This window comes from Streptomyces sp. NPDC107562 (assembly GCF_055657325.1).
On the sequence record NZ_JBVKBE010000001.1, the window covers coordinates 844,147 to 900,812 of the forward strand.

50 protein-coding genes and 3 pseudogenes are annotated in these 56,666 nt (G+C 68.5%); 28 read left to right on the top strand and 25 right to left on the bottom strand.

Annotation, left to right across the window (positions count from 1 at the left end; translation table 11 throughout):
* Positions 1-118: 118 nt before the first annotated feature.
* The 5 genes from ACZ7LV_RS03835 (at position 119) to ACZ7LV_RS03855 (ending at position 5,527) form a co-directional block, all read left to right on the top strand.
* The gene (locus ACZ7LV_RS03835) at positions 119-1,936 is read left to right on the top strand and encodes a trypsin-like serine protease (protein ID WP_471935359.1); all 1,818 of its coding nucleotides are present in this window, start codon (positions 119-121) and stop codon (positions 1,934-1,936) included.
* 527 nt (positions 1,937-2,463) lie between these two features.
* Positions 2,464-3,537, top strand: coding sequence for a DNA polymerase III subunit beta family protein (locus ACZ7LV_RS03840; protein WP_471936103.1), 1,074 nt, complete (start codon positions 2,464-2,466; stop codon positions 3,535-3,537).
* A 20-nt stretch (positions 3,538-3,557) separates the two neighbouring features.
* Positions 3,558-4,067 (top strand): hypothetical protein, encoded by a 510-nt coding sequence (locus tag ACZ7LV_RS03845; RefSeq protein WP_471935361.1) that lies wholly within the window; start codon positions 3,558-3,560, stop codon positions 4,065-4,067.
* Complete coding sequence (locus ACZ7LV_RS03850) at positions 4,064-5,062, top strand: IS481 family transposase (RefSeq protein WP_471935363.1); 999 nt, start codon at positions 4,064-4,066, stop codon at positions 5,060-5,062. The genes ACZ7LV_RS03845 and ACZ7LV_RS03850 overlap by 4 nt, the downstream gene beginning before the upstream one ends.
* A gap of 69 nt (positions 5,063-5,131) precedes the next feature.
* Positions 5,132-5,527: a hypothetical protein gene (locus ACZ7LV_RS03855; RefSeq protein ID WP_471935365.1), complete on the top strand. Its 396-nt coding sequence runs from the start codon at positions 5,132-5,134 to the stop codon at positions 5,525-5,527.
* A gap of 18 nt (positions 5,528-5,545) precedes the next feature.
* Here the strand turns inward: ACZ7LV_RS03855 and ACZ7LV_RS03860 are convergent.
* Positions 5,546-6,175, bottom strand: a pseudogene (locus ACZ7LV_RS03860) (transposase); the annotation flags it as partial.
* Between the two features lie 52 nt (positions 6,176-6,227).
* Positions 6,228-7,316 carry a PP2C family protein-serine/threonine phosphatase gene (locus ACZ7LV_RS03865; protein ID WP_471935367.1) on the bottom strand — a complete coding sequence of 363 codons (1,089 nt, stop codon included), beginning with the start codon at positions 7,314-7,316 and terminating at the stop codon, positions 6,228-6,230.
* 650 nt (positions 7,317-7,966) lie between these two features.
* On the opposite strand from ACZ7LV_RS03865, the gene ACZ7LV_RS03870 reads away from it, so the two are divergent.
* Positions 7,967-8,422 (top strand): VOC family protein, encoded by a 456-nt coding sequence (locus ACZ7LV_RS03870; protein ID WP_471935368.1) that lies wholly within the window; start codon positions 7,967-7,969, stop codon positions 8,420-8,422.
* A 431-nt stretch (positions 8,423-8,853) separates the two neighbouring features.
* Here the strand turns inward: ACZ7LV_RS03870 and ACZ7LV_RS03875 are convergent, their stop codons facing one another.
* Positions 8,854-9,438 (bottom strand): DUF7010 family protein, encoded by a 585-nt coding sequence (locus ACZ7LV_RS03875; RefSeq protein WP_471935370.1) that lies wholly within the window; start codon positions 9,436-9,438, stop codon positions 8,854-8,856.
* Between the two features lie 296 nt (positions 9,439-9,734).
* Positions 9,735-10,325, bottom strand: a complete 591-nt coding sequence (locus tag ACZ7LV_RS03880; protein WP_471935372.1) for a dihydrofolate reductase family protein — start codon at positions 10,323-10,325, stop codon at positions 9,735-9,737.
* A 71-nt stretch (positions 10,326-10,396) separates the two neighbouring features.
* On the opposite strand from ACZ7LV_RS03880, the gene ACZ7LV_RS03885 reads away from it, so the two are divergent.
* Complete coding sequence (locus ACZ7LV_RS03885; protein WP_471935374.1) at positions 10,397-10,975, top strand: TetR/AcrR family transcriptional regulator; 579 nt, start codon at positions 10,397-10,399, stop codon at positions 10,973-10,975.
* A 266-nt stretch (positions 10,976-11,241) separates the two neighbouring features.
* Positions 11,242-11,757, top strand: a complete 516-nt coding sequence (locus ACZ7LV_RS03890) for a GNAT family N-acetyltransferase (RefSeq protein WP_471935375.1) — start codon at positions 11,242-11,244, stop codon at positions 11,755-11,757.
* Between the two features lie 77 nt (positions 11,758-11,834).
* Here ACZ7LV_RS03890 and ACZ7LV_RS03895 read toward each other — a convergent pair whose 3' ends face one another.
* The 3 genes from ACZ7LV_RS03895 to gcvH all read right to left on the bottom strand — a co-directional run bounded on the left by ACZ7LV_RS03895 (position 11,835) and on the right by gcvH (position 13,533).
* Positions 11,835-12,278 (bottom strand): ankyrin repeat domain-containing protein, encoded by a 444-nt coding sequence (locus ACZ7LV_RS03895; RefSeq protein WP_471935377.1) that lies wholly within the window; start codon positions 12,276-12,278, stop codon positions 11,835-11,837.
* Positions 12,279-12,376: 98 nt separating this feature from the next.
* A complete protein-coding gene (locus tag ACZ7LV_RS03900) occupies positions 12,377-12,952 on the bottom strand; it encodes a dihydrofolate reductase family protein (RefSeq protein WP_471935380.1) in 576 nt (191 codons plus the stop codon).
* Positions 12,953-13,149: 197 nt separating this feature from the next.
* Positions 13,150-13,533, bottom strand: coding sequence for a glycine cleavage system protein GcvH (gene gcvH, locus ACZ7LV_RS03905; protein WP_471935382.1), 384 nt, complete (start codon positions 13,531-13,533; stop codon positions 13,150-13,152).
* 421 nt (positions 13,534-13,954) lie between these two features.
* Between gcvH and ACZ7LV_RS03910 the strand changes: the two genes are divergently transcribed.
* On the top strand, positions 13,955-14,401 hold the full coding sequence (locus ACZ7LV_RS03910; RefSeq protein ID WP_471935383.1) for a hypothetical protein: 447 nt from the start codon (positions 13,955-13,957) through the stop codon (positions 14,399-14,401).
* Here the strand turns inward: ACZ7LV_RS03910 and ACZ7LV_RS03915 are convergent.
* Positions 14,398-15,612, bottom strand: coding sequence for an IS110 family RNA-guided transposase (locus ACZ7LV_RS03915; RefSeq protein ID WP_471935384.1), 1,215 nt, complete (start codon positions 15,610-15,612; stop codon positions 14,398-14,400). The genes ACZ7LV_RS03910 and ACZ7LV_RS03915 overlap by 4 nt on opposite strands.
* Positions 15,613-16,119: 507 nt before the next feature.
* Between ACZ7LV_RS03915 and ACZ7LV_RS03920 the strand changes: the two genes are divergently transcribed.
* The 3 genes from ACZ7LV_RS03920 (at position 16,120) to ACZ7LV_RS03930 (ending at position 17,670) form a co-directional block, all read left to right on the top strand.
* On the top strand, positions 16,120-16,257 hold the full coding sequence (locus ACZ7LV_RS03920) for a hypothetical protein (RefSeq protein WP_471935386.1): 138 nt from the start codon (positions 16,120-16,122) through the stop codon (positions 16,255-16,257).
* A gap of 3 nt (positions 16,258-16,260) precedes the next feature.
* Positions 16,261-17,202, top strand: a complete 942-nt coding sequence (locus ACZ7LV_RS03925; protein ID WP_471935388.1) for an IS110 family transposase — start codon at positions 16,261-16,263, stop codon at positions 17,200-17,202.
* A gap of 186 nt (positions 17,203-17,388) precedes the next feature.
* The gene (locus ACZ7LV_RS03930) at positions 17,389-17,670 is read left to right on the top strand and encodes a hypothetical protein (protein ID WP_471935390.1); all 282 of its coding nucleotides are present in this window, start codon (positions 17,389-17,391) and stop codon (positions 17,668-17,670) included.
* Positions 17,671-17,685: 15 nt separating this feature from the next.
* On the opposite strand, the gene ACZ7LV_RS03935 is transcribed toward ACZ7LV_RS03930, so the two are convergent.
* Positions 17,686-18,201: a pyridoxamine 5'-phosphate oxidase family protein gene (locus tag ACZ7LV_RS03935; RefSeq protein ID WP_471935392.1), complete on the bottom strand. Its 516-nt coding sequence runs from the start codon at positions 18,199-18,201 to the stop codon at positions 17,686-17,688.
* Positions 18,202-18,422: 221 nt separating this feature from the next.
* Here ACZ7LV_RS03935 and ACZ7LV_RS03940 point away from each other — a divergent pair.
* A pseudogene (locus tag ACZ7LV_RS03940) lies at positions 18,423-19,263 on the top strand (IS5 family transposase).
* Positions 19,260-19,607 (top strand): hypothetical protein, encoded by a 348-nt coding sequence (locus ACZ7LV_RS03945; RefSeq protein ID WP_471935393.1) that lies wholly within the window; start codon positions 19,260-19,262, stop codon positions 19,605-19,607. Before ACZ7LV_RS03940 ends, ACZ7LV_RS03945 begins: the two are co-directional and overlap by 4 nt.
* A 92-nt stretch (positions 19,608-19,699) precedes the next feature.
* On the opposite strand, the gene ACZ7LV_RS03950 is transcribed toward ACZ7LV_RS03945, so the two are convergent.
* The 6 genes from ACZ7LV_RS03950 to ACZ7LV_RS03975 all read right to left on the bottom strand — a co-directional run bounded on the left by ACZ7LV_RS03950 (position 19,700) and on the right by ACZ7LV_RS03975 (position 28,770).
* Entirely contained in the window at positions 19,700-20,641 is a 942-nt protein-coding gene (locus tag ACZ7LV_RS03950; RefSeq protein WP_471935395.1) for a hypothetical protein, read from the bottom strand.
* A 236-nt stretch (positions 20,642-20,877) separates the two neighbouring features.
* A complete protein-coding gene (locus ACZ7LV_RS03955) occupies positions 20,878-21,375 on the bottom strand; it encodes a flavin reductase family protein (protein ID WP_471935397.1) in 498 nt (165 codons plus the stop codon).
* Positions 21,376-21,519: 144 nt separating this feature from the next.
* Positions 21,520-22,386, bottom strand: coding sequence for a dioxygenase family protein (locus ACZ7LV_RS03960; RefSeq protein WP_471935399.1), 867 nt, complete (start codon positions 22,384-22,386; stop codon positions 21,520-21,522).
* Positions 22,386-23,510, bottom strand: coding sequence for a maleylacetate reductase (locus tag ACZ7LV_RS03965; RefSeq protein WP_471935401.1), 1,125 nt, complete (start codon positions 23,508-23,510; stop codon positions 22,386-22,388). Before ACZ7LV_RS03965 ends, ACZ7LV_RS03960 begins: the two co-directional genes overlap by 1 nt.
* Positions 23,511-23,681: 171 nt before the next feature.
* Entirely contained in the window at positions 23,682-25,298 is a 1,617-nt protein-coding gene (locus ACZ7LV_RS03970; protein ID WP_471935403.1) for a 4-hydroxyphenylacetate 3-hydroxylase N-terminal domain-containing protein, read from the bottom strand.
* A 415-nt stretch (positions 25,299-25,713) separates the two neighbouring features.
* Complete coding sequence (locus ACZ7LV_RS03975; RefSeq protein ID WP_471935405.1) at positions 25,714-28,770, bottom strand: AfsR/SARP family transcriptional regulator; 3,057 nt, start codon at positions 28,768-28,770, stop codon at positions 25,714-25,716.
* A 644-nt stretch (positions 28,771-29,414) separates the two neighbouring features.
* On the opposite strand from ACZ7LV_RS03975, the gene ACZ7LV_RS03980 reads away from it, so the two are divergent.
* Positions 29,415-30,131 (top strand): enoyl-CoA hydratase/isomerase family protein, encoded by a 717-nt coding sequence (locus ACZ7LV_RS03980; protein WP_471935407.1) that lies wholly within the window; start codon positions 29,415-29,417, stop codon positions 30,129-30,131.
* 44 nt (positions 30,132-30,175) lie between these two features.
* Here the strand turns inward: ACZ7LV_RS03980 and ACZ7LV_RS03985 are convergent, their stop codons facing one another.
* Complete coding sequence (locus ACZ7LV_RS03985) at positions 30,176-30,793, bottom strand: hypothetical protein (protein WP_471935409.1); 618 nt, start codon at positions 30,791-30,793, stop codon at positions 30,176-30,178.
* Between the two features lie 165 nt (positions 30,794-30,958).
* Positions 30,959-33,859 carry an AfsR/SARP family transcriptional regulator gene (locus tag ACZ7LV_RS03990; protein ID WP_471935411.1) on the bottom strand — a complete coding sequence of 967 codons (2,901 nt, stop codon included), beginning with the start codon at positions 33,857-33,859 and terminating at the stop codon, positions 30,959-30,961.
* A 367-nt stretch (positions 33,860-34,226) separates the two neighbouring features.
* Here ACZ7LV_RS03990 and ACZ7LV_RS03995 point away from each other — a divergent pair, with 367 nt between their 5' ends.
* A complete protein-coding gene (locus tag ACZ7LV_RS03995) occupies positions 34,227-34,949 on the top strand; it encodes a right-handed parallel beta-helix repeat-containing protein (RefSeq protein WP_471935413.1) in 723 nt (240 codons plus the stop codon).
* A gap of 131 nt (positions 34,950-35,080) precedes the next feature.
* Here the strand turns inward: ACZ7LV_RS03995 and ACZ7LV_RS04000 are convergent, their stop codons facing one another.
* Complete coding sequence (locus ACZ7LV_RS04000; RefSeq protein ID WP_471935414.1) at positions 35,081-35,482, bottom strand: hypothetical protein; 402 nt, start codon at positions 35,480-35,482, stop codon at positions 35,081-35,083.
* A gap of 232 nt (positions 35,483-35,714) precedes the next feature.
* Here ACZ7LV_RS04000 and ACZ7LV_RS04005 point away from each other — a divergent pair, with 232 nt between their 5' ends.
* Positions 35,715-36,128, top strand: a complete 414-nt coding sequence (locus ACZ7LV_RS04005) for a hypothetical protein (protein ID WP_471935415.1) — start codon at positions 35,715-35,717, stop codon at positions 36,126-36,128.
* 251 nt (positions 36,129-36,379) lie between these two features.
* On the opposite strand, the gene ACZ7LV_RS04010 is transcribed toward ACZ7LV_RS04005, so the two are convergent.
* Positions 36,380-36,796 (bottom strand): SRPBCC family protein, encoded by a 417-nt coding sequence (locus ACZ7LV_RS04010; RefSeq protein ID WP_471935417.1) that lies wholly within the window; start codon positions 36,794-36,796, stop codon positions 36,380-36,382.
* Between the two features lie 325 nt (positions 36,797-37,121).
* Here ACZ7LV_RS04010 and ACZ7LV_RS04015 point away from each other — a divergent pair, with 325 nt between their 5' ends.
* The 9 genes and pseudogenes from ACZ7LV_RS04015 to ACZ7LV_RS04055 all read left to right on the top strand — a co-directional run.
* Positions 37,122-38,036, top strand: a complete 915-nt coding sequence (locus ACZ7LV_RS04015) for a hypothetical protein (RefSeq protein WP_471935419.1) — start codon at positions 37,122-37,124, stop codon at positions 38,034-38,036.
* Positions 38,033-39,460: a peptidoglycan-binding protein gene (locus tag ACZ7LV_RS04020; protein WP_471935421.1), complete on the top strand. Its 1,428-nt coding sequence runs from the start codon at positions 38,033-38,035 to the stop codon at positions 39,458-39,460. The genes ACZ7LV_RS04015 and ACZ7LV_RS04020 overlap by 4 nt, the downstream gene beginning before the upstream one ends.
* Positions 39,457-40,194 carry an ABC transporter ATP-binding protein gene (locus tag ACZ7LV_RS04025; RefSeq protein ID WP_471935424.1) on the top strand — a complete coding sequence of 246 codons (738 nt, stop codon included), beginning with the start codon at positions 39,457-39,459 and terminating at the stop codon, positions 40,192-40,194. The genes ACZ7LV_RS04020 and ACZ7LV_RS04025 overlap by 4 nt, the downstream gene beginning before the upstream one ends.
* A 155-nt stretch (positions 40,195-40,349) precedes the next feature.
* On the top strand, positions 40,350-41,513 hold the full coding sequence (locus ACZ7LV_RS04030) for an ABC transporter permease (protein WP_471935426.1): 1,164 nt from the start codon (positions 40,350-40,352) through the stop codon (positions 41,511-41,513).
* A gap of 195 nt (positions 41,514-41,708) precedes the next feature.
* Positions 41,709-42,209, top strand: coding sequence for a SigE family RNA polymerase sigma factor (locus ACZ7LV_RS04035; protein WP_471935428.1), 501 nt, complete (start codon positions 41,709-41,711; stop codon positions 42,207-42,209).
* 4 nt (positions 42,210-42,213) lie between these two features.
* Positions 42,214-42,936, top strand: a complete 723-nt coding sequence (locus tag ACZ7LV_RS04040; RefSeq protein WP_471935430.1) for a hypothetical protein — start codon at positions 42,214-42,216, stop codon at positions 42,934-42,936.
* 472 nt (positions 42,937-43,408) lie between these two features.
* The gene (locus tag ACZ7LV_RS04045) at positions 43,409-44,059 is read left to right on the top strand and encodes a DUF3152 domain-containing protein (RefSeq protein ID WP_471936105.1); all 651 of its coding nucleotides are present in this window, start codon (positions 43,409-43,411) and stop codon (positions 44,057-44,059) included.
* A 501-nt stretch (positions 44,060-44,560) separates the two neighbouring features.
* The gene (locus ACZ7LV_RS04050; protein ID WP_471935432.1) at positions 44,561-45,796 is read left to right on the top strand and encodes an amidohydrolase family protein; all 1,236 of its coding nucleotides are present in this window, start codon (positions 44,561-44,563) and stop codon (positions 45,794-45,796) included.
* 16 nt (positions 45,797-45,812) lie between these two features.
* Positions 45,813-46,424 (top strand): annotated as a pseudogene (locus ACZ7LV_RS04055) (transposase family protein); the annotation flags it as partial.
* A gap of 296 nt (positions 46,425-46,720) precedes the next feature.
* Here ACZ7LV_RS04055 and ACZ7LV_RS04060 read toward each other — a convergent pair.
* The gene (locus ACZ7LV_RS04060) at positions 46,721-47,344 is read right to left on the bottom strand and encodes a TetR/AcrR family transcriptional regulator (protein ID WP_471935434.1); all 624 of its coding nucleotides are present in this window, start codon (positions 47,342-47,344) and stop codon (positions 46,721-46,723) included.
* Positions 47,345-47,662: 318 nt separating this feature from the next.
* The gene (locus tag ACZ7LV_RS04065; RefSeq protein WP_471935436.1) at positions 47,663-48,415 is read right to left on the bottom strand and encodes a calcium-binding protein; all 753 of its coding nucleotides are present in this window, start codon (positions 48,413-48,415) and stop codon (positions 47,663-47,665) included.
* Positions 48,416-48,640: 225 nt separating this feature from the next.
* Here ACZ7LV_RS04065 and ACZ7LV_RS04070 point away from each other — a divergent pair, with 225 nt between their 5' ends.
* A complete protein-coding gene (locus tag ACZ7LV_RS04070; RefSeq protein ID WP_471935438.1) occupies positions 48,641-49,420 on the top strand; it encodes an SDR family NAD(P)-dependent oxidoreductase in 780 nt (259 codons plus the stop codon).
* A 100-nt stretch (positions 49,421-49,520) separates the two neighbouring features.
* Here ACZ7LV_RS04070 and ACZ7LV_RS04075 read toward each other — a convergent pair whose 3' ends face one another.
* From ACZ7LV_RS04075 to ACZ7LV_RS04085, 3 genes are all read right to left on the bottom strand, one after another.
* Positions 49,521-50,147, bottom strand: a complete 627-nt coding sequence (locus ACZ7LV_RS04075; RefSeq protein WP_471935440.1) for a TetR/AcrR family transcriptional regulator — start codon at positions 50,145-50,147, stop codon at positions 49,521-49,523.
* 106 nt (positions 50,148-50,253) lie between these two features.
* A complete protein-coding gene (locus tag ACZ7LV_RS04080) occupies positions 50,254-51,189 on the bottom strand; it encodes an SDR family NAD(P)-dependent oxidoreductase (protein WP_471935442.1) in 936 nt (311 codons plus the stop codon).
* Positions 51,190-52,555: 1,366 nt separating this feature from the next.
* A complete protein-coding gene (locus ACZ7LV_RS04085) occupies positions 52,556-53,476 on the bottom strand; it encodes an NADP-dependent oxidoreductase (RefSeq protein ID WP_471935444.1) in 921 nt (306 codons plus the stop codon).
* A 641-nt stretch (positions 53,477-54,117) separates the two neighbouring features.
* Here ACZ7LV_RS04085 and ACZ7LV_RS04090 point away from each other — a divergent pair.
* Positions 54,118-55,086: a DNA polymerase Y family protein gene (locus ACZ7LV_RS04090; RefSeq protein WP_471936107.1), complete on the top strand. Its 969-nt coding sequence runs from the start codon at positions 54,118-54,120 to the stop codon at positions 55,084-55,086.
* A gap of 235 nt (positions 55,087-55,321) precedes the next feature.
* Here ACZ7LV_RS04090 and ACZ7LV_RS04095 read toward each other — a convergent pair whose 3' ends face one another.
* Complete coding sequence (locus ACZ7LV_RS04095; RefSeq protein WP_471935446.1) at positions 55,322-56,542, bottom strand: acyltransferase family protein; 1,221 nt, start codon at positions 56,540-56,542, stop codon at positions 55,322-55,324.
* Positions 56,543-56,666 lie beyond the last annotated feature (124 nt).

Genomic DNA, 56,666 nt, shown 5'->3' on the forward strand with positions numbered 1-56,666 from the left:
AGGTTGCTCCGGCGCGATCCGCCGCCCCGGTGAGTGACGAAGATCGGCGTTCCGGCGCTGAGAGGAGAGGGCGTATCAACACGCTCTCTTCACTTCGTGCACCCATGGGGGGAACTAGTTGTTCACCACCACGTCCGGCGGTCGGCATAGACGCCGGATCCGCATAGCCCTGCCCGTCTCCGCGGCAGGCGTCGCCGTCGCTGTGGCCGCCGCGCTGCTGACCACCTCCGCCGAGGCGGCGACGCCCCTGCCGCAGCCTTCCGTCAAGCCCGCCATCAGCTCGCCTTCTGCCGCCGAGCTCGAGCAGCGACTGGCCACCGCGATCGCCGGCGACGACAAGGCCGGGCAGGCGCTGACCAAGTCGTCGTTCGGTGCCGGGACGACCGCACAGAGCATCGACCCCAAGATCATCGGTGGGACCACCACGACCATCACCGCTGCGCCGTGGATGGCCCAGCTCTGGTACGGCGACGACAAGGGGACGGCCGACACCGCCGACGACGTCGGCTTCTTCTGCGGCGGGGCGGTGGTCGCGCCGACCAAGATCATCACGGCCGCGCACTGCGTCGCCGGTTACGACTGGCACCAGCACGGCTCGGTGATCACCGGCACCGCGCAGCTGCCCTCCGTCGACGACCAGGGTTACATCACCGACCTGCACGGCGGTGCCATCACCGGCGTCTGGAGGCAGTGGCACCACTCGTCGTACCGCGCGTCGACTCTCGACGCCGACATCGCGGTCCTCACCCTGCCGTACGCGATCAAGGCGACACCGATCCGCATGACGACGGCCGGAGACACGACCTCCTACACCGCCGGGACCAGCGCCAAGGTGTACGGCTGGGGCCGGACCAGCTCCACCCACGACAACATCTCCGAGACGCTGAAGACGGCCACCCTGCCCGTCCAGTCGGACAGCACCTGCGCCACCGCCTACGGCTCCTCCTTCATCAAGGGCCACATGGTCTGCGCGGGCACGCCCGCCACCGGCAGCGACGACGGCACCACGACCGCCTGCAACGGCGACTCCGGCGGCCCGCTGGTGGTCAACAACCGGATCGTCGGCATCGTCTCCTGGGGTGTCGAGGACTGCGTCGCCGCCGGTGCCTACAGCGTCTTCACCAAGGTGACCACGTACGTCGGAGCCGCTTACCCGCGTCTCGACGACACCAACTTCGACGGTGACCACCGGGGCGACCTGTGGCTACGCAGCGGCTCCACGGACACCGGATACTCCCGCTACTCCCGTGGCACCTCGTTCGTGGCCGGTGAGAACTGGGGCGACTGGGCGGGGGTGAACCACGTCGTGCAGACCGACCTCGACCGGGACGGCTACCAGGACCTGGTCTACCGCCGCAGCAGCGACGGCGACGTCTTCTGGGCGCACTACGTCGTGTCCCGCAACACCTGGATCACGCAGCGGATCGCCGACAACTGGAAGACCCGCACGCGGATGGCCATCCCGGGCGACGTCACCGGCGACTACCTGCCCGACCTGCTCTCGGTCGACTCCGCCGGCGTGCTGTGGATCTACCCCGGCAAGGGCAACGGCACCTTCGCCACGCGCGTGAAGGTCGGCACCGGCTGGAACCAGTACAACTGGATCCGCGGCCACGGCGACTTCACCGGCGACGGCCGGACCGACCTCATCGCCCGCAACGCGAGCAACGGCTACGTCTATCTGTACAAGGGCACGGGCAAGGCGGGCACCGGGGCGTTCTCCGCCAGGATCAAGGTGACGACCTGGAGCAGCTCGACGTACAACGCGGTCGCCACGGTCGGCGACGTCAGCGGCGACGGCCGCGCCGACCTCCTGGCCCGCACGCCCGGCGGCACCCTGTACCTCTACCGAGGCACCGGAAACGCCACGGGCACCTTCTTCTCCGCGCGCGTCTCGGTCGGGACGTACTTCAAGGCATACGACATCCTCACCTGACCCGCGGGTGCGCCGGGAGACACCCGGCCCGCAACCGCGTACGGCGCCCGCCCGAGTACCGGGGTGGGCGCCGTGCGTCGTTCGACCAGGTCGACTCCACGGCCGGGTCGGCGTCCCGGGCGCACTCGACGAGGTACCGAAAGGGAACCTTCGGCGGACGCCGGGCGCTGACACCACGTACGTGCGGATCGACGGCGGCTCGTCGAGGCGACGGTGTTGCCGCCAGCCCGGCCACCGCCCCGATCCCGCCCATCCGCGTGTCGCGGTTCGCGTCAGCGTCTTACTCCGGGCGATGACAGAGCGCGTAGAAGCCGGACTCCCTGGCCGTGAAAGCATGCTCGTCCGAGGAGTCGTACGCGCGCAGCTCTTCGTCACCACCGCTGCCACACCGCACTCGGCGGCCACCCACCAATCAACCGCGTCAACAACCCTGCGGGTCAATGCACCTAGATGTTGCTGGCCATGACGTTGGTGACGCGCCACGTCGATGTTGACCTTCAAGTTGGTTGAAGCTCAATGATGGCGAGGTGCCAAATTCCGAGCTGATGCCGATCGGCGTCTTTGCCCAGCGCAGTGGCCTGACCTCCAGCGCGTTGCGGTTCTACGCCGACTCCGGGCTACTACCGCCTGCCGACGTAGACCCCGTCACGGGCTACCGCTACTACGCAGCCGCCCAGCTAGAGCGGGCGACCACGCTGCGCCAGCTCCGCGAGATCGCCATGCCGCTGGCTGCGGTCGAGGCGGTCCTTGCTGCCGGGGCGGACGAGGCGGCACGGCTCCTCGACGAGCATGTCGCCAAGATCGAAGGGGATGCGGCGGTGGCGCGGCGGAAGGCGGCGGTCATCAAGTCCGCGCTCGGCGGCGACGTGCCCGGTCTGCTGATCGCCACGCTGAAGGGTCCCGTGCTGGCAGATGCGGTCGAGCAGGTTTTGACCGCGACCGCGCACGAGCCGGGGATGGCAGTGCTCGCCGGCCTGCACATCGAGGCGAGTGACGAGGCGGTCGCCCTGACGGCGACCGACCGGTACCGGCTCTCCACTCGGACCCTGGTGCCAGCGCGGCCAGCGGAGCAGACCTGGGCCGGCACGGTCGACGGCGACGACCTCCGGGCTGCGGTAGCCGACATCCGGCGCAGTGCGCTGATCCGCATCGAAGCGGTGCCGCACGGGATCTGGCTGCGAATGCGCGAGCGGGAGGGCCGGCACTGCCGGACGCTGCCTGAGGAGTTCCCCGATTTCCGTCTGATGCTTGAGTCCCTGGACGAGGTCGCCACCCGCGCGACGGTCTCGAAGGACCTGCTTTTGCGGGTTCTGGAAGAGCACCCCGACGAACACCTCGTACTGCACATCACCGATCACAGCATGAACGTCCGGTCCCCGAACGACGAACACCCTGGAATCCCGCTCTCCGCCACGGTGACGGGCGAGGCCCTCCAGATCCGGTTCGAGATGACCACGCTCTATCCCGCCGTGAGCACGGCGATCGGCCCCGACGTGATGCTCGACCTGAGGGGAAACGACCAGCCCACCACGATCCGCTCCGCCGACCGCGGCGATCTCACCACCCTGGCCATGCCCATCAAGTTCGACCACTCAGCCTGAGAACGACGACGAGGAACCTCATGACCACCACACCTGCCAGCCCTGATCCGACCATGGAAGCCATCGGCCAAGCCGTCGTCGAGGGTCGAACGGGCGGCATCCTTTCCGCCCGCCAAAAGCTCCTGAACCTGTGGTCGGAGATCGGCGTCACCGGGGATCCGCTGCACCGTTGCTCACTTGCCCACTACCTGGCGGACCTTTACGAAGATCCCGCCCAGGCCCTTGCCTGGGACGTCCGGGCCTTGGACGCTGCGGACGCCGTGACCGAACAGCGTGCCCAGGAGCACCACGCCAGTCTCCACATCGCCGGGTTCTACCCCTCCCTCCACCTCAACTTGGCCGACAACTACCGCCGCCTCGGCTCCTTCAACGCGGCTACAGAGCACATCAACACAGCCCAAGAGCACGCCCCCAACCTCCCCCAAGACGCATACGGTGCCTCCCTGCGCACCGCCCTCGACGAGGTGGCAGAGGCCATCTCCCAGCGGGACATCACCAAGCGGCCCTCCGCGCCTGGTCCCACTGCGTGACTCATCGGAACGCGCCCCTCACCATCGAGGGGCGCCGTCGGCTGGTCGAGCGTTGCCGGACGAGGCCGATTGCGCATGTCGCGGCCGAGATGGGGATCTCCCGGGCGTGTGCATCGAAGTGGGTTAATCGATATAGCAGCCACGGCGAACTCGGGCTGGAGGACCGCTCTTCTACGCCGCACCACGAGCCGACCGCGACGCCGTCCGATGCCCTCGTCCTCATCGAACAGCTGCGCCGGACCCACAAGTGGTCCGCGTCCCGGATCGCTTTCGAGCTGGCTCAGGCTGGAACCTTGATCAGTCGACGGACCGTCAGCAGACATCTTGCTGAGCCCGGCATCAACCGACGCCGATTCATCTACCCGAACGGTGAGGTCAACCGACAACCGCGGAAGATCCAAGCTCGACGGCCAGGCCACATGATCCACGTCGATGTGAAGAAGGTAGGCCGCATCCCCGACGGCGGCGGCTGGCGCGCACACGGACGCGGCAGCGACCAGGCCAGAGCCGCCAACCGAAGAAAGAAGACCGGCCGCGGCGGCTACGTTTATCTGCATTCGGCCATAGACGGGTACAGCCGACTCGCCTACACCGAAGCACTGCCTGACGAGAAGGCCACCACCGCGATCGTCTTTCTCCACCGTGCGCGCGCCTGGCTGGCCGCACACGGGATCGCACGCAACGAACGGATCGTGACAGACAACGGTGCCTGCTACCGCGCCGAGAGCCTCACCCGGGCCCTCCTCGGCGCCAGGCACCAGCGCATCGCGCCCTACACCCCACGCCACAACGGCAAAGTCGAGCGATACAACCGCATCCTGGCCGAAGAGTTCCTCTACGCCCGGACGTGGACGTCAGAAGCCCCACGCGCCTACCTTCTGGGCCGCTGGATCATCCACTACAACTACCACCGACCGCACACCGCGCTCGGGAACCAGCCACCCGCTGCACGACTACCGAGCGGCGTCACCAACGTCATGGCCTCCTACACCTAGAGCCTGTCCGATGGGTCGTATGAGCTGATCAGGGACGTGCCCTACTGTTCACTGAACGAAGGGGGCCGCATGGCACGCGATGCAGCTGAGGCAGAGGCGGGGATGAAGGGGATCACGTTTCCTGCCTGGCACGGAAAGCGCTACGTGACGCTGGCTGAGCTGCTGGTTCGCCTCGGCAGCTTCGGCCTGGACCTGACCTGGCGCATCGAGTTCGACGAGATCGTCGATCCTCGCTGTGTCGAGATGAAGAGACGGTCCGCCGCCGCCGGTATGGACACGTTGACATTGTTGTCGCTGACGACCCCCTTCCTTCAGTTGATCGACGCCGAAGCACGTGGGTTCGCCGAGGCCGAGCTGGTGCTCGTCCTGACCGAGTTCGACAGTTCCTCCTGGGACGTCAGGGCTGTCGACGAGCGCGTACTCAGCGAACTTCGCCACCACTACCCGGGTGCTGAGGATCTCTGAACGGGGCCACTTCACTCCGGGACGTAGCCATAGGCGGATCGCCGCCGTCACGGTGACCGTTCCGCGGAAGGCGTACGCCGGCTTGTCGAAGCGTGTGTGGCGATCGCCCAGAAGTTCTTGAGCCGGTTGATGGTCCGCTCGACTTCGTTGCTGCGGCGGTAGATCACCTGGTCGAATCCTGTGGGCAGACCGCCTTGGCTGCCGCGGCGCTGGCGGTTGGCCCGTTGGGTTCTCGGGGATCGTGTGCTTGATCTGGCGTCTGCGCAGGTGGCGCCGGTTGCGGCTTGAAGAGTACGCCTTCTCGCCGGCCGGGTGGAGGCACCAGCTGCGTGTTGATCAGCGCGACAGGTCGTGGAAGCGACGCTGACCATGTTCCAGTCAATCCGGCCCTCTGCATCGGCGCTGGCCTGGACGGCCCGCAGGATCCTCTCCCACGTGCTCGCCGACCACCGGCGATGACGATCACGAACCGTCATCCAACTACCGCAGCAGGAAGACAGGTCCTGCCAGGGAGCCGGTCCGCTGCCGAAACGGAATCCCGTTGGTCACCCGACGGTGACGCTGCCAGCGTCCGCCCCGCCCGTGATTCGTCGGCAAGTGCGGCTCCAGCCGAACCCACTTCTCATCCGAAAGATCTCCCAGCCCAATGTCCCACGGAACGAGTTCCCAGAAGGGCGTCACACGACCTCTCGGACAGCCCCTAACCGCGTAGCTGTGCCCGCACGGCCGGTTGGCGCAGGCCTGCCTTGTCGTCGTCCGGGCTGTACGAGACGGCCACGAGCGCGATGTCGTCGTCGAGGCGCATCTCACCGCCGACATGCTCGGCGAGGCCGTCCAGGACGTGCCGGATGAGGTCGCCGGGCCCGGCGTGACGCCAGGAGACGACCCTGCCCTGGAGGTCGTAGAAGCGGCCGGAGCTGTCCCTAGCCTCCATCGCCCCGTCGGTGTAGAGGAGGATGGTGCTCTGCTGGTCCAGCAGGAAGGTGTCGACGGCGTAGTCCTCGGCGTGGACGCTGTTGAGGCCGATCGGCGGCGAGGGGACGCCGGGCGACACCGCGCGAGCGCCGGCCCGTGAGACCAGATACAGAGGCGGATGGCCGCAGTTGATCATGCGAACCTCCGCGGTCGTGTCGGGGATCTCCAGGACGAGCAGCGTCACGAACCGCTCCGACACATCTCCCTCCCTGCGCTCCGCATCCTCGAAGTGAACCCGCATCGCCACCTCCAGGTGGGCCACGAGTTGCGGGAGAGTGAGTGCCTTGTGGGGCGCCCCGCGAAACGCGGCGAGCAACGCGGCCGCGTCGTCCACGGCGGGGAGGCCCTTCCCCTTCACGTCCCCGATGACGACCCGCAGGGCGTCGTCGGTGCGCGCCGCCGCGTAGAGGTCGCCGCCGACCAGCGCGTGCGGGTGCGACGCGTGGTAGACGGCCGCGATACGCAGGTCGCCGACCCGTGGCGGCAGGGGCCTGAGCAGGATGCGCTGGACCGTCTCGGACACCGCGCGGACCTCGGTCAGCTCGCGAATGTTCCGCTCTTTGTACCGGCCGAACGTGATCACGAACGCCGACACGAGTGCGATCGCCAGCAGGTGGACGGCGAAGATCGAGGTGTCGAGAAGGTTGTCGTAGGTGTCGAGCGCGAGTGCCCCCAGACAGGACAGTACGGCGGACAGAGCCGTGATCCGGCTGTTGGCGAGAGCAGCGGTCGTGGCCGGGACGACGACCATCAGTGAGCCGAGGTGCTGCGACTTCGGCAGCAGAAAGCCGGCGACGAGAATCACGGTGAGCATGCTGAGGGAGACGACGAGCGGGCCTCGGCCGTGGACGGTGAACGACTGCCACGAATCCCACACGCTCGTCCCCGGACCCCGACGCGACGCCGGGCCGCGGGGGCGGAGCGGACCAGTAGCCGGGCGCTTCACCTTACGAAAACCGCCCCGCGTATCCCGATGCGATTCTGCAGGATTTCGGAAGTGCTGGAGACATCTTTTGAGTGTACGTTCCGTCGTACTTTCGCTGGTTGTCTAATCCAATATCTGATTTCCGGCGAGATGGGTTAGCTGACCGACACCCAGTGTGTGCGGCTGGCTGCTACCGCGCTTCGCGATCGCGGAGGGGTGACGAACGCGCGCGATAGCGGCACCTGTCGCTGACGTCGGCAGATCAACGGGGCGGGGGACACGCGGTGAGTGGCCCGTGGTCGACGGCCGGAGTGCCGTTGGCTGGTGCTGCCGGCGGTGGCGGATGCGCGTCCGCGCGCAGAATGTGCGGAACCTCAGTGGCGTGGCGGGCCATGGAGTAGGTGGGTTCGACACGCTCCGGTCCGGGGCAGTCTGCGTGCGCGAGGTCACGGACACGAAAAGTGTAGGCATCGACACTTGCTGTGACGGAGGGAGGCGAGGAGACGCGGATTGTCAGAGGCGTCTGTCACGCTCTGGCTATGGAGATGACGCTGCAACTGACGATCGACTGTGCTGATCCGCAGAGGATGGTGGCGTTCTGGAGTGAGGCTTTGGGATACGTACCCGAACCTCCACCGAGCGGTCATGCCACGTGGCGGGAGTACTGGACAGCTATGGGGGTGCCGGAGGAGGAGTTGCCCGCAGGGGCGGGTGACGTCCCTGAGTCGATCGTGGATCCCGCGGGACGAGGACCTCGCGTGTGGTTCCAGCAGGTTCCGGAGCCCAAGGCCGTCAAGAACCGTATGCACCTCGATCTGAAGGTCGGTGGCGGGCGCGATGTGCCGTTGGCGGTCCGCACGCAGCGGGTCACGACCATGGTGGAAAGACTGGTCGAAGCGGGTGCCAGTGTGCTGCGAATAGCGGATGAGCCGGACATGGGTCATTACGCCGCTCTGATGCAGGACCCGGAAGGCAACGAATTCGACGTTGTCTGAAGAGTCGGGGTGGGGCAGCAGGGCGACGACGCCTCGCGCCGTGTCGCCTACTTGGATCTAGGTTCCGTGCTGCACCTCGCCGATGACACGGATGATGGTGGAGCGGCTCACTCAGAACGAGCACGCCATGAGTGGCGGCATGACGGAGATGCGCGTCGCCAGGAGATGATCGACGAGCGCCAGTTCCCCACCGCAGCCACCAGTTCGGCGATCACAAACCATCGAGGACTCGACCTGTCATCGCCTACCGCGCACCAGCTCGTCACCTGCGGTCCTGCTGCTCCAGGTCCTCGACGTGGCTGTACGCGGCGGCGCTGCCCTGCTTGCCGGGTTAGATCTTCCGTATCGCCTTGTCCTTCTCGGGGTTACCGCTGAGACAGGTCTTGGTCAGGACGTACGGCAGTCCGTCCACGCGGAACCGAATACTCCCGTCAGCCGCGTACGGCCAGGTGGTACGCCGAGGCCCACAGCACCACCGCGCTGCCCAGACCCACCACCAATCGCACGCTCTCACTCGCGAGCCCCGCCGCGACAAGGACGAAGCCGGCGACCGCGAGCACGGTCAGCAGCGCCGCCGTCCACCTGTACTGCCACTGGTCGTACAGGCGAGCCAGCGGGAAGAAGTGCAGCCCCACGACGAGGGCGATGCCCGCCGGGATGGCTTCGGGGTGACCGGAGGCGTTGGAGGCGGCGATGACGGCGAAGACGGCCACCAGCTCGATGGTGTTGACGATGCCCACGCCGCGCGCCCAGTTCGCCGGCAGGTTCACCATCCGGGGCGAGGGAGCCGAGTCCTTGCGGTAGCCCAGGTAGATCGCCACGGCAGTGAGCAGCAGCGCCGCCGCCTCGATCCCGATGGGCGCGACGTCCGTCGCCGAACCGGTCCCGGAGGCCGCCGCCACGGCCCAGACGAGTGCGAACAGCGAGAGCACGAGCGTGCCCCTGCGCCGCAGGTTGCGGGTGAGGGCGAGGCACTCGGCGTCCGTGGCGGAGGGGGTGGGGGACGTGGATGTCACGCGCGGAGACTACCCCGGCCGGGAGGCCTTCATGGTCGCCTCTTGCCCAACTCCCGCCCTACCGGGAGACATTCGCAAGTCGAACACAACGTTCCGCCGAGCGAGGATCGACGGTCTACGACCGTCATCCGCGCCGGGGAACAGTACTTGCGCACCATCACGGGCAGAGGGGCAGTAGGGGACCTGCTCGCCGCCTCGCGGCACGAGGCTGGAAGGAGGTCGAACCCTATCTGCACATTCCGGTGAGGGAGTACGGCACCAACTCCCTCGCGGGTCCCGGCCGGCGAGTTGGCAGGTCAGCGGCGGGTGAGGCGGGTGAGGGTCACGCCGTTGGGGAAGGCGGTGCGCTCGGCGACACTGAACGCTGTGGGATCGAAGGCGCCGTCGAAGGCTGGGATCCCGGCGCCGGCGACCACCGGGTAATTCTTGATCACGAGTTCGTCGATTTCGGGGAGCAGGGTGCCCGCGAGCTTGCCGCCCCCGCAGAGCCAGACGTTCAACTCGCTGTCCTCCTGCTTGAGTTCGTGGACGAGGGCGAGCGGATCGTCCGGGACGACGGTGACTGCCGGGTCGATGTCGGCTTGGAGCGTGCTGGAGACGACGTACTGGCGTAGGTGCGTGTAGGGGGTGGTGATCCCGGCGTCGAGGGCGGGTCGGTAGGCGCCGAGGCCCATGAGGACCGTGTCGAAGTGCCGATTGGGCGTGTCGTCGAGGCCGACGGCGGCGCGGTGAGCCGTGGGGACGGTTTCGGGGTACAGCGCGTTGGTCCAGGCGCTGTAGGCGGCGGTCTGCTGTTCGTCGCCGGTCGGGAAGAAGTCGTACTCGCCGTCGGGGCCGGCGATGCGGCCGTCGAGTGTGACAGCGATGTAGTACACGAGCTTTCGCAACGTCGGTCACTCCGTCTGTAGTACTCTTGTTGTAGTGGTTTGAAGTTAGTACTACAGACGGAGTGGTGTCAATGGTGAGACGGAACGAGCAGCGGCGCGCCGCACTCGTCGACGCGGCGATCGAGGTGCTGGCCGGCCACGGCGCACGCGGACTGACCTTCCGTGCGGTCGACAACCAAGCCGCTGTACCAGCTGGCACGGCGTCGAACTACTTCTTCAGCCGGGACGACCTGTTCACCCAGGCCGGTGCCCGCGTCTATGAACGGCTCCAGCCCGACGAGGCCACGATCGCCCGCCATCAGTCGGCCCGCCGTGACCGGGAGACGTACGTGGAGTTGATGCGGGAACTCGTCGACCGCGTCTCCTCCTTCCGCACGGGCTACCTCGCACTGCTGGAGCTGCGCCTCGAGGCCACCCGCCGCCCCGAACTGCGGAGAATTCTCACGGAACGGGTACGGGCCGACGTCGACGCCAACGTCGCGTACCACGAGGCATCCGGCCTTCCCGGGGATGCCATGGCCGTCAAGCTGCTCATACTGACTCTCAATTGGCTGATCGTCGAGCAACTCACTCTGCCGGACGTCTTCACGGAGGACGAGCGGGAACAGCTGGTGACGGCAGCGGTCGAGCGCATCGTGGCGGCTCAGTAGGCCACTCCGCACTCGAACCGACCGCTGACCTGAAGGACGCGGTTCGGTGCGGCGGAGGTCGGGACGGGTGCAACCGCGGCTGACGTCGACGGCCCGCAGGCATCGGCTGCATCCAGAGATCCGGGACTGATCGTTCAGCGGTCGGCTGGGCGGTTCGCGGAATGTGTGAGGCGGTGGAGCGCCGGGGGTGTTCCGCGTACTGTCGGCTGCTGGGGTGCCGGGACCGGCCCAGCTGATGCCGGTACCTGCTCAGATCGCTGCCGAGGATGGATCGAGTGAGAGAACTACGTCCCGCAGGCCCTGCTGATGCCGCGTCTGTCGCTGCCTGGCCGACATCTTCGGCGGAGGCAGTCATGTGGTGCGGCCGGAGCGAGTTCCCTGTGGCTGAAGAGACGATCTCAGGGTGGTGGCAGGACGACGACGTGCAGGCCCATGTACTCGTCGAGGGCGAGAAACTCCTTGCCTACGGCGAGTTGTGGTTCGACGCCGAGGAGAACGAGGTCGAGCTCGCACGTCTCGTCGTGGATCCCGACGTCCGGGGTCAGGGACTGGGGCGCGAACTCGTCCGACGTCTGCTCACCCGTGCTGTCGATGCCGGTTTCGATGACGTCTTCATGCGAGTGCACCCCGGCAACGACGGGGCGCTCAGGTGCTACCTGGGCGCCGGGTTCGTGCCGGTGGATCCCGGACTTGCCGAAGGCTGGAATGCCGCCCAGCCGGTCAACTACACGTGGCTGCGCAACGTTTCCGCGGCTGCCGATGACCATGCGACGGGTCCATGACGAGGCCGTCGGCCCCGTAGCCAGGGTTTCGTCGTCCAGTTTCCCCGGCGTCGGCTGACACCTTGTGGTCGGAGGAGTTAGGGAACGGGCCATGTGGTGCGGTCCCGCGGTCGGGCGCCTGCGGCGAGAAGCAGGGAGATGGTTTCGGGGTAGGGCCCGGTCATCGCCCATTCGAGCGGGGAACGGCCCGTGCCGTGATCTTCACGGAGGTTGGGGTCGGCGCCGTGGGCGAGGAGGGCGCGCACCGTCTCGGTATGACCCCAGCATGCGGCCGCGCACAGCGGTGTGCCTTCCGTGCCGTTGCCGCTCTCGGTGTCGGGCATTGCCCCCGCTGCCAGCAGCCGCAGGACGTTTTCGGCGGCTCCGGTGACTGATGCCGCATAGAGCGGTGTGGTGCCCTCGGTGTCCCCGGCCTCCGCGCAGGCGCCGGCGCGCAGCAAGGCGTTGATCTGGGCGCTGCCGCCGAACGTCGCCGCCGCGACGAGACGCTTGGACAGCTTCTTCTGACGTCTCCTGTTCACGATCGCCCAGGTTAGCCATGAGATGAGTGAAGCGTCTGTCCGCGCCACTTGATGTCGGTTGGGCGGGCCGAGGTACGGCGGAGGGCGCAGAGCGGATGTCAGCGGGTGCTGGGCGGGCCTTTGAGGATGGTGGGGATGTACTCGAGGAGTTGCAGGCGGCCGTCGAACGTGCTGCTCTCCACCAGTTCGAGGCTGATGTCCGGGTATTCGTCGTAGATGCGTCCCTTGCCGGTGACGCCGGTGATGACGGGGAAGACAACCAGTCGAAAGCGGTCGACCAGGCCGGCCTTGAGGAGAGAGCGGCTCAGGCTGAGGCTACCGATGGTGCGCAGGGGCCGTGATGCGCGCCGCTTCATGTCCCGTACTGCCTGGACGGCATCGCCGGGAACCAGCTCTGTGTTCGCCCAGGACAGCGGCTGCTGCAGAGTCGAGGAAAACACCACCTTGGGCATCGCGGTCAGTTCGGCAAGCCCGGCGTCCTCGGGCATGTCGGCCGCGAACCGTGACATAAGGCAGTAGGTCGTGGCGCCCATGAGGCTGATGTGCTCCTTCTCGGAGCTCTCGTCGAGCCAGCCGAGGTATTCCGGCCCTTCCATTCCCCAGAACCCTGGCCAGCCGTCCGCAGCCGCGTAGCCGTCGAGCGAGATGATGAAGTCCACCATGAGGCTTTGCATGAGCCCGTCCGTTCAGCAGGGAATCTCCAGGTGCCGGTGATGACCGGTGGCGGGAGGGAAACTCATCGCCGCCCGGCGGGCCGGGGCGCCGCTGTGTGTCTTCGGCGCGTTGGACACCGGCCCGGGGCATCCCACGGGCCGGTAGCGCATTCCGGTGTCCGCCCGGTGGACCAGCAGGGGCGGCTCTGTAGGGGGTCTCAGTCCCCGTCGACGAGCTTCTGGTAAGCCTTGGCGTCGAGTAGGGGGGTGGAGGAGCCCTTGGCGGTTTTGATCTTGTAGAGCCACATGCCGTAGGGGTCGGAGTTGACTTCGTCGGGACTGTCGACGACCTCGTCGTTGATCGCGGTGATTTCCCCGTTGACGGGGCTGAACAGGTCGGACGCCGCCTTGACCGACTCGACCACGCCGATGGCGTCGCCCGCCTCGACCGCCTTGCCGACAGAGGGAAGGTCGAAGAAGACGATGTCGCCGAGGGTCTTCTGGGCGTGGTCGGTGATGCCGACGGTGACGGTCCCGTCGGGTTCGGTGCGGATCCACTCGTGGTCTTCGCTGTACTTGAGTTCGGCGGGCACGTGGGACATGTCAGCTCCATCAGCCGTGGGGGGTGCAGCACGGTCGGCCGCCCCTGTCGGCGGCCGGCAAGGACAGCCTCCTGCAACCCCGTGGCGAGGACGTGTATTGCGCCCTCCACAGTCAGCTGTGTGGGTGACGCCCGCCCGGGCCGGCACTGTCGACGCCAGTCGGTGGGCCCGAGGCCCGGCCGCACCGCCGACCGTGACACGGCGCCCGGCGACCTGCGCACGCCGGCTGGTGACCCCCTGTCCCGGTGCGGAGCGAGGTTGGCGCCGTCGTTCCCCGCGAGTCCCCGCTGCGCCCCACCGGACCGAGAATGCAACGGCCATGCGGGGTTCACCCCTTGGCCGTTGGCCGCCATCACTGACAGCGATCACATCGCCCCTGAGGGACTGCGGGGGCCCCTATCTCTTTGGTCAAGGTGGATGGGTGCTGGTTCGGGCGGTCTGGAACGATGGGGCCGTGCATGCTGATGATCAGGTTGGCAAGGGTGTCTCTACGGAGCTCGCGGCGTTTCTGCGGAACGGTGGGGACGGCCGTCTGGTGACGATCGTTCCTTCGATCTGCGGCGGGCGCGTGTTCTTCGTGCTCGTTGACGATGTCGAGGGCGGAGCCGAGCGGGTGTGCGTTGCTTGCGGCGGCCGTGCGTTCATCGCGGATAGCGAGGAGTTCTGGGAGGATGCGGATCCTGGTGAGGCCTGCTGCCCGTGCGGGAGCGAGGAGTTCGAAACCGCGGTCGCGTTCTCCCTCGCCGACGACGGATCGGTCCGCTGGGTGACCGTTGGGCTGCGGTGCCAGAAGGACGGTGCCGTGGGGGTCTATGCCGACTGGAAGATCGACTACGGCCCCACGGACCACCTCCTGACCATGGTCTAGGTCTGCGGAGCGACGGCCCGAACAGGCTGCGGTTCGTGGAAGGTTCCGTAGCGGAGCATCGCGAAGAGGACGTCGGCCCGGCGCCGGGCGAGGCAGAGTAAGGCCTGCGTGTGGTGTTTGCCCTGGGCGATCTTCTTGTCGTAGTAGACCCGCGAGGCCGGGTCGCTCAGGGCCGCGAACGCGGAGAGGAAGAAAGCCCTCTTGAGCTGCTTGTTTCGCCTGCGGGATGGCTGTTCGCCACGGATCGAGGACCCGGAACCGCTGGTCGCTGGGGCGCGTCCGGCGTAGGCGGCGAGGTGGCCGGCGATCGGGAAGGTGCTGCCGTCGCCGACCTCGATCAGGATCCGAGCGCCGGTCCTGACTCCGATGCCCGGCATCGAGGTCAGGACCTTCGAAAGAGGGTGGGCCTCGAGGAGTTCTTCGATCCGCCCGGCCAGCAGTTTGCGCTGGTCGAGGACGGTGGCGAGGGATCCGGCGAGGCTCGGGACGATCTGCGCGACCGCGTCGGTGCCGGGCACCACCACGGTCTGTTCGTCCAGGGCGGTGAAGATGTCCTCGACCAGCCGCTCGGCCATCCTCGGGGCCTTCGGCCGCAGCAGCGTGACCAGGTGGCGTCGGCCGGCCTTGCGGATCTGGGCCGGGGATCCGAACCGCTCCAGCAGGGCCAGCACCGCCGGGTGCTGCAATCGTGGTCCCAGTACCCGTTCCAGCGACGGGTGGTTCTGGGCCAGCAGGCCGTGCAGCCGGTTGGCGACCCGGGTGGCTTCGCTGGCCAGGTCGTCGTCGAATCCGACGATCATCTCCAGTTCGGCGATCGTCCCGTCCTCGCTGTCGATGGCCCGCAGGGTGTGGGGCATCGCGCGGGACGCGTCCGCGATGATGAACGCGTCCTTGGCGTCGGTTTTGGCCTCGCCTGGGTAGAGGTCGGCGATCCGCCGCATCGTCAGGCCGGGTAAGTAGGCGATCGGGCAGCCCATGTCCCTGGCGACCGCCAGCGGCAGGGCCCCGATGGAGGCCGGCTGGTCAACCACGACCAGCACCGTTCCGTGCTTGGCCTGGAGTTTCGCGAACAGCTCGCGGAGCTTGGGTTCGGTGTTGGGCAGGCGCTTGTCGAAGGCCTTCTTCCTGGCCGGGGTGACCGCGGTCGCGTGGTGTTCGCTCTTGCCGACGTCCAAGCCGAGGAAGACGTTGATGTCGCAGATGTCGATCACGTGCAGGCCCCTCCATCACGCTTTCGTCCAGCCTTGCCTCGGCACCGAGCTGCCACACCCACGTTACGGCGAGCTCTTCCGGCCTGGGTAAGCCGGTGCTCAAGCCCCTCATCAGCGGTCCGTCGATGCCTCCGGGCCCGGTGACACCACCCCACCCCGGATCATGAACAACAAGGGGGGAAGTCATGCCGGCCCCGAAGGCCGGTAGCCCCATTGCGGAGCCACGAAAAAGGTAACGGTTAGAGTAGAGCTGCGGCCCGGGGTTGGGCTGCTGTCAGGATCGGCGCCGATGTTCCGGCATGACCCGCAAGGTAACTGACGGCCCGTCAGGGCTTGTCGTGCCCCCGAGATGTCTGCCGGACGTCGACGTCGACCTGGCCCACCACGTTGGCTTGATCAGCAGCTTGTCCGCCATCTCGACGTGACTCATCACAGTTCCGCCACGCGGTGACTCCACCCAGGCCGACGCCGACCTCGGTCGTCCCGTCCCCGAAGGAGAGCAACCGCGTGACCATGCTCGCAGAACATGTAGACGGCGTCATCGGCGTCGACACCCACCGCGACACCCTCGCCGCAGCCGCCGTCAGCCCCATCGGAGCCGTCCTGTCCAGAAGCGATGCCCCGGCCAACGCCCGCGGGTACTAGCGCTTGCTGGACTTCGCCCGCACTCACATCCCCGGCCGTCGCAGCTGGGCACTGGAAGGCATCGGCAGCTATGGCGCTGGCCTGGCCGCATTCCTCAACCAGGCCGGTGAGCACGTCGTGGAGGTCTGCAGGCCCAAGCGTCCCGCCGTCCGCGACGGCCGCAAGACCGACATGATCGACGCGATCCGCGCAGCCAAGGAAACCCTGGCCAGTGAACACCTGATCCAGCCCCGGCTCCGCGGTGAGCGCGAAGCTCTTCGTGTCCTGCTCGCCACCCGCCATGGAGCCGTCCTCGCCTCCACCGCTGCGATCAACCAGCTCAAGTCGCTGATCGTGTCCGCGCCGGACGACCTCCGCGCTGAGCTGCGGAAGCTCAAGCGCCCGGTCCAGATAGTCCGTTGTGCCCAGCTCCGGGACCGGCCAGCCCAGGACATTGAGCACCGCATGACCGTTCGGGCCCTGCGTTCTACCGCCCAGCGGATCCAGACCCTGCAGGCCGAGGCCAAGGAGCTCGAGGACGAGATGCTCGCCCTGGTCCGCGAGGTGGCGCCCGAGCTCCTGCATCTGCTCGGTGTCGGGCCCATCACCGCCACGCAGATCTTGGTCAGCTGGTCCCATCCTGGCCGGTTCCGGTCCGAGGCCGCCTTCGCGTCCTTCGCCGGCGTTCCACCGATTCCCGCCTCCTCCGGGCTCACCAACCGCCACCGCCTCAACCGCAGCGGCGACCGGCAGCTCAACAGGGCCCTGCACACCATCTCGTTGATCCGGATGCGACTCGACCCGAACACGAAGGCGTACGTCGCCCGCAGGGTCTCCGAGGGCAAGGCCTCCCGCGACGCGCAACGCTGCCTCAAACGAGCGATCTGTCGCCAGCTCTTCAAGATCCTCGAACGCTCAGACCGAGACGCCGGGACGGACTCCGAGAACCTTGCTCAAGCGACTTGACGCGATATAGCAGCCTCGGGGGGCAATTCGACCTCCGCAGGAGTCCTCTCAGAATCCCGGGGCCGGGATGAAACGCGGCCACCACGGGGGCACACCGCTGGGGCATGAAGGGGTGGCGGCACCGTCCCAGAAGAACGAGATGACGCACCAGACGACGGCGAGGAGCGACACCACCAGGGCGAAGGCATGGAGAAGGGGCCGGCTGCCGACGAGCATGCCCACCGCAACCCAGACCAGCAGCAGGAGCGCGCAGAGACCCGGGATGAAGAGGAAGAGGAGGAAGCCGCCGTTGGCCGCATTGTTCGCTCCGACGTCGCATTCATTCCACGACCTACCCAGAAGCGTGGCGGCAAGTACTGCGAGAGCCAGGCCCACCAAGATGCCGAGACACCCATGCAGGCGTCGGCTTCCCATTCGCCATCCCCCATTCGCCATGCCGGAACTGGCATCATGCTGGTCATCACATGATCCGTCGGACGGGCCCTACTGCCCCAGGTGTCGTGCGTGATCCGAGAGATGCGCTCGCGACGGGTGGCCCTGTTCGAGCCACATTCCGTCGCGCATGATCACTCTCCCTCGTAGCTCCGGCTCACCCCGCCAAGCGCGCACAGTTGTCGGGACCACGCGTACGTACAGGTAGGACGCCTCCTCCACGCGTGGATCCCAGCCGAACTTGTCGGCGAACGCCTCCGCTGCGTCTCCGGGTACCTCCTGGTCCGAGTAGCACTCTGCCTCACCCTGCAAGAGCACCACATCGAAGGTGTCCGGCAGGGCCAGGCGCACGCGCGGCTCCTCACGGACGTTCCGCGCCGTCACGGAGGTGGCGCTGGTGCACATCCATACCGCACGCCCATCCCACATGAACCACAACGGCAACTGATGCGGCCCGTGATCCGGGTGACCCGTGGACACCCAAACATCCCGCTCGGCAACGAGCCGCTCCAAAACGTCGCGCGTACGCTGCGTCGTAACACGAGGAACGATTCCTGTGGTCTCCATGAGGACCGACCCTAACCAAACGGGCACGAAGCACGCCTGAGGCCCAGGACCTACTCCCAGCGACCGATGCCCCCTCAGCTTCCGGGTACGGCGAGCGAATCGACTCGACCGGCGCGGTGGACTTCTGAGAGCGCGGTATGTGGCGTGATGCTGCGTTTGTTGTCGCTGGAACGTGTGGCGCAGGCGTATCGGGGCTGATCGGGGGGTCCTGTCCTGCTGGAGTGTTCCTCGCGAGCGATCGCCAGCCCTACAAGAGCGACCTATCCGATGAGCGGTGGGCCCTGATCGAACCCGTCATCGCTTCCTGGAAGGCTCAGCATCCCTTCGTCAGCGGCCACCGGGGCGCCTACGAGATGCGGGAGATCGTCAACGCCCTGCTCTACCAGTCCCGTACCGGCTGCCAGTGGGACTACCTCCCCTACGACCTGCCCCCGGTCGGAGCGGTGAAGTACTACTTCTACAAGTGGCGCGACGACGGCACCGATCAGACCATCCACGACCTGCTGCGCTGGCAGGTCCGCGAGAGCCGGGGGCGCAAGGCCGACCCGAGCCTGGTGGTGCTCGACACCCAGAGCCTGCACGCGGCCGCCGGGGTGCCCGCCGACACCACCGGAAGGGACGCGGCAAAGAAAGGTCCCAGGCCGCAAACGCGGCCTGGCAGTTGATGTCTTAGGTCTGGTGATCGCCGTGGTGGTACTGGCCGCTTGCGCGCACGACAACGTCGCCGGCGTTGCCCTGCTGGACATGGTCGCCGCCGACACCGACACGGTGCACAAGGCCCTGGTGGACCAGGGGTTCAAGACCGCCGTCGTCCACCACGGGCAGATAGTGGGCATCGACGTCGAAGTCATCGAGCGCAACCCGGCGGCCAGAGGGTCCGTCCCGCAGCCCAAGAGGTGGGTGGTGGAGCAGGTGAACGGGATCATGATGCTGCACCGCAGGCTGGTACGGGATTACGAGCACCGGCCCGCCTCCGCCGAGTCGAGGGTGTACTGGGCCATAAGCGACCGGATGACCCGGATGCTCACCGCGACCTCCGCTCCCAGTTGGCGCGGCGCATGAGCGGCAGCGACCTGACCTTGGGAGCGGTGCTGGCGCACCTGGAGGAGCAAGAGTGCGAGATCGCCGCGCAGGCCGAGGCCACGCGAGGACGCATCGCGAAACTCGCCGCGCGTTTACAGGAGTTCGACCGGCTCGCCGAGGAAGTACGCATCACCCGCAATACCCTGCTGGCGCTCCCTGATCCATCCCCGCCGACGCCGCCGGCCGCGAAGCTGCCGGACCATCCGGCCTACCAGAAGATCATGGCGGTATTCGCCGCGGCCGACGCCCCGCTGCGGGCACGGGCGGTCTGCGAGGGATGGATCTGGAGATCGCGCCCAACAACGTCAACGACGTCCGGCTGAAACTCAAGCGGCTGGCCGACCGCGGGATCCTGACGGAGACCAAGGGCTGTTCACCCTGCCGCGACCGTAACCTCGGTCGCTGACATCGGGCATCAGCTCGCGCGTCGCCCTGCGAGCAAGTCCTGGAGCGACTGGGACTGGAACTGCAGGGGCGGAGCCATGTCGCCGAAGGACTTGCTAAACGCTTGCGGCGACCGCTCCAGTTCTATGAGCACGTGCTCTGCTGTGTCGTTGCCGGCAAGGTCAGGCGCCAGGGCTGCGCAGACCCGAACGCCTGCATGCGGGTCAGTCAGCCAGGGGCGCGTGTCGCCGCCGAGGTGACCGATGGCCATCACCATCGTCGCCAGGTCGTACGAGGAATCGGCGGCCAGGGCCATCGACGTCAACTGTTCCAGCAGCTCCGAACGTTGCGCGGAGGCCGCGGGATGCCGCGCCAGTGCCCCAACCGCTGCGGCGGCACATGTCCTGCGCCTGGCACGTTCCGACGCGAGGTACGGCAGTGTTCGCTGCAGCAGCACGGGAACAACGTCGAAGCAGGCGAGCGCCGCCTGATCGAGGACGAGTTCACCCAGCCCTGTGCCGTCCTGCCACATCCGGGCCCGGCCATCCTCATCAGCCGACACGTACTCGACCGTCCATCCCCGCAGCTCCGGCGCGCGGTCCTGGACCCGAGCACGGATCTCCGTCGCCTGGTCGCCGAGGTCGGCGGCGGCGCCGACCACGTACAGATACGCGAGCATGGCATCGGGCAGCGAGGGATCGTCGAGCCCCAGCAGCGGGTTGTCAAGGAGCTCGGCGACAAGCATCGCGGTGGGCGCCGTCGCAGGCCATGCCTTGCCCTCGCGGCGAAGCGTCGCCGACCACAGGTGCGAGTACCCGTCGACAGAAGCCCGCGCATCCTTGCCGAGGAAAGCTGCCAGGTGCCGCGGCGTGTCGCTGGCAGGTCCCGAGGCATGGAACAAGCCGGACCAGTCCACGTCATGCGTTCGGTCATCCACAACGGGGATCGTGCCACAACACTTCGTCGTGCTCACGGCCGTACTCACTCCGGATTGATGGACATGTTCGCCCGGCCCGGCACGCTCACTCCTCACGCGAATACCTGGCCCGCCAACCTCACTCAACCGAGCCACGAACCGGGCATCAGCTTGCGTATCGCCCACTGAGAGGTGCTGGCCGTCCGCCCCGCCAACACAGCCGGCAGTGACAGCAGAAGGCCTGGGCCTGCGGCCCAGGCCGACGCCGAGCTCGACGGTCCCGTCTGCTGCTGTCAGGTCATCGCTCCGAACGTGCCCGCGAAGTACACCAGGGGCCGGGCTTCCACCCGGTGCTCGAAGTGTCGGGCGTCGCCGACGAAGATGGTGTGGTCGCCTCCGGGGAGTTCCGCCGAAACGTCGCAGACGACGGAGGCGATGGCGTCCTCGAGTACCGGAACACCGTGTTCCTCGCTGACACTCACGCCCGCGAACTTGTCCATCTTGGAGGTCGCGAAGTGGGTGGCAAGACCCTGACCGTCCTCCCCGAGGATGTTGACGGCGAATCGTCCGTGCTCGGCGATCGCGCTCCGGGTGAAGAGGCGGTTGCTGATGCAGACGATCAGCTGCAGGGGGTCCATCGACAGGGACGTGACGGCACTCGCCGTCATGCCGATCGGGGCGCCCCCCGACCGGGTGGTGATGATGCTGACCCCCGTGGCGAGCCGGCTCATCGTCGCCCTGAAGGCGTGCTTCATGTCAAGGGTTTCGTGCATCTCAAGGCTCTCGGACATCGGTAGACCTCCCAGAAGATTGAACTGTGCCCCGTGCTGAGTTGCAGCGTGCTCCAGTGCCCGTCAATGGCGGCGAAACCGAGGCGGTTTATGCGGCGAAGCGGGCATTTCGTGTGGGCCAGGGCTGTTTGCTTCGGCGCGCGCTCAGCCCTGGTCGGGGGCGAGGACGAAGGTGTGCCGCAGCACGGTGTAGGACTGGTCCGTTCGGCCGCCGTACGGTCCGGTACCGGCTTCGTGGGAGACGAAGTCGACCACGAGCGAGTTCTTGACGCCGAACACCGGGTCCTGCTCCAGGTACGGATCGTCCGACGGAAACAGCGTCGTCGTCATCCGTTGGAAGCCGGGCATGTCGATGACCACGTGGACGTGCGCGGGGCGCATCAAGGACCGGTCCGTGGCCCGCATGAGCTCGCCCACCGTGCCGTCCCCCGGGATCGGGTAGCTCGCCGGACGGATGGAACGGAAGGCGAAACCACCCTGGTCGTCACTGCGCAGCAGGGCGCGCATCGCGGTCCCTTGCAGGCCGGGGACATCGACGTCGTAGTGGCCGTCGGTGTCGCTGTGCCATACGTCGACAGGTGCGCCGACGACCGGGTCGCCCCGGTGATCGGTCACCAGGCCCTCGAAGAAGAGCGGGGGGCCCGTGAGACCCGCGGAGATGTCGGCGGAGTGGGAGTGCTCCGGCCGGTCCTCGCGGAAGAAGGGGCCGAGGACGCTGTTCTCGGTGGCGAGCGACTCGCGCTGGTGGTTCACCGCGTCCACCAGCATGGTGACGCCCAGGACATCGGAGAGCAGGATGAACTCCTGCCGTGTCGGCGTGCAGAGGTGACCGGTGCGGGTCAGGAAGTCGATTCCGGTGGCCCACTCCTCTTCGGTCAGTCCTACGTCGCGGACGAAAGCATGAGCGTGGCGGACGAGCGCCTCGAGAAGCTCGGCGCTTCGGCGGTCCTTGGCGCCGTCCAGGGTGGCGATCACCGTATCGGTGATGGATTCACTGGTGAGGTCACGCATCAGAGAGCTCCCTTGTGAGGAAGGTGTCGTGGTGGCGACTGCGGAGGTGGCGGTGGGACGGCGGCGGGGCGTTCGCCGGCCCATGCCCGGGACAGCAGGGCCCTCGCCGACGAACGGTCCACCGGGCGCGGATTCCAGTAGGCGTTCTGGACGATCAGGTCGGCTGCCCGGTCGAGCCCCGCTTCCGGCATGCCCAGGTCCCTCAAGGCGCGGGGTGCGCCAAGTTCTCCGACGAAGTCGAAGAGTGCGGCCGCCGCCCCGCCCTCGGAGCCGGGAAGGGTGCGAGCGACGCGCTCGACGGCATCGGGAGCGGCTGCCGCGTTGAAGGCGAGGACGTGGGGAAGCACTGCCGTGTGCGTCTCGGCGTGGGGCAGACCGAAGGTGCCACCCAGCACATGACACACGTTGTGGTGCAGTGCCATCCGGACCGACCCGAGGCAGGTGCCTGCCAACCATGCTCCGTACAGTGCCCCGGCGCGTGCTTCCAGGTCGTCCGGGCGCCTTGTCACCGCCGGCAGGGAACGGATCAGGGCGTCGACCGCCTCACCCGCCATGAGGTGCACGACGGGGTCGTAGTCCTGCCCGTAGAGCGCTTCCACCGCGTGTGCCAGGGCGTTGACGCCGCTGAACGCAGCCATGGACGGAGGCAGCGTCAGGGTCAGGTCGACGTCGTACACAACGGTCCGGGGGAGGATCGCGGGCAGTCGTCGCGTGGTCTTGCGGCCGCCTTCGGTTTCTCCCAGGATCGGAGTCATCTCCGATCCCGCGTACGTCGTGGGCACCGCGAGTTGCGGAAGTCCGGTCCTGGCCGCGATGGCTTTGCCGAGACCGACCGTCGACCCCCCTCCGACGCTGAGCACGCCGTCCGCCCTCACCGACCGGACGTACGCCACCGCCTTCTGCGTGACCTCGACCGGTGTGTGCATGGCCGCCTCGGCGAAGTGCCCGACCGCCGCCGCGCCCAGGAGGTCACCGATCTCGGCAGCCGGTCCGGCCTGGTCAGGGGTGGACAGCACGACCATGCGCTCGCGGCCCATACGGTCGACCTCGTCGGGGATGCGGCTGCGGGTGCCCCGGCCGAACACCACCTTGGTGACCTGTCCCCGATGAACGAACGCCTTCATCCGAATTCCTCCCTTGTGCTCACCGCCGCGCCGACCGTGATGAGCGGATCGATAGCGCGGCGGCCGGCCGACGGCGACCTGATTCGGGGGCCGACGCGTCGATGCGGCGGGTGAGGCACGCGGCCGATGTGCTCGGCCCGCGGATCGCGCGGGCCGAGCACATCGGGGCCGTCATGCGTCCTGGGTCTTGATGTAGTCCGGCTGATCCTTGTCGTCGAGCGAGAAGCCCTGGTTGGCCGCGGCCGCCCCGGCGGAGGCGGGCCTGGTGGCGGCGGGAGAGACGGAGCCGAACAATTCCTCCCGCTCGGCGACGGCCCGTGCGGTCATCTCCTCCGCGGTGCCGAGCCCGATCGCCTCGCGGGCCAGTTCGGTGATGGCGCCGCCGGGGTCGGTCGAGATGCGCTGCATCGTCAGCAGCTTGATGAGGAACAACGGCGTGCCCTGGAACCGCTCGAAGGACCGGAAGCGCCCGGCCCAGTCGCTGAGGAACCGGTCCTGGACGAACTTGAAGAGCCGCACCCTGTCGTGCGCGCTCAGGGTCGTGCCGTGGAACATCTCCAGCAGCCTGGTGCCGATCCCGGGAACCTCGAAGTCCTTCGCGCTGGGCGACAGCACCGCGGAGCGGCCGCACATCTCTACGAGCTTCTCCGTCAGCCGGCTCACGTTCTCGAGGTAGTGGGCGCGGCCGAAGTCGTAGAAGATGTTGTTCGGCTTGCACAGCCCCCTGGGCGTGACGAACGCGGTCGCCTCCGAGGCGATGCTGAAGGCGCGCAGCGTCTCGTGGAAGCGGACGAGGTCGGCGATGTCGGATCCCACGACCGGGTGCTGGGCGGTTCCGGTCGACTGGGCGATGAGGACCGCCAGTCCGGTCATGAGCTCCGCGTTGACGATCATGTGGTGCAGGGTGTCGGCGTGCTCGAAATCGAACGTGCGCTGCGCGTACAGCCGGGAGTGATCGACGTCGCCCAGGTGGTAGATGTGCTCCCACGGGATGAGGACGTCGTCGAAGTACGCCATGGAGTCGAGTTCGTCGCCGAGACTCGACAGCGGCCGCTCGAAGCCGACGTCGGTGGGTGTGGCGTTGGAACGGCGCCCCACGTGCGTGACGTTGGGGTGGTTGACGGGGACGCTCGCCCAGATGATGTGCTCGGGTTCCGTCCCGGGCTTCACGATGTTGCCGAGCAGAATCGTGTCGGCGAAGACGACCGCGGTGGAGACGCCCTTCCAGCCCTCCACCACGATGCCTTCGTCGTTGCGCTCCTTGACGCGGAGCATCGGGTTGCGTGCGGCCACCGAGGGGTCCGAGCGGTCGCGCTGGACGTCGTTGAGCAGGGGGACCGTCCAGAGGTCCGCGTCGCGGTTGGTCTCGAAGTCCGCGATGATGTTGCGGGCGAGGTCGACGTGCGAGGGAGTGTCCTTGGACAGCTCGGCCCAAGGGGTGGTGTCGTCGACGAGGGCGTACCAGTTGCCGTTGTTGCTCTGGGGGAGGCGGCCGAAGGCGCCGCCGCCGAAACTGCGGATCACCTGGTTGGCGTAGTCGCGCCGGCGTTCGAGGTCCTGCTGGTTTCGCGGGTACAGCCAGCCGATGGGGCGGCGCGTGCCGTCCTCGTCGACGAAGGTCAGCGAGGCCTGGTTCTCAGGCTCGTGATGCATGTCGTAGAAGCGTGCGGCCTGCTCGGCATAGCCGCGCGTCAGAGGATGCTTCGTCACGTCCTCGATGCGCTCACCGTCGATGATGACGTTGCGCCCGTCACGCAGAGATTCCAGGTATTCCGAACCGGTCCTCATGGTGATGCCTCCAGTTCTTTCCAGGGGTGCTCATCGTTGTGACCAGGGCGTTAACCATCCGCGAGACGGTGTTAGCTCGGCGTTTGCCTTGGATCTCGGTTGCGGTTCATGAAGGCGCTGGGCAGGCCGTTTCTGCTCGTTGGGAGTGAGGATTTCGCCAGGCTGGTGGCGCCAATGGCTGCGAAGCCCTGGGTGTCCCAAGTCCTGTGACGGCCACTGTGCAGGCGCGCGTGGGCAGTTCGGAGCCGGCAGGCACGCCCGGGCTCAGCGTGAGGAACGCTGACGAGTCCGGCTCCGTGACGGCGCTCCCTGCGTGGTGTCTGTCCGGCATCAGACAGCGGGGAATCCGCCGACGACACCGACTCAGCGGGTCTTGCTGCCGCCTGTCAGAGTGCAACAGCCCGCAATCAGCCCACTATCGGCGCAGTTGCATGACGAGCCGGCGCACCTCGTCGGAGGGGGGTACACCGAGCTCCCGCATGCGCGCGACGTAACGTTGGTAGAGCGCGAGCACCGCGTCATCGGTGCCGCTGGCATGCGCCAGCCTGATGGCGAGCTGCCAGGCCTGCTCGCGGTACGGATCGTCGCGCAACACGCGGTCGACCAGAACCTTTGCCTCGCGGTATCGGTTCATGCGGTACGCGAGTTTGGCTGCGTCGACCCGAGCCGATGTGAAGGTCTCAGCCAGGACTTCGCGACGCTCGGCAACCCAGTCCCCTGAAGCCGGCGCCAGGTAAGGCCCGCGTTCAGCAATGCGGAGGGCCTGCGACAACGTCTGGAGACGGACCTCTCCGTTCTGTCTCCCGGCCTGGGCGAGGAGGTCGACCGCCCGTTGTGCCGAGCCCATGGCCCACGTCGGCCCGACCAGTTGAAAGACATCGCCGTCCTGCGCGGGACCCAAGTCACCGGGCAGAACCTCGCGAAGCCGGAAGAGTGCCTGCCGCAGATAGCTACGACAGGCAGCGTCGTTGCGGCCACCGAAGAGCACCCCGAGAAGCTCTTGACGGGTAGCCCTGCGGTCGGGTGCCCAGAGCAGGTAACTGAGGAGCTCGACACTCTTCGTCAGCCGAGGCCGAGCCATGTTTCCGTCGACAGTGAGCGTCGGCTCGCCGAACTCCTCGAGCACGAGCCGGGGCGCGCTCACGTTCACGCGCACACGATGTTGGCCCGACAGGTCGGCGAGGATCTCGTGCCAGGGTGACATGCGACTGGACTTCGTGTCCGCGGCCCGGGCCGCTACCGACGGTACGTCCGCCAGCGCTGTGAGCAGCAAGTGCTGGGTTCCGTCCGCCGAGGCGGTGGCCATCGCGAGGTCGGCCGTCACGTCGGACTCGTCCTCTAGTCCGAGACGCCACTGTGCCTCGGACAGGTACACCGCTACCGTCGGGAGATCGAGATGACGGTCTCCCTTCTGCATGCTCCGCAGGCATTCGGCGAGGTACTCGTACGCCTCGGCATCCCTGTTCCGCAGCAGATGCGACAGGCCCGACCACATCAGCCACGTCTCCCGCGTGAGGACATACTCGCAGGCGCCGCTGGCAGTCGCCTCTGCCAGCACACGGTCGGCATGCTGGGTGTCACCCTTGAGACGCAGCGACAGCTTGGCCTCAGCGATGAGGCTCATGTTCTGGTAGACCTTCGAGCCGGTCGCCGCAATCAGCTGTCTCCCTCGCTTGATGGACGCACAGGCCTCGTCTTCGCGGCCAAGGTCCAGCATGAGATCGACGGCGTCCACGGCATGCAGCCAGACCGGTTGCGACGAACCACGGCGAGGCTCGTACATCGCCATCGCGGCGTCCAGGCGCCCGGTGGCGCGCAGGGCGGCGACGGCCCAAGGGCCCCCGAGTACGGTGCGCCACGGATCGAACGAGCTCGGCGCGTCGAGTGCGTCGAGGCGACCGCGGAAGAAGGCGACGCGCATCAGCAGACCGTCGAGTGGACCGGCGGGCATCGTCGAGTATTCCGGGAAGGGTGGCGGCTCGTCGCCGGTCGCGCCCGCGATCAAGGAGTCGGCGATGTGCCGGCTCCGCCCCGGTGGCAACTGCTGGGCGATGACCTGCGCTTCTTTGATCCGCCCGGAGTGCCAGAGACTCCAGCAAGCCAGGACGCGCGCTTCCTCGGAGTCGGGAGCCCCCAATTCCGGGAGCCAGTCATAGCCGTGCCGATCGATGAACTCGACTCCGCGACCCCACTGTTCCAGTGCGAAAGCAACACGCAGGACGACGGCTCCGATCTCCGGAGTCGGGTTCTGGACCGCCGTACCCAGAGCATCGAGCCAACGCGCCGCCGGGGCAAAGTCCATGCGCGCGACGAGGCTCGGGAGGACGTCGGCGGCCAGCCGCCCGGCTGCCTCCAGGTCCCCGAGCCGAAGCAACTCGTCGACGGCTTCCTCGCGCGCGCCGTTGGCGATCAGGACTTGTGCGTGTCTGCGGTGGAGCGCGTCGCGCGTCGTGGCGTCCTCCCTTCCCAGAGTTTCGAGCAGGAAGTCGCGAAACACTGGGTGTGGCGTCATGCGTGAACCGTCAGGGGACCACGTCACCGGAAGATGCCGGGCGCGGAGCCCCGCCATGACCTGTGCCGCGTTCTCCTGCCCCATGGCGAGGGCGCCCTCGACCGAGACCTCGTCCAGCAGAGCGGTATGGAGGAGGAAGGTTCTCTCCGTCAAGGAGAGCGAGTTGAAGACGTTGGCGGCGACGTAGGGCCTCAGCACCTCGGGATCCGGCTCGCGAGTCTGCGTATGACGCCAGCCCTCGAACAGGACGCCAGTCACCCAGCCTCCTGTCGCCGCCACCGCCTGGGCCGGATTCACGTCCACGCGGCCTACGGTTCGCAGGGCCGCGCCGGCTTCCTGAGTGTCGAAGGAGAGCGCGCCCTCACCCAGCTCACCCACCCGGTCGCGCTCGCTCGTCGACCTCCAGTCGAGTCGGACGTCGACGCGCGAGATCAGCACGAGGTTCACGCCGGACGGCAGGTAGCGCGCGAAGAACGACAGCACGGCGACGCAGGTCTCGTCGGTGGCGATTCGCTCCACGTTGTCGCAGACGACGACGAGCCGACTTCCCTGGAGGCTTTCCGCCAGCAGTCCGGCCGCCTCTCCGACGTGCAGGCGCCTGCTCAGGGCATCGGACGCCACACCGGCAGCGCTGGGGACCGCGCCCTCGACTGCCGCCTCGAGGTAGACGAGCAGGCGGCCGGCCGCTTGTTCCGAACCATCGAGGGAAAGCCAGGCAACGGGCCGGTCGACGTCCCTGACGGCCATGGCCACTGCCGTGGTCTTGCCGGCCCCGGCGGCCGCGAAGACATTCACCACGGTGTGGCGGTCGAGCAGCTGGCTCAACCGCCGGCTGAGCCTGTCGCGGACGACGACGTCCTTCGACGGCTCCGGCATCGCCAACTTCCGCCTGATGATCGTGCCATGCTGTCGACCTGGTGCCTTCGAGCCGCTTGGTCGATCGGGATCGTACTCACCCATCAATCCTCGCGCCCTCCCTCGGCCTCAATGCTCATCCGGAAGCTTGCGCCAGACGTTCGGAATGTGGAACCGCTTGTGGCGACCTGTTCAGGACTCCGGCGAAGGTCGACGGCTTCGGTGCGCGAAAGCCGGGGCCACGTGAGTCCGTCGTCGGAGACGCATCAGGACTCTTGTAAGGGGCAGCGCGACCGGCCCGTCGTCGCCCTAGGAGCCGGCTCGTACAGCCTCACTGTTGACGGAATCACATTGCGCTGCGAACTCGACACTTGCTCCGGATGTTGGTTCCCGCAACCTTAGTCAGGGGGTGTTAGCGGGGCGTTAATCGCGACGAAGGCGCCGTGCCGTGGTGCGCCCCTTCACCTATGCCGCTCCGAGGGTGGCCACGTAACACCCTGCTTGGTGCGCCCCCGTTTCCGTCGGCAGCAGTCCATGCCGGCCGCTACCAAAGGGACGGCCCGAGGTGCCGCGACAGGCCGCCCGTGAACCAACCGTTAGTCGTGCTTGCGGCAGCCTCAGCGGTTCGTATCCACTCTCCGTACAAAGGCTCCGGGCCGCAGTGGCCGTCGGCCTCCACGAAAAAAGTCGACAAGAGATCACCGCGTCAGCCGCCGACCCAGATCTGAACGACTGGAAGGACTCGGATCATGAACAGCGTGGACAATGCCTGGAGTGGCGACGTAGAGCAAGAAATGGTCGGCGCCACCGCTGTCTTGACCATTCACCATGGTGAGCAGAACCTGCTGAACCCAGGCATTCTCACCGACATCCGCACCCGCCTGCAGAAGTGCGACGACGACCCGGACATCCGCGCCGTTCTGCTCACCGGTGCAGGCGAGACCTTCTGCGGTGGTCTCGACGTCGCTGCCATCAAAGCCGGTGCGGATCCTGCCCTGTTCGGCGAAACGCTGACGCAGGCCCTCCAAATTTTCCCTCGTCTGGGTGTGCCGGTCGCAGCTGCGGTCAACGGCGACGCGCTCGCCGCGGGCGCCGCTTTCGTCGCGGCCTGCGACTTCGCCGTAGCCGTGGACAGCGCGCGCATCGGGACGTTCGAGGTCAACGCCGGGAGGTGGCCGATGATCGCGCAGGTGCCCATCATTCATCGGATTGGGCCGCGTCGGGCGATCGAGAACATCGGTTCCGGCGAACCGTTCACCGCCGAGAGGGCCCGCGAGGTCGGTCTGGTGCAGGTCGTGGTCGAGGCCGGCCGAGCAGCTGTGGTCGCTCAGGAGTGGCTCGACAACGCATTGAGGGCGGCCGACGCAGGTGCTCCTGGCCGGCGCTCCGTCTACGAGTTCGCATCGATGTCGTACGACGACGCACTCGACGCGTCGCTGTCACGATTCGTCGAGATGTTCGACTGAGGCCCTTCTCCGCGGTGCTAAGTGGTGCAAGGTCGCAGGGACTTTCAGTCGTCGAACCACACGACCAGCCGCACGTGGTCATCACCGTGCTGTGCTGCGAGTGCCTCCATGGTTCTCCAGACGGGCTGCCACTCGCCGGTGTCGGTGACGGCGTCTCTACGGCGAATGGTGACTGACCTGTAGAGCGTCTCCCCGACGAGCCACTCGCTACCTTCGGGCCACTCACGGTGTTCACCTCTGTCGAAACCGACAGCCTTGGCGAACGCAGGACTCCAAGCGGCCTTGCCTGTCATCCTGAGCCCGTTCGGAGTCCGGCGGTACTCGTGAAGCCGACTGTCAGGCTTCTCCGCAGGCTCGTCCCAGTCGACCGCCCTCACCTCGGCCCACGTGATCCACGTGGTGCCGTGAAAGCCGTCCTCGCCGTACCACTCGGTCAGCTGCGCGAACCTCGTCCTCAAGGTAACCGAGGCGTCGGCAGGGAGACCTCGGCATGCTGCGAGGGGACGGAAGTTGGCGTAGTTGCGGACCCCGAAGAGGCAGCCGAACGCATCATAGTTACGGTTGCTGTTGAGGGAGTCGAGGCTGTGCGCGGTGTACCAGGCTGCCTCCCGACCGTCCTGCGACGCTCGATACTCGATGACGCCGCTTATGTCTGTGCCCATGCCGGACATTCTGCCGACCCCGTCAACCGGTTTCGCCTGCTACGGACGATGCCTTGCGCATACACGAGCTGTCCGGTCAGGAAGACCGGTGCGGTGACGCCCTGCGTCCAGACCGGGGGTGCGGGGAACCTGAGCGGTGCGCTGTCGGCGGTACCGCTCCTCACATCAACACTCATTCTCCCGCGTGTGATCGCCGGCAGCGCCGTCACCCGCACGGGCGGTGCCCAGCTTCCCGCGCAGTTCCGTGGCGGCGGGGTGGCCGATCTCGTCGGCGATCTCCACGGCTCGGTGCCAGGCGGCGCCGGCGGCGTGCGCGTCCCCGGCGGCGGCGTGTGTGTCGCCGAGGTGGCCGAGGATCTCTGTCTCGCCATAGCGGTCGCCGAAACCACGCACCAGCTCCAGGGCCCGTTCGTAGCAGCGGAGCGCGTCACGGTGGTCGGTGAGGTGATGATGTGCGTAACCGAGGCTGTCCCACGCCCCTGCCTCACCGTGCCGGTCCCCGATCTCCTGGTTGAGGGCGACCGCCTGGGCGCAGTACTGAAGTGCGGAGCGGTAGTTGCCGAGCGTGATGTGCAGCCAGCCGACGTTGTTGAGCGCCTTCGCCTGCCCGTTGCGGTGCCCGGCACGCTGGTACAGGACCAGGGACTGCTCGGCGTGCTGGAGCGCGTCCCGCTGGTTGCCCTCCGCGTCGCACACCCAGCCCAGACCCCGGTGGGAATGGGCCTGGTTGACGCGGTCGCCGAGTTCGCCGAAGAGATCCAGGGCTCGGCGGAAGTGACCGCGTCCTTCGTCGAGGCTCCCCATCTGGGTGTGGACGCTGCCGAGGCTGCGGTGGGCGGTGGCCTCCCGGAAGACGTTGCCCAGCCTGCGTGCCGCTTGCAGAGCGAGATCCTGGGTGGCGGCCCAGTCGTGCCAGTGACCGCGGTAGTCGAAGAACGTCTCAAGGGCCCGTGCCAGGTGCCAGGCGTGCTCGTCCTGACCCGTTCTGACGGCCAGGTCCAGCGCGTTGAGCAGTACGGGGTGTTCGGCGGTGAACCAGGCAAGGGCGGCGTCTCGATCCGCCGGGACGAGGGGTTTCACGCCGGGCAGGGCGGCCGTCGGGCGGACGGCGTCGCGGTGCGGATCGAGCCGCTGCGCCGCATGGTGTGCCGTGTGCAGGTAGAAGTCCACCACGCCCCTCCACAGCGCTTCCACCCCGCCGTCGGCCCCTTCGTGCGCTACCTCAACTGCCTTTGTCTCTGGCCCTGCTGCCTCTGCCCCTGCCGCATGTTCCGCCGCTGCCTGTTCCACGGCGTAGAGCCGGGCGAGATCGTGCAGGCGGTAGCGGCCCGGAGCGGTCTGCTGTACGAGGTGGGCGGTGTCCAGTTCCCGCAGCGCCAGGCGGACGGCACCCGGCGGCCGGGCGGTCAGGCCGGCCACCGTGGCCTGCGCGACATCCGGTCCCGGAGCGAGTCCCACGAGCCGGAAAACCTCCGCGGCGCCCTCCGTCAGGGCGTGGTACGACACCGTGAAGGCCGCGCGTACGCTGGCCGTCAGATCACCCGCGTCCAGGGCGTCCAGTCGCGCCGATTCGTCCTTCAGCTCCTCGGCCAGCACGGCGAGCGGAAAGCCCGGCTGGGCAGCCGCGCGGGCACCGACCACGCTGATCGCGAGGGGCAGTCCGCCGCAGTGGTCCAGCAGAGCGGTTACGGCTTCCGGCTCGGCCGCCGTACGGTCGTGTCCGACGAGGGCCGCGAGCAGGTCTCGGGCCTCGGGTCCGGTCAGCACGTCGAGTGTCAGGAGCCTGGCCCCGTAGCCGCCGGCCAACCCGGCCAGCCGCCTGCGGCTGGTCACGAGGACCGTGCAGCCGGCACTGCCCGGCAGCAGTGCGGCCGCCTGCTCGGCGTCGGCGGCGTTGTCCAGCACGATCAGCATGCGCCGCTCCTGGACCAGGCTCCGGTAGAGGCCGGTCTGCGCCGGGACGTCGAGGGGGACAGCCTCGGACGGTACGCCCAGAGCGTCGAGGAAGCCGCGGACCGCCACGGCCGGCGTCAGAGGTGGCTCGCCAGAAGGGCTGAAGCCGCGCAGGTCCACGTACAACTGGCCGTCCGGGAAGTGGTCGAGGTTGCGGTGGGCCCAGTGCAGGACCAGGCGCGTCTTGCCGATCCCTGCGCTGCCACCGATCGCGACGACGGCCACCGACCCGCTCGACGCACCGGACGAGCCCAGGACTTTGCCGAGTTCCGCCAGTTCCTGGTCCCGGCCGCAGAACCACCGTGGGCCCGCGGGCAGCTGACGTGGTGTCGGAAGAGCGGCCGTCGTGCCGAGAGGAGCAGAGGGACGGTCCGGCACGGCCGGTGCCACATCACCGGTCAGGATGTCTTGGTGCAGTCGCTGGAGTGGCGCCGAGGGGTCGACTCCCAGCTCCTGGGCAAGTAGCCGTCGCAGGGCCCGGTAATGGGTCAGCGCGTCACCTGGCCGGCCGTCCCGGTACAGGGCCAGGATGAGTTGCGCGGCAAGCCGCTCGTCCAGCGGATACGCGCCGGCGAGGGCGGTCAGCTCCGGCAGCAGCGCACCGTGCGCCCCTCGACGCAGTTCCAGGTCGTGGGCGTCCAGCCGAGCCGACAGCCGCTCCCGTTCCAGCGCCTCGCGCAGATCGACGAACCACGGCGTGTCCACGGTCGCGAACGGCTCGCCGCGCCACAGCGCCAGCGCCTGCCGCATCAGTTCCGCCGCCTGTTCGTCGCCGGCCGTCCGGGCGCGAGAGACCAGATCGCGAAAGAGGTGGACGTCGATCCACAGCGGGTCCGCCTCCAGCACGTAACCGCCGGGTTGCCGGATGATCCGCACATCCGCGGGCAGATCCAGCGCCCCGCGTAATCGCGAAAGGTATCCGTACAGCGTGTCCCTGGCGCGCCGTGGTGCACGATCGCCCCAGACCCGGCCGGCGAGCTCGTCGACCGGCACCGCCCGGTTGACGTCGACGAGCAGGGCTGCCAGAACACACCGCTGGCGGATGTGACCCACGTCGACCGGCCGGCCGTCCACACGCGCCTCGATCGTGCCGAGCAAGCCGAACGTCAGCACTCTTTCGACTCCTCCCTCGTACCGTCGCACGAGGCGACTTGCGGCGGCCAGACGTTCCAGGATCGGCCCGGCAACGGATACCGGCGCGCGGTTGCGCACGCGAGGCGACCCGACAGGGCGTGATCTACCAAGGACTGCCCGGCGGCAACGGTCTCCAAGCTGCCCGCACCGGACTTCGAGCCCGTGATCCGTCAACCGCCCCCGCAGGCCGCGAAATTCAGGGCCCGGCCGACCGCGCGGCCCCCGGTGCGACACCGGGCCCGGACGACGGCCGCCGGTTCAAGGTTCCTCCAAGACCTCCCGCGCACAGTGGTGCAAGAGCTTCCCGCCGGACGGCGGAAGCAGCCAAGAGCGACGGAGGAGACCAATGCGTATCAGTCGTGCCCTCACCGCGACGGCCGTCGGCGGCGCCCTGACACTGGCCGGCATGGCCGCGCCGGGATCAGCGGTCGCCGCCGCCAAGTACCCCGGCCAGGTCACCTGCCCCAAGGGCGACTACCAGCTCTGCATCAACGGCGGCCCCGGCAACTTCACCATCAGCGGGAAGAAGTTCTCCGGCCACGACAACGCCATCCTCCTGAGGAACGTCAAGAAGGTCACCGTCTCGGGCAACCAGTTCACGAACCTCAGCGGCTCCACCGGCTACGCCGGCGTCCACGTCCAGAACTCCTCGGGCATCGTGATCAAGAACAACACCTTCTCCAACCTGCGTAACGGCGGCAACATGCACGGCGTCTACCTGGTGAAGACGTCGAGCAGCAGCATCACCGGCAACAAGTTCTCGACGATCAGCGGCGACCCCGTGCGGATCAGGGACGGCAGCAAGAACAACACCGTCAGCGGCAACACCTTCACCGGGTCGGGGATGTACGGCCTGTTCAGCGAGTGGGGCCGTTTGGACAAGGGCGAGACCTGCGGAAGCGGCAACATCTTCAAGAACAACAAGTACAAGGCCGGCGGTTACGGCGGCAAGGCGATCTCGCTCGTCAAGTGGGGCGGCAGGGGCGGAGGCAGCACCGGCCTGAAGCTGACCTGGAACAACTGCAAGAAGGCGAGCATCATCAACAAGGGCGGCAACAGCAAGCTGTAGGCGACGAACGCCAGGGCGGCGGGAGTCCGAAGCCGGGACCCGGGGGGACGCCAGTGCGTACGGCACAGCGCCCCCTGGACCGCTGGACACGGTACTGGGGGCGAAGTGGGCGCGGTGGCGACGAGGTGGCGTCAGGAGGGGCAGACCTCGACGCCGGGGGCGGGGTCGGCGCCGACGTTGACGTTGCCGCCCCAGGCCCAGACGAAGTAGTACGTGTGTCCGGGGAAGTGGACAGTGACCTGGTACCAGACGTCCGTGGTGTAACCGCCGGCCGTGACGCGCTCACCGCGCCCGTAGCACTTCACCACTCCGGTGGCCCCCTCAGGCCCGCTGGTGTTGAGAATCCTGTAGGACGTACCCGGGCCGGTCCTGATGTTGCTGTTCGGCTGCAGGATCGGAGAGGACTGGACGGCGAGGGAAGCCCGCTCGGAGGTGCTGGGGGCTGCCTGTGATGCGCCGGCCCCGCCGAACAGCATGAAGGCGGTGCCGATCGTGAGACCGGCGGCGGTGAGACGGGCTCTGCGCTTGAACATCGTGGGCTCCTCGTCAGGCCGGAACCGGGCTCGCCGCTCGCGACCCGGTGGCATCCGTTCGCCTCACAGACAGAACTCGGCGTCTCGGCGTATGACCGTCCCGACAGCGAATGTCTCCTCGCCGCGTCCTCATACGGTGCGGTGTGCGTGCTCGTCCACCCGGTGGTGCGGGCGACGCACCTGACCGACCACGAGCCCAGGACGGGCACGGGAACGGGGCGAAGGAGACGGCATGTTGAACAAGTCAGCGAGGCGCGGCGTTCGACTGGGCGGCGCGGCATCGGTGTTGTGCGCGCTCGGGCTGACGGTGGGCGCCGCGCCCGCCCAAGCGACTGCCGAACAGCGGCCCGCGGGCCCGGTGTTCACCACCTGGGCGACGGACGTGAACGTCCGCAAGGACTCGGCCCCGGGCTTCCGCTGCCCCGAGTTCCCCTCGCCGGGCAACTGCCCTCAGGTGATGGGCAGGGCGCAGCCGGGCGACCAGCTCGAAGTGACGTGCCAGACGCGGGGTGAGACGGTCGGCGGCAACCCGTACTGGGTCTTCGTGGACAACCGGACCCGGGGATTCGACGGGTGGATGGCGAGCTACTACATCTCGCACCCGGACAACTGGCTGCCCGGCGTCCCGCAGTGCTACGGGCCGTGACCTGTCGGTACGCGCGGATCGGCTCCGCCGCGCGGGCGGTGGTGCCTGTGACCTCGCCGTGGTCGTCCCCTGAGTGAACCTCGATGCGCGGGGCGCCCTGCCCCGCCTCTCTGCCGCCCAGCCTTCATCCGAGCGACCGTTCCTCCCTCCGGGCCCGGCAAGTCGGCCCGGCCTCGGTCGCAGCGGTGCGGACGACCGGGCCGATCGACCGGGAGGAGAGGAGGCGGCGGGGTGGACGTCGACGGCAGAGGTCAGGCTGCCGCGAGGAAGGCGGTGAGGCCGTCCAGGAGCATGTTGCTGCCGAACTCGGACTGGTCGCGGTCCGTGGCGTTCTCGAAGGTCTGGGACAGGGTGATCCGGGTGCGGTCGCCGTCGGCGACCAGGTCGACGGTCATGAGGACGAGGTCCTCGCGGCCCGGAACGCTCATGCCGATCACCAGCCGCTTGTTCGGCACGACCTCGGTGTAGCGGCCGGACAGCGGGACGCGGGTGCCGCCGGGGATGACCATGACGGAGCTCCAGGCGCCGCCGGGGCGGACGTCGAGGACGACCTCCTCGGCGCCGGCCCACTGTCCGTACTGGTCTGCGCGGGTCCAGGCGGTCCAGACCTGCTCGACCGGAGCCTCCAGGGTGCGGGTGATGGTGTAGTCGTATGCGACGGCGGTCATGTCTGTCTCCTTGTGTCTGATCCCGCGGGTGCGGGACCGGGCTGCACACTCACGGAGAACGTCGGAGCCGATACTCCGTTCTCGACACCGCCCGGCAGATTCTTTTCTTCCGGTCGGGTGGCGTGAACCTGAGAGTCGGTCGTCGCCAGGGCCCTGGTCGTTGTGAGGTCAGTGCCATCGACCTTGAAGCGTGATGTGTGTCACTTTCGGGTCGCGGCCTCTGCTCTGAACGGGGCCCACCCGGTTGAGGAAGTCGACGGGATCTTTCACCCCGCACGGCCATGTCCGATCGACACGATGGAATCACGTGACTCCTCTTTTCCACATGCGCAACGCACTGCCGGTTGTCGCCGCGACCGGTGCGCTGATGCTCGCCGGGTGCTCCCAGAGCGGCAGTACCTCATCCCAGGCCACATCCCCGGCAGGCTCGGCCTCGGCCCCGGCGGTCGCCGAGAACGGTGAGCTGACGGTTCCTCAGGACGTAGACGAGGAGACGAAGAAGCAGTACCTGTACCAGAACGCCCTGGCTGTCTGCATGCGCGCGAAGGGCTTCACCTACACACCGCGCGTGGAGAGCGTCGAATCACAGGCGTTCCCCTTCGACGGTCAGGACTACGAACTGGCGAAGGAGTACCGCGGAAAGTACGGGTACGGCGCCACCTACGCCCGGGTCGTCTACCCGAACGACGCCAATGCCATCGGCTCGCGGGCGTACACCGAGAAGTACGAATCGAACCCGGACCAGGCGTACCGGGACTCGCTCTCCCCGGCTCAGCAGCGTGCCTACGAGAAGGCGTTCGGTGAGCTGGCGATGGTGGACGGAAAGAAGACCGAGCTTCCGGGCTGTCATAAGGACGCGACGGTGCAGGCTTACGGTCCGGAGAAGTCCGAGGCCGAACGGACCCGTGAAGCCAATGCCGCCAGAGCCGCCGACAGAGCGGCGCAGCAGGCTCTCGACGGGGACCCGCAGCTGGTCTCACTGGCGCAGGACTTCGCGTCCTGCCTTCGCGGTGAGGGGATCGCCGTCACGACCACGCAGCCCACCTCCATAGGCGACATGGTGAAGTTCGCCGTGAACGGCCAAGGCCAAGGCGTGGACGAACTGGACACGGAGGCCGCGCGGGCCAAGCTCGCCCAGGAGATCAACGTCGCCCTGGCGGATCTGGAGTGTGGAAAAGAGTTCCGGGCCGCGTATTTCCCGAAGCTGGCCAAGCACCCCTTCACCGGACTCGGCGGATGAGCCGCGTCCGTAGCGGTCCGGCAGCCCGCACCCGGCAGGTCGTGATCATCGTCGGTGTGGTCGCCGTAGTGGGCGCCGGTGGCTGGATCACCGGTACGCAGATGCAGTCGCCCGCCGACGCCGCCGCGGCGCACAAGCCACCGAAGGCCGGTCCGGTGACGGTCGCGGTGGCACGCCAGAGGCTGACCGCGACCGTGGTGGCCCAGGGGACCGTGGAGTTCGGGGCACCGCAGGGCATCTCGCTGTCCGGCCCCGTCGGCTCCTTGGGCGACGGCGAGACCGCCCAGCGGGTCACCAAGCTACCGACCGAGGGACGAACCCTTGGCGAGGGCAGCGTCCTGATGCAGGTCAGCGGCCGTCCGGTATTCGTGCTGAAAGGCCCGGTGCCGATGTACCGCCTGCTCGGTCCTGGCAGCTCGGGTGAGGACGTCCGCCAGTTGCAGAGCGCGTTGCGCAGACTCGGCCACGACCCCGGAGCGGTCAGTGGCACCTACCGCGCGGGCACCGCGGCCGCGGTCGGCCGCTGGTACGAGAGCAAGGGTTTCGAGCCACAGAGCCCCGGTCTCGCCGACCGGCAACAGCGCGCCGATCTGGAGGCGGCCGTGACGTCCGCCCAATTGGCGCTGCTCGAGACGCAGTCGGGCGAGGACGGCGGTACGGCGGCGGGAACAGACCCGGACGAGGCGGCGGAACTCCGGCTGCGTTCCGTGCGACGGCAGCTGGACCATGCCAACGCGGCGCTGAACGCCTTCGAGGCCACGTACGGCACCAAGGTCCCCGCGGGCGAGGTGATCTTCCTGCCCGAACTCCCGGTACGTGTCGGCAAGATCGAGGTGGGTCTCGGTGGCACTCCGGACGGCGAGGTGGTCACCGTCACGTCGTCCGACGTGGTGGTGCAGGCCACGGTGCCCGGAGCGGACGGCGCGGCACTGCGCGAGGGCATGGAGGCACGAGTCGAGACGGGGGACGGCCGCGAGGTGCGCGGTGTCGTCTCACGGATCGGCGGTGCGGGCGCCGGTCAGGCCGGTGACCAGGCCGGTGCCGCTTCGGGCGAGGACGGGAAAGCCGGCACGGACGGGGGGCCTGGCGGGGATGGCGAGGCAGGGGCTGGACCGGACCCGGCCGACCCGTCGGCGCCGGTGCCGTTGGAGATCTCCGTACCCGACACCGCGCCCCTGCGGAACCATGCGGGGGGCGTCGCCAAGGTGACCGTAGAGGTGGGCGCCTCCGAGGGCTCGGTCCTGGTGGTGCCCGTGGCGGCGGTCCGTACGTCCACCGACGGGAAAGCCCGGGTGCAGGTGCGGCGCCACGGCACGACCGTCACCGTGCGCGTCAGCGTGGGCATCGCCGCCGCCGGGCTCGTCGAAGTGACTCCGGACAGCGGGTCGCTGGACGTGGGTGACCAGGTGGTGGTCGGACAATGAGGCGACGTACCGCCGCGGCGGCCGGGCTCGAGAAGCCGCCGGACCTGGACACCGTGATAGAGCTTCGCGAGATATGCCGGACCTTCGACGCCGAACCGCCGGTGCGCGCGCTGCACGGCGTGGGACTGTCGGTCCGCAGAGGGGAACACCTCTCGATCGTCGGCCCGTCGGGGTCGGGGAAGTCCACGCTGCTCAACACCCTGGGACTGCTGGACCGGCCGACCTCCGGGAGCTACTGGCTCGACGGGGTGCTGACCAATGCCCTGGGCGACCTCGAACGCACCGCTCTGCGTGGGAGCCGCATCGGATTCGTCTTCCAGTCCTTCCACCTGCTGCCGTACCGGACCGTGGAGGAGAACGTCATGCTGGCCGAGGCCTACCGGGCTTCCGAGCCGAGCCGCGGGCGGCGTACCAGGGCCGAGCGGGCCCGGGAGGTCTTGAGACGGGTGGGTCTCGGACACCGTATCGGCTTCCTGCCCGGCCGGCTGTCCGGCGGCGAGCGGCAGCGGGCGGCCATCGCCCGTGCCCTGATGGGCGAGCCGGCCCTGCTGCTGTGCGACGAGCCGACCGGCAACCTCGACAGCGAGAACACCGAATCGGTGCTGGCGCTCTTCGACGAACTGCAGTCACAGGGCGTGACACTGCTGGTCATCACCCACGACGACGCCGTCAGCCGTCGCGCGACCCGGCGGGTACGGATCCGTGACGGCCGACTTGGCCAGGAGATCGCATGAGGGGCCGCACGCGTTCCTTGCGGAATCCGCGGACGCAGCCGTTCGAGCCCGGCGCCGAGCACTCTCCCGCACGTCACGCACGCTCCAGGGATCGTGGGGGAGCGGGGCGGCCACGGATCGACCCTCGAGACCTGTGGTCGGAAGCGCTGGCGGGCGTGCTCGCCCGCCCCGTGCGCTCGGCGCTGACGACGTTGGGCACCGTGCTCGGCATCGGCACCCTGGTGATCACGATAGGCGTGGCATCCACGGCGGCGAACCAGATCGTCGGAAGGTTCGACGCGCTCACCGCCACCTCGGTGACGGTCACGGTGCCACCCCCGCGTCCGGGTTCGGACAGCCCTCCGCTGGTGGACTGGACCGGCGCAGAGGCGGTCGAGCGCCTTGCCGGAGTCGTGTCGGCGGCGGCGCTCGCGGATTCAGCGGGCACCGCGAACGTACAGGTGCGAGCCAATGAGGTCGTCGCGCCGGGGGAGCTGACCTCACAGACCCTGGCGGTCGTCGCGGCCGGCCCCGCTTTGCCCGAGGCGGTCCGCGGCACGATGGCCAGCGGCCGCTTCTACGACGGGGGCGACATCGGCCGTCACGACCGGGTGGCGGTCCTGGGGGACCAGGCGGCCCGGCTGCTCGGCATCGAGGACGTCCGGCACGCGCCAGCCGTCTTCTTCCGGGGCCAGTCCTTCACCGTGATCGGCGTGCTCGGCGGTTTCCGGCGCGAGCACCGACTGTCGACATCGGTGATCCTGCCGCCGACCACGGCGGCGGACCGGATGGGCCTGAAGCATGTGACCCACGTCTTGCTCAACACCTCGCTCGGTGCGGCCCAGCAGGTCGCTCGGCAGGCGCCGATCGCCCTGTCTCCCGGGAACGAGGACGCTCTGTCCGTGGTCGCCCCGCCGGACCTGTCCAAGGCCAGGAAGGGCGTCCAGGGCGACGTCGACGGGCTCTTCCTGGTGCTCGGACTGGTCTCCCTGGTCGTGGGAGCCATCGGCATCGCCAATGTCACCCTCGTCACGGTGATGGAACGCACGGGCGAGATCGGGCTGCGACGCGCACTCGGCGCGTCCAGGCGGCAGGTGGCAGGGCAGTTCCTGACGGAGTCGACCATGATCGGTCTCCTCGGCGGAGTCACCGGCGCGGCTCTCGGCATCGTCGCAGTGGTCTGCGTCGCAGGCGTCAAGGACTGGACCCCTGTGCTGGACCTGCGCCTCGCGTTCGGCGCTCCGGTGGCGGGAGCTGTCGTAGGGTTCCTCGCGGGTCTCTATCCCTCGCTGCGCGCCGCGCGCATGGAACCCGTGGACGCCTTGCGGGCAGTCTCATGACCCGCGCAACGCGCCGGACAGGTCGGCCTCCGCGCGGATCGCGACCGCGGCATCCCGGTGCCCGCGACGGCTTCGGCGACGCCGAGCGTCGGAGCTCTGTGAGGTGCGCCACGGCAGGCAACGTCCCAGGGGCACGAAACGGTTCAGAGTGCGTGAGAGCACCCGGCGCACATCAACAGACGGTACGAGGACGGCATGCGAAGCGGTTGGACGGAGTTCGAGGAGTTCGTGGCCCAGTGCGGACCACGGCTGCTTCGCTCGGCCTGGCTGCTCACCGGCGACAGGTACCTCGCCGAGGACCTGCTGCAGTCCGCACTGGCCCGCAGTTGGCCCAAGTGGCGGCGCATCCGCGACGACCACCCGGAGGCATATGTGCGGCGGGTGATGATCAACGTGCACGCCTCCTGGTGGCGGCGGCGCTGGCGGGGGGAGGTGCCGCACGAGTCGCTGCCCGAGCTGGCGGTGCCGGGGGACCGGTACGGGGAGGTGGATCTCGAACGCACGGTGCGGCAGGCGCTGCGACGTCTGCCGGCCCGGCAACGGGCCGTGGTGGTGCTCCGCTACCTGGAGGACCGCAGCGTCGAGGAGACGGCAGCCTTGCTGAACTGCTCCGCAGGGACGGTCAGGAGCCAGGCCGCGAAGGGCCTGCGTACGCTGCGTGGCACGCTGCCCCATCCTGCCGGACTGCGGAGGTGAGCAGGTGAGCGCCGGCAAGGACGAACCCGGGACAGAGGTCGAGATCCTGCGAGCAGTGCTGCTGGATCGACCGGTGGACCTTCCGGCACCGCCCGACCGGATGACAGCGGTGCGCAACCGGTTCCGGCGAACCCGGCGGTTGCGCGTCGCGGCGACCGCTGTGCCCTTGGTACTGCTGGCGGCCGTGTTTCTGCCCCAACAGCTGGGTCCGGGCCGGACAACCGAGGTGGCCGGCCCGGCGGCCGAACCGACCCCTTCACCGGGAGCGGCGAGCTTGCAGAACCTCTATGGCCTGCAGTTGCCGGTGCCGCCGCATTGGAGCGAGCTCTCCGTCCCCTCACATCGCGTCGGCGCCTCTCCGGTGCGCTTCTTCTCCACGGGTCGACTCGGCATGCCGGGGGAGACCTGTCCCGACTTGCGGGCGGACGACTGGACCGACCCGGCCTGCCTGCCTGCCTCCGGCCGCGACCTCGGAGCCCTTGTGGCCTTTCAGGTCGAGGACGGTCCGGCAGCGGCGGTCGAGGCCGGGCGCCACACCGCGACGCAGCAGGTTGCGGCGTCACCCGCCTGCCGGTCCCTTACCGGGACGAAGATGTACAAGGTGCAACGGTCAGTGGGTGCTCGGCATCCGAACGCCGTGCTCACCGGGATGGCCTGTGTGGGTGAGGTCAACTCCGAGACCCACTCCGAGCTGATGTCCATCCTCGACAAGGCTGTCTTCCCCTAGCTGCCACGGCTCCCACCTGAGCGTCGGTTCCGGAAGATCGCCCGCGCGCCTGCACGCCTGCACACCTGAGGCACCTTGGCGTGCGATCAGGCCGGAGCACACGCGCTCCTTCATCACCGCGGTGCGCTTGTCGCAACCGCGTTCGCATCTTCCTTTGAAAAGGCAGTGACATTTCGCATGGCCGGACCACACAGGCATACGTCGATCGCCGGGGCGCTGCTGGACGGCGGCCACGGTGTGTGCGACTGCGGCACCGAGGGAGTCCCTCTCTGTGGGTGACCGAGTCGCACGTCGCAGAGTGCGCGGAAAGAGACGTCGCAAGGCCTCTCGCCGCTCCCGCGGTATCCGGATCATTCTCACCGTGGTCGTGACGGGCGCGGTCGCCGGAGCAGGCGCTCTGGCGCTGCGACAAGCCGTCGGCCCCGGCGCCAAGACGGCAGCCGACACTACCCAGGCACTGTCGGCGCCGGATGTGGCTGTCTCTCCGCCTCGGAGCAACAGCCCCTCGCCCGTACCGTCACAGCCGACCAGGCACCCTCGCCCGAGCCCGAAGCCCGAGATTCCCGTCTCCGGCCCCGGCACGTTCACCACGGCACAGTCATCCGGCAGTCCAGTGGGTTCGGGTCCGCTGCGTCGCTACCGCGTGCAGGTCGAGGACGGCATCGACCTGTCGGCCGAGGATGCCGCAGCAGAGATCCAGGCGATTCTCGCCCACGGGCGCAGCTGGGCCGCCCACGGCCATGGTTCGTTCCAACTGGTGTCCTCCACAGCCGACTTCGTCATCAAGATCGCCACACCCGGCACCGCCGACCGGCTCTGCCTGGCAGAGGGTCTCGACACCCGCGGTGAACTGAACTGCGAGACGTCCGAAGGCGTGGTGGTGAACCTGCGCCGCTGGGCTCTGGGCTCACCGCAGTTCGACGGCACTCCGGCGCAATACCGCCACCTGATCATCAACCACGAGGTCGGCCATGAGACGGGGATCCGCACACACCTGGGGTGTTCCGGTCCGGGGCAGCTCGCGCCGGTGATGATGCAGCAGATCAAGGGGCTGAACGGCTGTCTCTCCAACGCCTGGCCGTACGACGAGCACGGCGAGTACGTCACCGGCCCGCCCGTGTGACCTTGAAGCGTCGCGAAACCGGTGCGGGCCGCACGCGCACCTCGAGGAACATGCGCGCCTGCGGACAAGGCTGCAGGTCGCTTGACTCCTTCGGTCCAGTGCGTGGTCGTACGGCCAGCGGTCCGTCCGAGAACGGGGCAAGGTGGGCGTCGGTCGGTCCGATGGGAGCGAGGGTGTCACTGCGGTCGACGCACGGATCGCCTCCGGGTTCGTTCCAGGGCGGGGGCGGCCGGTCCGCTGGACCAACAGGCGATCTGGAAGCGGTCGTTCGAGTCGTGCTTGCCGAGCCGGTCGAGCAGCGCCCGCGTCTTCCCCGGCGCGCCGGCCCATGAGCCACGCCCACCATCCAGGCGTTGCAAGGGGACGGGCACGTGTGGACGACGTGCGTGTGGCCGACGGGCTTGGTCGAAGTCAATAGAGCATGTTCTAATCAATACAGCCACGCCTACCGGTTGGGTCAGGCGGACTTCTGGCGGCGCGCGGCCCTTGCTGTGCGGCGCCTTGACCACACCCGCGACAGCCCCACGAGCACGTCTACAGATCGGACATCCGTCCATGACTTCCTATGCCATACACGCCGGTGCGCTGTTCGACGGACGCGAACTGTCAGGCCCCGCCACTGTCCACGTCATGGGCGACCGCATCGTAGGTGTAGACCGCACCGGCGCTGTGCCGGCCGACGGCACCGAGGTGTTCGACATGGGCCGCTCCGCCTGCCTCCTGCCCGGCCTGATCGACACCCACGTCCACCTCGCCTTCGACGCGGGCCCGGACCCCGTCACTTCCTTGGCGTCCACCTCCGACAGCGCCCTCCTGGCACACATGCGGGCTGCGGCCCGGTCGGCTCTTCTTGCGGGTGTCACCACCGTGCGTGACCTCGGTGACCGTGACTACCTCTCGCTCGCCCTGAAGACCGAGTTGGCCCAACGCCCCGAGCACGGTCCGGAGATCCTCGCCGCCGGCCCTCCGCTGACCACCCCCGGCGGGCACTGCCACTTCCTCGGAGGCGAGGTCGAAGGCGCCGACTCACTGCGCGCCGCAGTCCGCGAGCATCATGCCCGTGGCTGCTCCGTCATCAAGATCATGGCCAGCGGTGGCCACATGACACCTGACTCCGTGCCGGCGCACGCCTCACAGTACGGCCTGGACGACCTGCGCGTGGTCGTGGACGAAGCGCACCGCCTCGGCCTTCCGGTGGCAGCGCACGCTCACGGTCTCGGAGCCATCAGAGACGCGGCGGAGGCGGGCGTCGACAGTCTGGAACACGTCTCGTTCCTCACCGCCGACGGTGTCACCTGTGAGCCCGAACTCGTCGACATGCTCGTGCGCAAGGGGACTTTCGTCAGCCTGACGCTGGGCCTCGACCCGAGTGTGGCGCTGCAGGTGCCCGAGGGCATGGCCGCGCATGTGGATGCCCTGCTGGACACATACAGCCACCTGCACAAGGCGGGTGCCCAGGTTGTCATCGGGTCGGACGCGGGTGTGGCGCCGTGGAAGCCCCACAACGTCCTTCCTCACGGCGTGGCCGACCTGGCGCGTCTGGGCGTCTCGCCCTTGGCGGCGCTGACTTCCATGACCAGCCTGGCGGCTCGGCTTTGCCGGGTGGAGGGCCGCAAGGGACTGATCGCAGCGGAGGCCGACGCTGACATCCTGGTCGTCGACGGGGATGTCGCTCATGATCCCGCGGCCGTCCTGAACGTACAGGCGGTGTTCCGCGCCGGGGTAAGGGTGCGATGACGCACTGCGGCAACACAGGCGGGCTGCCGGCGACACCCGGCGACGGATCTTCGCTGCCGTCCTCGCCAGGTGGACGCTGCTGACGAGGTGGGATGGGCCGTGTCGGTGGACTCCACTGTCTGCCATCCGCCGGGCTCACCAGCACGCGGCCGGGGCCAGGAAAGGGGGCACTTGATGAGAGTGCCCCCGATCATGTACTCGGACGTTCGACGGGCGGCCTGAGCACGAAGGTTCACCTCGCCCAGATGATCGTGCACGGCCCTTGGCTTCGCATGTCACCGCGAGCCAGGCTGGCGACGCGCCGGCTTTCATGACGGTCATGGCCCGCATCAGGGTCCAGCGCACCGGCCTGGGCAGGCCACGAACGCGACCGATGTCGTCCTTGCGGGCCGGGTCTCCTCATCCCGGGCAATCCGCCAGCATCTTCGCCGCCGAGGCATCCAGGCCGTCATTCCGCAGCCCTCCCCCCGTGGAGCGGTGCATCAACCGTCTCAAGCAGTGGCGCGGCCTGGCCATGCGAGCTGTCAGGCTTGCCCTTGCTCACGAGGGAGCACTCCACCCCGCAGCCATCCTGATCTGGACGCGACCACAGAAGGCTGAGGACTCCCGCGTGTCAGGTAATGCCTGACTCAGGGCCTGGATGCGGGGTCGGCTGCCTTCATCCTGCAGCTGGAGCACCTTCCTGACCTCTTGGCGACGAACAGGCGCCGGTAGACCGTCATTTGGCGCCGAGGCATGCCACAGAGTGTCGTTTCACCAGCCAAGGCGTGCTCCAGAACCGGGCCACCTGTCTCCCGGCATGCAGCGAAGCTCGTCGGAGCAAGTCCGCACGTGAATCTGAGGGATCGGAGGCGGTGACGAAGTTGCGGCATGGCCGCCACTTTCGCACGTGGCCCGACCACCGTGAAGTCAAGGAGACAGGGCCTAGCTGTCCTTCAGCAGTGCCCGGCAGGCGGATCGGGTGGCCCAGGTCTGGGCGCGGTCGAACGTCCAGCCGCGGTCTCCTACGAGGGTCATCCAGGCTTGCGGGCCGAGGTAGAACCAGAGCAGGTCGATGGCCTCCGCGCGCGGGACGTCGACGCGAAGTGCGTCGAGCGCGACGAGGCGGTCGGTAGCGCTGGTCAGGGCTCGGAGGTACTCGTCGGCTCCCTGGTCCAACACCTCTTTGACGGCGGGTTCCCCTGGCGGCTTGCGATACAGGAGCCCGTACAGGAGGTCCCAATGGCGTTCATGGATGAGCCGGGTGCCCTCGGCGATCAAGTCGATCACGCCCTGGGGGTCGTCGCTGGACTCGATGGCGACGACGGCATCGGCGATGCTCGGTGCGTCGAGTATCGGTGCCAGCAGAGCCGTCAGGATGCTCGGCTTGTTCCCCACGCTGCTGTACACGGTCGGCACGGCGACGGTCGCCGCCTCGGCGATCTCCCCGATGGTGACTCCGGTGTACCCGCGGGCCAGGAAGAGCGTCTGCGCGCTGTCCAGGATGGTTTCACGCGTGGCGGCCGCCGAGTTGGTGCGGCGGGGGGAGTCGTACTTCCGAGTAGTCACCGGCACACCATACCTCCGGGAGGTCAGTCGCCATATTGACTATAGGTGCGTCGAATCAATATTGACTCATATTCTGGGAGGTCTTAGGTGTCCCGGCGGCCACAAAGACTCGGCTTTGCTGCGCGAGGGGCCGTCGCGGTGCGCGGCACAGTGCACAACCACCTCGCCCATGAAGAAGTGGAGACACCTGCGGAGGTGACCTGCAGCATGCCGCGCGTCGACGGGATCAGCGCCTGACTGTCGAGAGGGCTGCGCCGGAGATGCCGAGCGTTCGATCACCGGCCCCGCTCATGCCGCAGGGTCGGCGGGTCCGGGTGGTTACCTGACGTCGACGTACGCCCCGGCGTTGGACGCCGCCGCGGTGGTCGACGAGCCCCAGAAGCGCAGGCGCCAGTAGCCGTCGGCCGTGGCCCGCACGGTGGTCCGGAAGAACCCGGCGGCATTGCCCTTGATGATCTTGACGGTGCGGTAACTGCCCGAGTTCGCGGGGCGGAACTGCAGCCGCGCCTCCTGGTTGCCGAACGCGACATACTTCTGCTGCTCCCAGTCCGCCCTGATCAGGTCACCGCTGACGACGATGGGATAACCCTTCTTCACCGACGCCGGAAAGGCGCTGGTGGTGATTTTGGCGATGCGCAGGACCTGGACCGTGGCCGCCTGGTCCACGGTGCGGTAGTCCCCGTCCTGGGCGAACAGTGCGATGCGTACGCGCCAGGTGCCCGCGTCGGCGTTCACCAAGCCGTCTCGGCGTGGTTCGATGTCGCCCCCCACGGAACACGTGCTCCTGGTGCATCCCGCGTACACGCCGCCGGTGACGGCCGTCGGCCTGTTGATGCTGGTGCCCCGCCACAACCAGGCCTCCATGGCCCGCAGTCCCGAGTTGTCGGCGCCCGTCACCTTGTAGCCGAACAGCTTGCCGCCGGTGCCGACGGCGACCCCTTTGCCGTTGTTCATGGCGACCTGGGTGATTCTCGTGTCGCCGTGGTGCTCGTCGGCCTGGGCGCCGGGCACGGCGTAGACGGCCAGTGCCGCAGCCGTGCCCAACACGGCGACGGCAGGTCTCGTGCGCATATGTCCTCCTACAGGGAAACGACAGGCGTGCCGCGGTACAACACCAGGTAACTGGACGTGGTGCAGGGTCAGACCAACGGCCGGGGCCTGAGGTTGTAGGAGAGGCCTGACGTGGCGGCTTCGCCGAGTACACAGGGGTTCATGCCCCGTATCGCAAGACCGTCGGCTGGACCGACGCGTAGACACTGACGCTGTCGCCGTGGGCGTACCGCCTAGGGTGCGCACATGGCATCGCAGAGCTATCTCTCCGAACTGTTCTCGCTGGACGGGCGCGTCGCCGTGGTGACGGGCGGCAGCTCCGGCATCGGCCGGGCAATCACCGGTGCCCTCGCGCGAGCAGGGGCACGCGTGGTGATCGTGGCGCGCAAGGAGTCGGAACTGGTCGCCACAGTCGACGAGTTGACCGCTGACGGCTGTCGAACCGCCTGGGTCAGCGCCGACCTTGGTACCCGCGACGGGGTGCGCACGGCGGCCGAGGAAGCGGCCGCGGTGTTCGGCGAGCCCGACATCCTCGTCAACTGCGCCGGAATCAACCTGCGCCCGCCGATGGGTGAACTGGGCGAGGACGTGTGGGACGCCACTATGGCGGTGAACCTCGAGGCGCCGTACTTGCTGGGCCGGCGGTTCGGGCCAGGCATGGCCGAGCGGGGCTTCGGGCGGATCATCCACATCACCTCACAGCAGGCGCATCGAGCGTTCGTCCAGAGCGGCGCCTACGGTGTCTCCAAGGGGGCGCTGGAGTCCCTCGCCCGCTCGCAGGCAGAGGCGTGGTCGCCGCACGGCGTCACCTGCAACACGCTGGTGCCTGGCTTCGTCATGACCCCGCTCAACGCGCGGTTGTCCTCCGACCCGGAGAAGGTCGCGGCGCTGGCCGCGCGCACAATGGTCGGACGTAACGGTCTGGCGGAGGACTTCGCCGGGGCGGCGGTGTTCCTGGCCAGCCGTGCCTCCGGTTACGTCACCGGGCAGGCGATCTTCGTCGACGGCGGGTTGTCCGTTCACTGAACCCCACTGAACCCCACGCAGCCCCGATTCGGACTGTATGGCTCGCATGATCGACGAGGTGAGGATCGACGACGCCCCGCCGCATCCGTGCGCGGACGCGTCAGGGTTCGCGGGGGCGGCGGTAGGCCCCGTACCACCAGATCCGTGCGAGCTCGCGGGCGAAGGCGGCGTCGCCGCCGCCGGTGTCGACACTGATGTGGTGCGCAATCGCCTGGGCTCCGCCCCAGACGATGATGCGGCTGGCCGAGACCGCGTCGAGATCGGCCGGTGTCAGACCGTCGGCCTGATCCGACAGTAGGTGCCGCAGCGTCGCCTCGTCGAACCCTTCCAGGTCAGCGGTGTAGAAATCGTTCACCATGGGGTCGTAGGCCGCCGCCTCGCGGACCGCGGTCAGCGCATTGTGGTGCGCGCGGTGAATGCCGATCACTTCTTCGAAGAGCTCGGCGAGTTGGTCCGGACCGGCGGCGGGGGCCCATTGCTTGACCAGCGCCAGCAGCGACTCCCGCAGATCGTTGGTGAGTCGCACGAGGACGTCCGACTTGCTCTGGAAATGAGCGTAGAACGTCGCACGGGACACCCCGGCCTCCTCCAGGATGCGCTGGACGCTGATCTCGGAGAAGGCCTCGCCCGAATTGAGGAGCCGCTCGAGGGCGGACATGACCTGAGCCGCGGTCGCGGCCGAGCGGCTGGCGTGATGGTCGGCCTGGCGTCGGGTCACGGGTCTCATCAGGAACCTTCTGGGTGTGTTTCGTGCTCGTCCGGTCGGCGTGGTTCCGTGGGCTTACGGCCCGCGGAGGCATTTCCGGGCCGGAACCGCTGTGCGGTGCGGTGGATCAGTCCACCACGGGCAGAGCGTAGTCCCACAGCCGGTCCGCGGCTGCCGGGTCCACCGACCACTTCGCCACACCCGCCATGACGTCGGGGCCTCCGTCCACGACTTCGGACTCCTGGTTGTCCTCGAAGTACCGCCCAGTGACGCCGTCGAGGAGAGGCGACGCGGCCAGGAGCACCGTGGTGGCGGCGCCCTGGGCGGGGGTCTTGAAGTAGTCGGGGGTGACGAGGTTGCCGTCCGCGTCCATAGCACCGAGGGCCAGCATGGTGGCCTTGTCGATGTGCCGGGCGAGGTTGGTGTGGATCGTCCCCGGCGCGCAGGCGTTGGCGGTGATACCGTCCTCGGCCCACCGGCGGCTGATACCGACCGCCAGGAGTACATCGGCGGTCTTCGACTGGCAGTAGGCGACGAACGGGTCGTAGGCCCTGCGCTCGAAGTGGGGGTCGTCGAAGTCGAATCCTGCCCGCAGCTGAGCACCGGAGCTGACCACGACCACGCGAGGGTTCTCGGCGCTCCGCAGGGCCGGGTGCAGGCCTACGGCCAGCGCGAAGTGGCCGAGATGGTTGGTGGCGAGCTGCATCTCCCAGCCCTGCGCGTTGGTCTGCCGGGTCGGGAGCATCATCACGCCTGCGTTGGCGACGAGGCCGTCGAGCGGCCCGCTCCAAGAGGAGCAGAAGGCGCGGACGGAGTTCAGATCGGCCAGGTCCAGTGCGGCGGCCTGCGTCTGCGGGAACTCCTCGAGCAGCGGCTTGGCGTCGTCGGGGTTCCGGGTCGCGATGGTCACCTGAGCACCCGCGCCCGCGAGTGCACGCACCGTTTCGGCACCGAGTCCGGAGGAGCCGCCGGTGACGATCATCCGGCGTCCGCTCAGGTCGACTCCGTCCAGCACCTCCGCGGCGGTGGCGCGCTTGCCGAAGGGGGTTGTTGTCAGCGTCATGACTGTGTCCTGCCTTCACACGGGGCCGTGGTTCCGAGGCGGGCGGCGGCCCGCGATCCCTGCCGCCCGACGTCGAGCGACAGTAACCATACATCGTGTTCAGACATAATGTATGGGCGGGCTGGGAGGGGTCGACACCGCCGCCCCAGTGCGTCTCGGCATCTCTCGCAGGCCGGTGAGGACAGGGGTGATCCACCGGATGTGTGCTGCGAGGGCCGTGGACAGTCGGCTCGGCCCGAAGCCTTCGACGGGTGAGCCCCGGAGCAGGACCTACCGGCGTAGCAGTGCTTTCACGTCGGGCCGCGGCGCCAAGTGCGGCACCGTCCACGCGGACGAAGGACTCCGTCGACGGGGCGTCGGCGGAGCATGGGACGGCTCGGCCGGGGGAGGCCGGCGCGGCTGACGGCGCCGACCGCACTTGGCGCCACGGAGCGCGAGAGGCCTCGGCCGTATCTGCGCTGCGATTCACCACCAGGGCAGCGTGCATCCGTCCACGGCAGCCGGCCTGTCTTTCCGGACCGAGGCGCCGACGACCGTGGGGCGCCTGGTAATGCCGCGCTCGCCACGCTGCCGGCCGACTCGGCCGGGTGTCACTCGAACGGGGCTTGCGGACGACGGCGCTGAGACCGACTCCTACCTGCCGACCGGCTACGCCTCGGCGCCGGCTTGCTGCGCAAGCGGGTGTCGCATCCGTCGGCGCTGCCCGCGTCGGCGACCCGGACGTGCGCGTCGCGGCGAGATCCCGGGACTGGGGTTCTTCCTCGGTGACGTCGACATGGTCGCTGGGGCGCTGCGGTGCGAGCGGCCTGTCGCTGAGCAAGGACTCGTGCCATGGCTGGGGATTGTGCGGGCGGCGGCCCCCTGGCGGTGCGGTTGCCGAGAGCCTCGCTTCAGGTCCGGGACCGGCTCGGTCTGCTCGCCGTAGAGCCGGCGCAGGACTCGGCGGCCCGGCTCGCGACGCTGACCCAAGCAGGCCCGCCGCGCGTCGGACGACATCGGCGAGGAGGCTTTCCTGGTCGCCGTCGACCTGCTGCGCGAATCGGCCCGCGCTCTGCCCCTGCGGCCGATCGCCCCGGCACCGATTCTCTCGACGGGTCCCAGTGACGGCGTCGCTCCGCGGATCGCCCCTGCCTAACAGGATCTCGACCGGCACACGCGCGTGTAAGCACTCACCGCAGACCGGCTGCGCACTCCCACGGAGGAGCTGATGCGGGATGGCGCGGCGACCACCCCGGCTTCTCCTGCCGGCCGCCGGTCAACTCGTCACGGCCGACACCCTCATCCCGCCCGGCTCCATCCGCCGGCGCCGGGAGGCGCATTCACTGTCTACACAGATTGATGCTGCGCCCCCCTACGCTCTCCTGACTCAGTCTTCAGTGACGCGGATGATGGTCTTGCCGGGAATGCGCTTGGCCGGTGTGAACGCGGAGGCTGCCTCGGCGAGCGGGCGGACGGCGCCGACGATCGGCTTGAGGCGGCCATCCCGCAGCCTCTGGGCGAGGTCGGCCAAGCGAACCCGATCGGGTTCGACGACGAAGAAGACGGCTCGGCCGTCGTGAGGCTGGACGGTGACCGGTTCGGCGATCGTGACCAGGGTCCCGCCGGGGCGGACCAGTGCGGTGGAGCGTTCGAGAATTTCGCCGCCGATCACGTCGAGCACGACGTCGACCTCGCCGAGGGCGGCCAGTCCCTCCGCCCGGAGGTCGATGAAGGTGTCCGCGCCCAGGCCGAGGGCGGTGTCGCGGTCGTCGGCCCGGCCGGTGCCGATCACCCGGGCGCCGACCTCGTGTGCCAACTGCACGGCGATGGAGCCGACCCCGCCCGCGGCGCCGTGGATGAGCACGGTCTGGCCGGTGGTCAGGTGGGCGTGGTCGAACAGAGCCTGCCAGGCGGTGAGCCCCGAGATCGGCAGCGCGGCGGCCGTGACGTGGTCGACGTCGGCCGGGAGCGGAGCGAGGTTGCGGGCCTCGACCGCCGTGTACTGAGCCAGCGAGCCGTTCCGGGCCCAGTCGGTCACACCGAACACACGCTGCCCGACCGTCAGGCCCGTGGTGCCGTAGCCGAGCTCGGCGACCACGCCGGACAGCTCGTGGCCGGGCACGCTCGGGGTTCGGTCACGACCGGCCCGGTCGGTCCAGGTTCCGGGCCAGGTCAGTTCGCCCGGGGTGAATCCGGCGGCGTGGACCTCCACGATCACATCGTTCTCGGCGGCGTGCGGGTGGGGCAGCTCGGAGAGGGTCAGGCCGTCGACACCGGCGTCGCGGTCCTGGACGGTGATGGCTTGCATGAGGGGTTCCTCCGAGTCGGGGGTCGCTCAGGGAGCGGGCATGGCACCTGGCGGGCGCGGGTATCGGCCCCGCGCGATGCCCCTGCCATGATCAATATCAGCGCCGTCCGACCCTGTCCGCCACAGCACACGGCGGCGGAGGAGGGACGGATGCCAGGCGCCGTTCTCGTCACGCCTCGAACCCTAGGAGGGAAGCGGCTCAAGCATGTGGGCCACTTGTGCCCACTTCCAGTGGGCCACCTACGTCGCCCGGCCTTCCCGCGCGCAGCGGCCTGAGCCGATATGTGTGGCTGGATGCCGGGCCGACAGTGACCGGAGGATCTTGGTTCCCCGGCGAGGAGGCGACGGGCGTCTGCTCGGCCGACCGAGCGGCGCCGGATGCGGTGACCGGCGTGCACCTGGACGGGTGGGGTCGACTCCGATGCCGAACTCGGCGATCCGGTCCGGTGGCCGGGGCCCACGCTTCCTGCCTTGCTCTTCCGCTGCCGTCGGCTGCTGAAGTCTGGGGCTCATGGGGGCGTGTGCGTGATTCCACAGGGGTGGGGCAGGCGCCCGCATTCGCGTGTTCGATTTTCTGTTCGATATCCTACGAGTAGGAGGTGGTGACCGTGGACGCAGCGGCTCGTGAGGTGGCGACGGTGATGCACGTGCGCTGCCCGGACCACCTCTCGGAGGAGACCTACCGTGAGGTGCTGGAGCAGCTGGCCGAGCTGTCCCCGGTCGTGCAGGCCCTGCCGCCGACCGCGGCCTTGATCGAACTGAAGGGCGCCTTGCGTTACCACCGCACCGACTCCCGGCACCTGGGGGAGATCCTGCGGGTCCGCACGATCTCCCGCCTCGGCGTCGACGTCCGGGTGGGGGTCGGGCCCTCGATCACGGTCGCGGCCACCGCCTCCGCGCAGATCCCCGCGCCGGGCGGCGTCCTCTACGTGGATCCTGGCCAGGTCACCGACTGGCTCGGGCCGCTGCCGGTCGAGGCACTGCACGGCATAGGCCCGCAACAGGCGACGGTCCTGCACGATTACGGCATCCACACCGTCGCCCTTCTCGCCACGGTTTCGCCGGCGACGGTCCAACGCCTGCTGGGCGGCAAGGCCGGCCGCCTCGCCGCCGACCGGGCCCGCGGCATCGATCCCCGCCCCGTCCTGCCCCGCACCCTGCCCGCCTCCGCAACCGTGCCACATACCTTCGACCGGCACACCCTCGACGGCGCCACCGTCCGCTCCGCGCTGCTCCAGCAGGTCGTTCGGCTCGGCATCCGGTTGCGTCGCCGCGGCCAGGCAGCACGCGCGCTCACCCTGACCCTGCGTTTCGCGGGCGGCGGCACCTGGCACAAGACACGCCGCTTGCCCGAACCGTCCGCCCACGACGATGACCTGCGGACCCTTGCCTACCAGCTCATGGACGCCGCCGCCCTGCAACGCGGCCGCCTCGTGGCACTCACCCTCAAGGGCGAGGACTTGATCAACGCCGATCAGGTCGCCCAGCAGATCAGCCTCGACCACGCCCGCGAGGCCCGCCTCCTGGCCGAAGAGGCCACCGACCGCGTCCGCGACAAGTTCGGACCCGGGATCATCGGCCCGGCCGCGGCGTATCGCCCCGCCTCGTAGACCACGTGACCGAACGGGACACCGACGGAGACCGTGGACTTGCCCTACTGGGTGCCCGCCGTGGAGCGGGCCGTGGGGCCGGGCGTACGACTTGTTCCGCCGCCGGCAGCGTAACGGCAGACGTGGCGACCGCTGCGCCATCCCGAAGGGTACGACCAGCTCGCGGTCCGCTACGAGGCAGCCGTCCTCGTAGCGGCTCTCAACGAGTGGCTGTGACCAGCACGTTGGATACGTCCTAGGGTCGCATCCCGAACAGGAAGCGGGTCGCCCGCGTGCGGCGGACCAGCAGTTCGTACGCGGTGAGGGTGAGGACGAGGGCTGTCACCACGAGCACGGCGTACTCGACCAGGATCGGCGCAGACCAGCCGATCACGAAGTATGCGACGGCGACCACGATCGGCTGGTGCAGGACGTACAGCGGCAGCGCGGCTGCGGCGAGATAGCCATAGAGGCGCCGACGCGTCGTCGGGGTCGGGTGCGGCGCCGCACGCGGTTGCTCCAGCCGCCGACGTAGCCGCCGACGGTCGAGGAGGCCCGGGATGGCGACCACCAGGCACCATCCGGCCGCACCGAACAGCGCCCGCGAGGCCGTCGCCAGGGTGGTCATCTCCGTGAAGGGCTCGTCGGCCAGGGCAAAGCCGGGGCCGGCTGCCGCGAACAGCAGGGCCCCGAGCCAGGCTGCGGTCCGGGCATCGCGCCGCATCGCGGTGCGGAAGCGGTCGTCGGTCGCGAGCGCGAAGCCGGCAAGGAAGAACAGCAGGTACGACCAGCGGTGCCAGCCCGCGTAATCCTCCTCCAGCCGTGCGAAGGCACAGATCGCCGCGAAGGCGAGGGCCGGCAGGAGCACGACGCCCCGCCGGCGCAGGGTTTCCGCCGCCACCCGGTCGCCGATGCGGCGGACGCCTTCGCGCGGCAACCACCGGTAGAACGGCACCAGCATGAGGGAGAACGCCAGCAGCAGCACGACGAACCAGAGATGGCCGGTCTCGAAGTGCTCGCCCTGGACGAGGAACGGGAACTCCTCGGGCTCCAGGTGCACATCGTAGAAGCGGGGCAGGAAGCCGAGGTACGACTCGTGGTAGTCGGCGTCGGCCGAGCGCAGCCGCAGCCACTGCGGCAGCGGGTTCAGCGCAAGGGTCGCGAAGACCAGCGGCACGCCGAGCCGCAGCAGCCGCTCGCCCGCGAAGCCGCCCGCGCCGCGGCGCCGAAGCGAGTGCCAGGCACCGAGGCCGGAGATGAGGAACAGCAACGGCATCGCCCAGACGACCCCGAACCCGGCGATGATCATGATGGCTTCGGTGGTCTCGGCGTTCTTGACGTAGAAATCGTCGTCGGCGGCGAACACGAGCGCCGAGTGGAAGAAGACCAGCCCGATCACGACCAGCATCCGGATCGCGTCCAGCTCCGGCCGCCGCTGCGGTAACGGTGCCTGCGCCGGTTCAGCGCGCGTCGCCATGTCTGTCCCCCCGTCGCCCGTCCGTCACCAGTGTCGGGAAGGCGGCAGCCGGACGCCACCCCCGCGACGGACCCCGCCCACATCGAAGATCAGCTTGCGATACGCGCCCAAGGTGCCATCACCC

Coding starts and splice junctions, on each gene's coding strand:
- ACZ7LV_RS03845 (WP_471935361.1), top strand. CDS start 3,558: ATGACCACCACACCTGCCAGCCCTGATCCGACCATGGAAGCCATCGGC.
- ACZ7LV_RS03855 (WP_471935365.1), top strand. CDS start 5,132: ATGGCACGCGATGCAGCTGAGGCAGAGGCGGGGATGAAGGGGATCACG.
- ACZ7LV_RS03865 (WP_471935367.1), bottom strand. CDS start 7,316: ATGCTCACCGTGATTCTCGTCGCCGGCTTTCTGCTGCCGAAGTCGCAG.
- ACZ7LV_RS03870 (WP_471935368.1), top strand. CDS start 7,967: ATGGAGATGACGCTGCAACTGACGATCGACTGTGCTGATCCGCAGAGG.
- ACZ7LV_RS03885 (WP_471935374.1), top strand. CDS start 10,397: ATGGTGAGACGGAACGAGCAGCGGCGCGCCGCACTCGTCGACGCGGCG.
- ACZ7LV_RS03890 (WP_471935375.1), top strand. CDS start 11,242: ATGGATCGAGTGAGAGAACTACGTCCCGCAGGCCCTGCTGATGCCGCG.
- ACZ7LV_RS03900 (WP_471935380.1), bottom strand. CDS start 12,952: ATGCAAAGCCTCATGGTGGACTTCATCATCTCGCTCGACGGCTACGCG.
- gcvH (WP_471935382.1), bottom strand. CDS start 13,533: ATGTCCCACGTGCCCGCCGAACTCAAGTACAGCGAAGACCACGAGTGG.
- ACZ7LV_RS03930 (WP_471935390.1), top strand. CDS start 17,389: ATGGAGAAGGGGCCGGCTGCCGACGAGCATGCCCACCGCAACCCAGAC.
- ACZ7LV_RS03935 (WP_471935392.1), bottom strand. CDS start 18,201: ATGGAGACCACAGGAATCGTTCCTCGTGTTACGACGCAGCGTACGCGC.
- ACZ7LV_RS03945 (WP_471935393.1), top strand. CDS start 19,260: ATGAGCGGCAGCGACCTGACCTTGGGAGCGGTGCTGGCGCACCTGGAG.
- ACZ7LV_RS03955 (WP_471935397.1), bottom strand. CDS start 21,375: ATGTCCGAGAGCCTTGAGATGCACGAAACCCTTGACATGAAGCACGCC.
- ACZ7LV_RS03960 (WP_471935399.1), bottom strand. CDS start 22,386: ATGCGTGACCTCACCAGTGAATCCATCACCGATACGGTGATCGCCACC.
- ACZ7LV_RS03965 (WP_471935401.1), bottom strand. CDS start 23,510: ATGAAGGCGTTCGTTCATCGGGGACAGGTCACCAAGGTGGTGTTCGGC.
- ACZ7LV_RS03970 (WP_471935403.1), bottom strand. CDS start 25,298: ATGAGGACCGGTTCGGAATACCTGGAATCTCTGCGTGACGGGCGCAAC.
- ACZ7LV_RS03975 (WP_471935405.1), bottom strand. CDS start 28,770: ATGGGTGAGTACGATCCCGATCGACCAAGCGGCTCGAAGGCACCAGGT.
- ACZ7LV_RS03980 (WP_471935407.1), top strand. CDS start 29,415: ATGAACAGCGTGGACAATGCCTGGAGTGGCGACGTAGAGCAAGAAATG.
- ACZ7LV_RS03985 (WP_471935409.1), bottom strand. CDS start 30,793: ATGGGCACAGACATAAGCGGCGTCATCGAGTATCGAGCGTCGCAGGAC.
- ACZ7LV_RS03995 (WP_471935413.1), top strand. CDS start 34,227: ATGCGTATCAGTCGTGCCCTCACCGCGACGGCCGTCGGCGGCGCCCTG.
- ACZ7LV_RS04000 (WP_471935414.1), bottom strand. CDS start 35,482: ATGTTCAAGCGCAGAGCCCGTCTCACCGCCGCCGGTCTCACGATCGGC.
- ACZ7LV_RS04005 (WP_471935415.1), top strand. CDS start 35,715: ATGTTGAACAAGTCAGCGAGGCGCGGCGTTCGACTGGGCGGCGCGGCA.
- ACZ7LV_RS04010 (WP_471935417.1), bottom strand. CDS start 36,796: ATGACCGCCGTCGCATACGACTACACCATCACCCGCACCCTGGAGGCT.
- ACZ7LV_RS04015 (WP_471935419.1), top strand. CDS start 37,122: ATGCGCAACGCACTGCCGGTTGTCGCCGCGACCGGTGCGCTGATGCTC.
- ACZ7LV_RS04020 (WP_471935421.1), top strand. CDS start 38,033: ATGAGCCGCGTCCGTAGCGGTCCGGCAGCCCGCACCCGGCAGGTCGTG.
- ACZ7LV_RS04025 (WP_471935424.1), top strand. CDS start 39,457: ATGAGGCGACGTACCGCCGCGGCGGCCGGGCTCGAGAAGCCGCCGGAC.
- ACZ7LV_RS04035 (WP_471935428.1), top strand. CDS start 41,709: ATGCGAAGCGGTTGGACGGAGTTCGAGGAGTTCGTGGCCCAGTGCGGA.
- ACZ7LV_RS04065 (WP_471935436.1), bottom strand. CDS start 48,415: ATGCGCACGAGACCTGCCGTCGCCGTGTTGGGCACGGCTGCGGCACTG.
- ACZ7LV_RS04070 (WP_471935438.1), top strand. CDS start 48,641: ATGGCATCGCAGAGCTATCTCTCCGAACTGTTCTCGCTGGACGGGCGC.
- ACZ7LV_RS04075 (WP_471935440.1), bottom strand. CDS start 50,147: ATGAGACCCGTGACCCGACGCCAGGCCGACCATCACGCCAGCCGCTCG.
- ACZ7LV_RS04080 (WP_471935442.1), bottom strand. CDS start 51,189: ATGACGCTGACAACAACCCCCTTCGGCAAGCGCGCCACCGCCGCGGAG.
- ACZ7LV_RS04085 (WP_471935444.1), bottom strand. CDS start 53,476: ATGCAAGCCATCACCGTCCAGGACCGCGACGCCGGTGTCGACGGCCTG.
- ACZ7LV_RS04090 (WP_471936107.1), top strand. CDS start 54,118: ATGCACGTGCGCTGCCCGGACCACCTCTCGGAGGAGACCTACCGTGAG.
- ACZ7LV_RS04095 (WP_471935446.1), bottom strand. CDS start 56,542: ATGGCGACGCGCGCTGAACCGGCGCAGGCACCGTTACCGCAGCGGCGG.